The sequence below is a fragment of the Vibrio sp. 2092 genome, from assembly GCF_033339635.1.
Taxonomy (GTDB): domain Bacteria; phylum Pseudomonadota; class Gammaproteobacteria; order Enterobacterales; family Vibrionaceae; genus Vibrio; species Vibrio alginolyticus.
In genome coordinates, this window is record NZ_JAWOUY010000026.1 from 1 (window position 1) to 57,671 (window position 57,671).

Consider the following 57,671-nt stretch of genomic DNA (forward strand, 5'->3'; position numbering starts at 1 on the left):
AGTTGGTTAGAATACCGGCCTGTCACGCCGGGGGTCGCGGGTTCGAGTCCCGTCCACTCCGCCACTTATATTAAGCCCCAGTCGAAAGACTGGGGCTTTTTTCGTTTTGGTTCCCCGACTTACCTTAAACCCACTTTCGTATTGAAACCTTGCATCGAGAGGCCGGCTTCCCTCTGGCGATGCTTTCTAAGCCCTGTTATGAGTGAAGTGGAACTCAGTTTTGTGTGGTTTCTACTGAACCGGGTCCTAGTATCGAGCGCTAGTTCTCAGCCCTTGTGCTTACTTACCAAAGCTTCCTTTATTATTACCTGGAAAATTTATTCACTAGGTTATGTTATTTTCGGGGGAGATTTCTCTGCTTTAGATGTTTTGATTTAGCCATAGGCGCTTATTAATATAAACTCAGCGCATTTAAAACTTTCCAAACATGGATTTTGTTTTGTCGACCTATTTAAGCCAGTGTCTTAAAGTATATTCGCTACTTCTTCCCTCTAACCCTCTCCAACCTTCAAAGCCACCACTACGTACGTATAACGTGAGCGGTATAGGTGCTTTCATAGCTGTGTTTGCTGAGTAAGCAGTTCACCTGGCACATTGACTGAGGAAAAGTCTTCTTTCTGTGGACCTTCGTGTAAGTCACGATAGTTTTAATAATTATCTGGTACTTTTTATTCTAAAGGTGTACGCTTCACATCGAATATTTTTTCGACAGTAAATCATGTTATATCTCTTGTTTAAAAGCTTTGTAAGAAGGCTGAACTCCGTGCAAAAAACGCGATGAAGTGTTGCCCGGAGTCTTAAATTAATCTTCATCAGGTGTTTTATGCGTGAGTAACTTCGCTGAAGTTATACGCAGGCGTCTGTACACCTGATAAAAGAGAAGAGATGGCCGGTGATATTTCATCATCGGCCTTTTTGTATCTGTTAAGCAGCTACAAAGCATTATCCAGTATTGAAATAAGGGCCGGTATTGATCACCGGCCCTTTTTATTTGGTTAAAAGCATGAGTATTTTACAAGTTAAAAATTTGTCTTATCAGATCGCTGATAAGAGTTTATATAACAACGCGACATTTCGAATTAACGTGGGAGAGAAAATAGGTATCACTGGAGCGAATGGCGTTGGAAAAAGCACCTTATTAAAACTGCTTATTGGTGAATTATCTGCAGATAAGGGCTGCATTGACTGGTTACCAAACCTTGAGGTGGGGTATTTAGAGCAACATTTTAAGATGGATAATGCGCTGACGGTTTATGAATGCTTAAAGAGTGCTTTTGAGAACTTATACGCTGCCGAGCAGAAGCTTTGGACTTTGTATCAGGCGATGACCGAGTCTCACTCTACATCTCTTTTAAGCCAAGTCGCTCGGCTACAGGCATATTTAGAAGATGAAGACTTCTATGCAATTAATACCAAAATTGAACGAGTTGCTGTAGGTCTTGGTATTTATCAATTTGGCTTAGATACACCGCTTGTCTCGCTAAGTGGCGGTCAAAGACACAAAGTCCTTTTAGGCAGGTTGTTACTTCGCAACCCCGATGTGTTAATTCTTGATGAGCCGACAAACTATCTTGATGCTCCGCACATTGAATGGCTAGTCACGTTTCTCAATGATTACATTGGCACAGTTTTACTGGTTTCTCATGATGTTGATTTCCTTAATCAAGTAGCGACCAGTATTTGTGATATTGATTATCAAACGGTTCGAAAATACAGCGGTACTTATGTCAAAGCAATGCAGCAAAAGCAGCACGACGGTGCTTTATTAGAAAAGCAATATAAGGCTCAGCAAAGTGAAATTCGAAAGCTAGAGCAATTTATTGCCAAAAATGGTGCAGGAGTTAACGCGAGTCTTGCTAAAGGGCGTAAGAAAAAACTGGATAAAATCGAACGTATTCAACTGAATAATGTAGAGAAAGTATCGACGTTTGACTTTGCTTACCAGCCCATTGAGCAACCGAATGTGGTTGAGGCAAAAGCGTTGATGATCGGTTATCAGCAGCCTCTGCTTCCAGTATTTGATATCACGTTAGCGCGCGGGGAAAAGTTGGTTGTTGCTGGCTTTAACGGCGTGGGTAAGTCGACCTTACTTAAAACCCTGATGGGGGAGATCGAGCCACTCTCTGGTGAGGTGGTATTGGCAAAAGGTGCAATGATTGGTTATTTTTCTCAAGATTTGTCTTGGCGCCATCCTCAGAACACGCCTGAACAGGAGCTGTGCTCTTGTGCGCCAACAATCTCAAGCAAAGAGTCACGCAAGCTATTAGCTCGCTTTGGGATCTCGGGGGATAAGACGCAGCGCCACTTAGATACATTGAGCGGTGGTGAGCAAACTCGGGTGAAACTGTGTTGTTTATCGGTTCAGAAATGCAATGTTTTGCTGTTGGACGAACCAACAACACATTTGGATAGCAGCAGTAAAAATGCGCTTAAAGAGGCTCTCCAGCGCTTTTCCGGTAGCGTGATTGTGGTATCTCATGAGAAGGCATTTTTGCAATCTTGGCCTGATAGAGTTTTAGATATTTCGTTGCTCACTTGTGCTGAATCGGAAACAGAACAGGAGGTGGAGCTATGATGCAGTCCATGGTCCTATTTCTCGTTGCTTTTCTTGTTGGTGTTGATGAGTTGATGCTTGGATCTATTCTTGAACCCATCGGAAATGATTTAAGTGTTCAACCGAGTCAGGTTACCTTATTTATTACGGCATATAGTTTAGCCATAGCAATTTGCGCTCCTTACTTGGGCCGTTTATCAGACCGAGTTGGGCGTATTCGTATCATGGTGCCTGCTTGCTTTGTATTTGGGGTTGCGTCTATTACGACGGGCATAGTTCATGATTTTGAACTTGCTATTGCAACTCGAGTGATCACTGGTATTGCAAGTGCAGGCATGTTGCCAATTGCATTCGCGTTAGCGGGAGACGCGAAGGGTAATAGAGCGATGCGTCAAATTGTGATGGTTCAGGCGGGATTAACGCTAGGTATGATAACTAGCCCTGCGATCGGAGCATTGTTGACCCAGCTTTTATCATGGCGTGCCGCTTTTATTATTTTGGGCGTTGCGGCTCTTCTTGTCAGTGCTATGAGCGTAGTGTTCATGAATGACCAGCATGATGAGTCCAAAATGTCAGATGCTCTGCCACCTATAACAGGTGTAATTCATGTTCCTGGCGCGTTGAGGGCGATTTTAGCGATGTGTTTAGGTCTAGGGGGAGGTATTGGTGTATTTAACCTGATAGGCCTTCATATTCGAGATACCAGCGAGTTGGCGCTCGGTTGGGTGGGCGCTATTTATGCTGCTCTAGGGATCGTGAGTGTGGTTGGAAATATGTGCGTGGGGAGAGCTTGCCGTTGGCTTGGTAGCTCTCGAGCCGTTATGCGAGTGGCTTTAATGGTGTGCATACCTTGCAGTGCATGGGTGTTCTCAAATGAGATGAGTACGGTTACCGCTTATCTTCCAGCTCTAGTGCTCTGGTCTCTTGCTGGAGGGGTTGGTTCTCCGGCATTACAAGCACATATCGCAAGCTTATCTGATGAATATCGAGGTGTGTTAATGTCTTTTGGAATGAGTATGATGCACTTTGGTGTCGCGATTTGGTCTGCCTTGGCGGGCTTCGCGTATTCTGTAGGCAATGAATGGGTCGCTTTCGTGGCTTTCCTATTGTTTGGCTCAGCAGTAGTTATCTTAAAGCCAGTTGGTAATACTGAACAAAGTGAGCGTTATTCGTAGTGTTTTAGTAGATAAAGAAAAGCCGTTACCTAAAAAGGTAACGGCTTGTTCCAAATACTTTTTGAAAAACGGTCTTAGTTCATGCCGTATTTCTTAAGTTTCTTGCGAAGAGTACCGCGGTTGATACCCATCATAGTTGCTGCGCGAGTTTGGTTACCGCGAGTGTACTGCATGATAGTATCTAATAGTGGCTGTTCAACTTCAGCTAGAACTAATTCGTATAGTTCTGTTACTTCCTGGCCGTTTAGTTGAGCAAGGTAGTTTTTAAGAGACGCTTTAACAGAGTCACGTAAAGGCTTCTGAGTAATCTGGTCTTGTGACGTTACTGTAGTTACTGTTAATGCTTCTGAAGTCAGATTTTGTTCGAACATATTCGGTCTAGCTCTTCTCTTAATTATGATGCAACGTTATCAAAATAACCTTCTAACGCCTCAATTTGCAGCGGAGCTGCGTCGATAGCGTTGAAGGTACGGCGAAACTCACTTGCCTGTTCATGCTCTTTCAGGTACCACCCAACGTGCTTGCGCGCGATACGTGGACCTAAGAACTCCCCATAAAATTCATGCAGAGCATTTACATGACCAAGCATAATGGTTTTCACTTCCTCAGTTGGAAGTTCCTCCATTGTGGTGCCGTTTTCCAAATAGTGATGGATTTCCTGGAAAATCCAAGGACGACCCTGGGCAGGGCGTCCAATCATTAAAGCGTCCGCACCGGTGTACTCCAGTACAAATTTGGCTTTCTCCGGGCTATCGATATCACCGTTCGCGATAACCGGAATTGAAATCGCCTCTTTTACCGCTTTAATGCTGTCATATTCGGCCTCACCTTTGTACATACATGCTTTCGTTCTGCCATGCAGAGCAAGGGCTTGTATGCCGCAGTTTTCGGCTAATTTAGCGATCTGGACACAGTTCTTGTTGTCTGTATCCCAGCCAGTTCGAGTCTTTAACGTTACAGGAACGTCCACTGCATTCACGACCGCTTTCAAAATCTCTTCGATAATGTTTGGGTATTGAAGCAGAGCAGAGCCCGCTAGCTTCTTATTCACTTTTTTTGCCGGGCAGCCCATGTTGATGTCGATGATTTGTGCACCGTTCTCAACACTGAATTGAGCTGCGTCCGCCATAAGCTGTGGATCGGAACCCGCAATCTGTACAGAGCGAATGCCCGATTCGCCCTCGTGTACCATGCGCTGTTTCGACTTTGACGTTCCCCATAGTTTTGGGTTAGCAGACATCATTTCACTGACGGCCATTCCCGCACCATAGCGAAGACACAACTCGCGAAACGGTCTATCCGTTACACCAGCCATAGGGGCTACGATTAGATTGTTCTTAAGTTGATAGTTTCCGATTTTCAAAACGTCATCACAGTTCTGTACCAGCAAGGGCGCGCATTTTACGCATTTTTTCACTGCGTGAAAAGACTAATATTTGAGCATTTACAAATTGTTTTTTTAAATTGTATGAATTTCAAACAATTAGCTCTGAAAACCTTGTCTAGCCTTGCTTACGACCAGAGATGCGACACCATTCACTTTGCTCAACAATCGGGTCAATGTGAAGCTCGTCACGGTAATAGTTCGCAACATCTTCAGCTTGAGTGTCTAATACGCCGGACATAGCGAGGTCGCCATTTGGCTTAACTAGTCCTTTGATGATAGGTGCAAGTTCACGTAAAGGTCCCGCAAGGATGTTGGCCACAACGATGTCAGCGACGAGACCTTCAGGTTGATTTTGCGGTAAGTAAACTTCTAGTTTGTCTGCAACGCCATTACGCTCAGCATTGTCTTTTGAAGCAAGCAGGGCTTGAGGATCAATGTCGATCCCTATCACTTTTTCAGCGCCCAGTTTGATCGCTGCGATCGCAAGAATACCTGAGCCACAACCGAAGTCGATAACGGTCTTACCGCTTAAGTCCATGCTTTCTAGCCACTCAAGACAAAGTGCTGTTGTAGGGTGAGTACCCGTACCGAATGCAAGGCCTGGATCCAACATAACATTAACAGCGTCAGGATCTGGAATATCGCGCCAGCTTGGACAAATCCATAAGCGTTCACCAAATTTCATTGGGTGGAAGTTTTCCATCCATTCGCGTTCCCAGTCTTTATCTTCAAGCTGTTCTACTTTGTAAGCAAAATTGTCAGCCAGCATGTTGCTCGCTTTAACTTGGTCGATGATGAAGTTAGTGTCTGCTTCTGCATCATACAGTGCCAGAATATCAGTATCGCCCCATAAGCGAGTTTCGCCAGGTAGAGGTTCGAATACAGGTGTATCCTGCGCGTCTAAGAATGTAACAGACAGCGCGCCAGTCTCTTCCATTAGCATATCGCCGATTTGCTCAGCGTTTTCATTGGTCGCGTTGAGTTTGATTTGAATCCAAGGCATTGGTTTTTGCTCTTAAAGTGAATGAAGTGGCGCAGAGTTTACCAGAACTCTACGATTTGTTTGAGTATATACCCAAATAAGCCGATTTATATGTTGAGCCCTTCGCGTACATATAAAACAAAAATGCCCACGGGAGTGGGCATTTTTTAAGACGTTTGCTTAGGCTTATTGTAAGCCAAGCTTCTTCTCTAGGTAGTGGATGTTTGCACCACCGTGTTGGAAGTTTTCGTCATTCATAATGGAGAATTGCAGTGGCACGTTAGTTTTGATGCCTTCGATGATCATCTCACCCAGTGCGTTTTTCATACGTGCAATCGCTACATCACGGTTCTCACCGTAAGTGATCAGTTTACCAATCATTGAATCGTAATGAGGTGGAACTGTGTAGCCTGTGTAGATATGAGATTCCCAACGTACACCCATACCGCCAGGAGCGTGGAAACGCTCGATCTTACCCGGAGATGGTAGGAAGCGCTCAGGGTCTTCTGCGTTGATACGACACTCAATCGCATGGCCACGGATCTTAATATCATCTTGAGTGAATGACAGAGGCTGACCCGCTGCAACACGAAGCTGTTCTTTGATTAGGTCGATGCCAGTAACCATCTCTGTTACTGGGTGCTCTACCTGAATACGAGTGTTCATTTCGATGAAGTAGAACTCACCGTTCTCGTATAGGAATTCAAACGTACCTGCGCCGCGGTAACCGATCTCGATACATGCACGAGTACAGCGTTCACCGATGTACTTACGCATTTCTTCGGTGATACCAGGTGCTGGAGCTTCTTCCACTACTTTTTGGTGACGGCGTTGCATTGAACAGTCACGCTCACCAAGGTGGATTGCGCCGCCTTGACCGTCAGCAATAACCTGAACTTCAACGTGACGAGGGTTTTCTAGGAATTTCTCCATGTAAACCATGTCATTGTTGAACGCCGCTTTTGCTTCAGCACGTGTCATTGCAATGGCTTGGATAAGGTCTTTCTCTGCGCGAACAACACGCATACCACGACCGCCGCCGCCACCAGAGGCTTTGATGATTACTGGGTAACCAATGCGCTTAGCAAATGCTTTGTTTTTCTCTTCGTCATTGTCTAGAGGGCCGTCAGAACCCGGTACACAAGGAACGCCTGCTTTCTTCATTGCATTGATAGCAGATACTTTATCGCCCATTAGGCGGATAGTGTCTGCCTTTGGACCAACGAAGATGAAACCACTGCGCTCAACTTGCTCTGCGAAGTCTGCGTTCTCAGACAGGAAGCCGTAACCTGGGTGGATAGCCACAGCACCAGTCACTTCTGCTGCAGAAATGATGCGTGGAATGTTTAGGTAGCTGTCGATACCACGAGCAGGGCCGATACATACGGTTTCGTCTGCGAGTAGTACGTGCTTAAGATCGCGGTCCGCTGTTGAGTGAACAGCGACGGTCTTAATACCTAATTCTTTACAAGCGCGAAGAATACGAAGTGCAATTTCACCTCGGTTCGCGATGACTACTTTGTCTAGCATAAGGCAAGCCCCGCTTATTCGATTACAACAAGAGGTTGGTCGAATTCAACTGGTTGGCCGTCTTCAGCTAGGATTGCTGTAACAACGCCAGATTTGTCCGCTTCGATTTGGTTCATCATTTTCATTGCTTCAACAATACACAGAGTATCGCCAGCATTTACTTTCTGACCCACTTCTACGAATGCTTTAGAGTCTGGGCTTGGAGAGCGGTAGAAAGTACCAACCATTGGAGAAAGAACTTGGTGACCTACAGGTGTTGCTGCTGGAGCTTCTGCTGCTGGCGCTTCCGCTACTGGTGCCGCTGCTACTGGAGCAGGTGCCGCCGCTGGAGCTGCTGCGTAGTGAATTGGTGCTTGAGGGGCTGCAGTGCCATGACGGCTGATGCGCACTGACTCTTCACCTTCAGAGATCTCTAGCTCAGCAATGCCAGACTCTTCAACTAACTCAATTAGCTTCTTGATTTTACGAATATCCATCTTTTCTTTCTCTTTTATCTTGTGATTAAGACAACCCTCGTAGGGTTGCAGAGTGTTAGGGTTACTTTGCCTGTAGCTTATTGATCGCTGCAGACAGAGCAAATTCATAACCTTGTGCGCCTAAACCGCAAATCACACCCTCTGCTTTATCTGACAGATAAGAGTGATGACGGAATGGTTCACGTGCGTGCACATTTGATAAGTGCACCTCAATAAATGGGATGGCGACGCCAAGTAATGCATCTCGCAGCGCCACACTCGTATGAGTGAAAGCCGCTGGATTGATGATGATGAAGTCAATCTTGCCATAGGCAGCGTGAATGGCTTCAATCAGTTCGTACTCACGATTTGATTGTAGGTGTTCCAGTTCTACCCCAGCGTTATGGGCTTGCTCTGTAAGAGTATCCACAACTTGAGCTAAGGTACTGTGACCATAGTGTGTCGGTTCGCGCAGACCCAATAGATTAAGATTTGGTCCGTTTAGAACAAGAATCCGTGACTTTGCAGACATTGTGTTGCTATCTTCCCTTATCGTGAGTGGAACGTTTATATTCCCAAATATACGATAGTTCAGCACGATTTTTTTGTTAAAACCGAGCAAATTTTAAAAAATCGACCAAGATTATAGCTAATTCATAGCAATTAGCAGCAATTTACTGGTCTAATCTCCTAATAGCCACTCTCGTTTCTGTAACCAAGTTAACAAAAACAACATAATTGCCATATTTTTTGTGTGGCCAATTTGTGCACTAAAGCAAAAAACCGCCATGAGTGATGGCGGTTTTTAAAGTGCTTTTAAAACAGTTGGTTGAATTTATGCCAATTCTGCTTTCTCTGCGATAAGTTTATCTACAACGCTCGGATCGGCAAGCGTTGATGTGTCTCCGAGGTTGCTGGTATCACCCGTTGCAATTTTACGCAGGATTCGACGCATGATCTTACCAGAACGAGTCTTCGGTAAGGAATCCGTCCAGTGCAGTACATCTGGTGTTGCAATTGGACCAATCTCTTTACGCACCCAATCTTTTACTTCTTTGTGTAGCTCTGCTGACGGGAATTCACCATCGTTCAAGGTAATGTAAGCGTAGATAGCTTGGCCTTTGATATCATGCGGAATGCCCACAATAGCGGCCTCAGCAATTTTATGATGTGCGACAAGAGCCGATTCTATTTCAGCGGTACCCATGCGGTGACCCGACACGTTTAGTACGTCATCAACACGGCCCGTGATCCAGTAGTAACCGTCTTCGTCACGACGAGCTCCATCACTAGTAAAGTACATTCCCTTGAAGGTTGAGAAGTAGGTCTGTTCAAAGCGCTCGTGGTCGCCATAAACAGTGCGCATCTGACCTGGCCATGAATCAAGGATCACCAAGTTACCTTCTGCTGCGGTTTCTTCAATGATGTTGCCCATGTTATCAACCAGTGCAGGTTGGACTCCGAAGAATGGTCGAGTTGCTGAGCCTGGTTTTAAGTCTGTTGCGCCTGGTAGTGGTGCAATTAAGATACCGCCGGTCTCTGTTTGCCACCAAGTATCAACGATAGGCGAGCTCTCGTTACCAATCGTTTTGTAGTACCACTCCCACGCTTCAGGGTTGATAGGCTCACCTACTGAACCCATTACACGTAAGCTTGAACGAGATGTCCCTGCTACCGCTTCGTTACCTTTTGCCATTAGTGCACGAATAGCGGTTGGCGCAGTGTAGAGAATGTTCACTTGGTGCTTATCAACCACTTCACTCATACGAGCCGTGCTTGGGTAGTTTGGAACACCTTCAAACAGAATGGTTTTGGCCCCGTTCGCTAGTGGACCATAAATTAGGTAAGTATGGCCTGTAATCCAGCCCACATCCGCGGTACACCAGAAGGTTTCACCTGGTTGATAATCGAAGACATATTTAAAGGTCATTGCCGCGTAGACGAGGTAACCGCCTGTAGTATGTAGTACGCCTTTAGGTTTACCTGTCGAGCCAGATGTGTAGAGGATGAACAGCGGGTCTTCGGCTTTCATCTCTTCTGGTGGGCAAACGTCAGAAACGTTGGCTGTTGCTTCGTGCCACCAAACATCACGGTGTTCATGCCATTCAACATCACCACCTGTACGTTTAAGCACGACGACTTTATTGATGGTTTTTACGTCTGGGTTGGTTAGTGCTTCATCCACGTTCTTTTTCAGTGGAACAGCGCGTCCGCCACGTACGCCTTCGTCAGCGGTGATCACGACTTTAGCGTCAGAGTCGATGATACGGCCGGATAGTGCTTCTGGTGAGAAACCGCCAAATACTACGGTGTGAACCGCACCAATACGGGTACAAGCGAGCATCGCCACTGCGGCTTCTGGCACCATTGGCATGTATAGACACACCACGTCGCCCTTGCGTACGCCTTGCTCTTTCAATGCGTTGGAGAATTTACACACTTCTTTGTGTAGTTCGTTGAAAGTGAGTGTTTTGTCGTCGGCTGGATCATCGCCTTCCCAAATGATGGCGACGTCGTCCCCGTGTTCTGCGAGATGACGGTCAATACAGTTAGCCGAGACGTTCAGTGTGCCATCTTCAAACCAGCGAATATCAACATGGCCAGTGTCGAAAGAAGTGCTTTTTACTTTGGTGAAAGGTTTGATCCAATCAACGATTTTGCCGTGTTCGTTCCAGAAGCCCTCTGGATCGGTTACCGACTGCTGATACATGGCTAAGTAAGTATCATTATCCGCGTGTGTATGAGTTTTAATATTTTCTTTTACCGGATAAACGTGGGCTTCGCTCATGGCTTCTCTCCTTGTGCCTTATTTCTCGGCCTTACACCAATCTAGATAAGATTTTGAATATATTTTTGTAGGGCTGTTTTTTGGTTCTAAATAACGTGGTCGTGGTAATGACGACGTTGTGCTTATAACTGTCAGTCACCGCGCGTATTTCCACAATTAGACTTTAGGATGAGAGTGATGGAAGCGCCGGGAAATCGCTGAAACAAAAGTATTTCTGGGAGCTAGGTCAACTGATTTTTATGTATACGGCGCGGTTAGGTTGGGTAAATCGCCTTTCGTTAAGCGGACAAAGACCAAAGCGGCAGAAATCGCGTCTTGCAAGGCGTCGTGTTTGTCTTGGATAGGAAGTTCGAGGTGTTTACAAATGGCATCCAGACTTAAGTCGAAATAGGCATTCGGCAAATGTCGTTCCAACTTATCGTGATAAATCTGACTGACCTCGATAAGTGGGTTAGGAAGTGGGAAGCCAAGTTGCCGCAGACAAGCAAGGTCTAAGATCTTTTTATCGTAACGAATGTGATAGCCCACAAGTGGTCGGTTGCCGATAAAGTCGAGCAGCTCGAGCAGCGCCTCTTTTTCACTGATGCCATCGACTAAGTCTTGGTGGCGAATTCGATGGATCTTGACCGAGCCAGAGTCGAGCGATTGCGGCGCGCGTAAGCGGACTTCAAATGGTTGACTGGTGATGATGCGGTTGTCGATGATCTTGGTGGCAGCAATAGTCACCAGCTCGGCGCGATTTGGGTCAAGGCTGGTGGTTTCGCAGTCAAGAGAGACGTATTCTGTTTTATCTGGCGTGCAAAACAGCGTCTGATAAGGCGAACCTTTCAATTTGTAATGCCAGTATTTGCGTTGTAACCAGTTCATTGCTTACGCCTCTGTGATTTATGAAAATCAGGGTTAATCACGAATTTGATAATGGAAGCCTAAAAATTGCTTAAATTTCTTCACCACATGTAAGCTGTGGCGAAGCAAATCACGCTCAGTTCTATCCAGTTGTTTAATATCAATGTTATTCAACGCTTCTTGCTTTTTGAGTTGCTGATTGAGGCGAAGTTTAAAGAACAATTTCAGTGCTTCGTTGAGATTATCTGCCGTTTCGGATTCTAAGATGCGCTTATTTCTCAGAGCTTCAATGCGCTCAAACGTGTTCTTCTCCTCAATGGCATATTCCAAAGACAAGGTGCGAATGCCGTGTACAATTGGGAAAATACCGCCGCGTTTAATGTCCAATCCGTCTTTAGCACTTTTTACGTTGCCAAATAGAGTTAGGGGCACAGAAAACTGCAAGGCAGGGCGAGTAAAATCAGACAATATCAACATGCGATCTTTCATTGTGTCACGAAGATGCGCCGCAATTGGAGCCAGCAGCTCGCAATTCCCAGCAACAGCATGGGCGTCACTGAAAATGGCTAAGTCCATGATTTGTTCTGGTTCGGCTTTAGCTATCCAGTGGTTTAGGGTGCTTATCCATTCTTGCTGTGTTTTGACCCACTTCGGGTTGTTAACCATCACTTTGCCAAGGCAAAGTGGATAACCGAGCTGTTGTAGGGTGTGTGTGAAGGATTGCATCACTTGTTCGCAATGAGGCCATTCCAGACCATCTTGAATAATCAGGGCATTGTCTTGATCAGTTTTGAGAATTTGCTCTCCTCGGCCTTCAGAGCCGAGTACGATCAAGCAACAATGGTCGTGCAAGGCTGGTGGTATCACTAACTCGAACGCTTTCTCGATAATTTGTTCGTTTACGGCTGAGATAAGCTCCATGATGAAGCGAGTGCGGATGCCGTTTTTCAATAAGCTCTCGACCAATTGACGTTGGCGGTTTGAGGCCAAAGCGAGCTCTTCCACGCTGCTTGCTCGAGCAATACTGAGCGTTAACACGTGAGAGTGGGTTGAGAATGCGCTGAGAATTTGGGTCATATCCAGCATGCCGACAGCTCTGTTGCCTTCACATACCATGAGGCGTTTCATTCTATTTCTGGTCATTGTGATCATGGCGTTGAATAGAAAGTCTCCATCATCAACGTGATAAACAGGAAAGCTCGCGATCTCACCCACTGGTGTGTCGAGCGCGCAACCATCTATCATCACAGAATGCAGCATATTAGTACGAGTCACTATTGCGTACGGGTGGGCTGATGGCCATTTTTCCAATCGTGGATCATCGCCATGGAGTTGAACCAATGCAGCGTCAATCCCATTTTCTTTTAAGGAACGTGTTACCTCGTTAATTGGTGTATTTGGTTCAAGGATCATCGGTGGGTGATAAATGCTGCGGTCAACTTTAGTGAGAATAAACTCCGCTAAGTTTTGCTGTTGATGGGCCGCTTCGATGAGCTCTTGCCGTTTCGATAAATTGTTATCGAAATAGGCTGCAAACTGGCCATTTTCGTTGTAAAGGGCAAGGAAAATTTCTTTCGGCAGTAGGTAAGAGAGCGTGTCCTCAAGCGCGATGTAGTGATGACGTACCTTGTCTTCAAGTAACGAGCGTACATCGAACATATCGTCGTTGGCATAATGTGCGAACACTTCCTGTTGATCGTTGGAGCGCTCTTCTACCGCGCCTTTGATCAGAATATGTAAGTGGGGGTTCTTCTGTCCGCAGGATAAAATAACATCTCGAGCTCGATAGTAGGCGACGTCCAGAGAGGATCGCAGTCGCGTTTGTTGTGCTTCAGTTAAGCGATCGAACGGTGGAGATTGCATGTTAAATTTGTCAGGCATGAGAACACCCAATAATGATGGAAGGAACACTCTCTAAGTCTGACAAATTTCTTACCGGAAGCCAGACGACTTTGGTCTAAATTACGATGTTTTCGCTTGAAGATGCCAAATGTCGCAAAGTTAGTATTCCATCGAGGAAACGATAAGTTTCTTATTCTTCCCTTTTTATAATACGCATGGCGATCCATAATTCCCGGCTCGAACGTTGGTGTTCCCGTTTTAGGATATTAGTAATGTTGAAACCTTCTCCGTATGGCTGGATTTCCCAGTACTTTCTCGGATTCTTCTTTGCGTATGGCGTGTATCTGCCATTTTGGTCACTTTGGTTTAAGGATCAGGGCGTATCTTCGACAGATATCGGTTTGCTGGTCGGGTTAGGCCTTGCGACACGTTGTGTTGCCAATATCGTGATCACCCCACGAGTACACAAAGTCGAACATCTTATGCCTGCTTTACGTTGGTTGAGTTTCGCTGCCCTCCTTTTTGTTGGATTTCACTTTTTTACGGGTGGTAGCTTTTGGTTAATGGCACTAGCGACAGTGTTGTTCAATCTTTGTTGTGGACCGATTATTCCGTTGTCGGACGCGATGGCAAATTACTACGCTCGCCTGAAAATGCTCGATTATGGCCGCACGCGGCTATGGGGTTCGATCGCCTTTATCGCAGGCTCGACGGCAGTGGGCTACCTGGTGGCTGAATTTGGCTCCGATATGATCTTGTATACTGCGATGTTCGGCGTGTTTATCTCGTTGCTGTTTGCTATGCGACCGACTAACCCAATGCCTGTAACGCACGGTGGGCAAAGCGCAGAACGTCCAAAGCTGACCGCTCTTTTGACCGACAAGCCGATACTAAAATTCTTAGTGTTGGTGTCACTAATTCAGGGCAGTCATGCGGCTTACTACGGCTTTAGTGCGATTCACTGGAAGGCCGCTGGTCACTCGGAAGATGTCATTGGCTACTTGTGGAGCTTAGGAGTAGCCGCAGAAGTGGCAGTGTTTGCACTGAGTAAGCGTTTATTCGTAGGTTGGTCAATACGCGCGCTGTTTATTGCTGCTGCCGTTGGTGTAATGATGCGTTGGGGTATTACGGCGTCGACAACATCAATTATTGCTTTGGTGATTGTTCAACTACTACATGGTGTGACTTTCGCTACCGCACACATTGCCGCGATCCAATATATCCAAAACTCCGAAGAAAATAAGATCGTAGCGTTGCAAGCGTTGTATAACGCGATTCCGTTGGGCGCATTTATCGCGTTAATGACCGTATTGAGTGGTTGGGGTTATGAGCACTGGGGACCGCTTGTGTTCTGGGGCATGGCCGCGATGGGGTTATTGGCTCTGTTCATCAAGCTTGATTCACAAGACCCACATCAGGTGGTTGATGTATCAGACAAGCCACTTGAAACACAGAATTAGACTTATGTAACAAAGGTTAAAAACTAAGCTTTGTCTCCGTTATCAAAGCGGTGTTAAATGAAACCTCTCCCTCATGGAGAGGTTTTTTTATTCTCTTGCTTTAAAAGTAGCAAGAAAGGCAAGAAAGGATATCGGATGCAAGGATGGCTGGTGGTTCCCGTTTCTTTAGCGTATTTGGGAGCTTTATTTATCATCGCGTGGTACGGCGACATTCAGAAAAGGTGGCTAGCGCGCTGGCGGCCTTGGATTTATAGTCTTTCCATTGCGGTGTACTGTACATCATGGACCTTCTACGGCACGGTCGGGCAGGCCAGCAGTAATCCTTGGTCTTTCTTGCCCATCTATATTGCCCCCATTTTAGTGTTTACCATCGGATGGCGCGTTTTAGCTCGGCTTATTTTGATTGCTAAACGGGAACACATCACGTCGATTGCTGACTTTATCGGAGCACGCTACGGTAAATCCCAAGGTTTGGCCGTGGTTGTTACGCTCATAGCGGTTGCGGGAATTTTGCCGTACATCGCTTTACAGCTGCGTGGTATCACTATGGGGCTTGAAATTATTGCTCCGGAGCTGGCTACTGATTTTGGTTATCAAAACGATAGCGTGTCGTGGTTTGTTGTGGTCGCATTGGCGATTTTTACGATGCTATTCGGTACCCGCCACATTGATAACACGGAACACCATCGTGGGATGATGATGGCAATTGCCTTCGAATCCATTATCAAACTGCTGGCTTTTTTAGTGGTTGGTGTCTTCATTGTTTGGTTGGCGATGAACTCCGAGAATTTGAGCTTAATTGATGTTGCCGCACAGACGTATCAGTCACCAAATATCCCGACTATATTGATTCATACTGTACTGACCATGCTGGCGATAGTTTGCCTTCCGCGACAATTCCATACGATGGTGGTGGAAAATGAACGTGCTCAAGATTTGCATGTGGCTCGTTGGTTGTTCCCCATTTATCTGATCTTAATGGGGATTTTTGTCTTACCTATTGCGTGGGTAGGGCAAGGTCTCTTGAGTGGCGCTTCGCCTGATACTTATGTCATCAGTGTGCCGATGTCGGTAGGGGCGAGTGAAATCGCCTTGCTTGCGTTTTTAGGCGGTACTTCAGCGGCAAGTGGCATGGTTATCGTATCGACGATTGCCTTAGCGATCATGGTCTCGAATGACTTGGTTATGCCATTGCTATTGCGTCGCATGCGACTGACGCAGCGTAACCATCACCATTTTTCTGAATTATTACTGCGGATCCGCCGTGGTTTGATATTAGTTTTGTTGATTGGCGCGTGGTGTTTCTATCAAGCGTTGGACACTATTCATTCACTTTCTGCTATCGGCTTTCTCTCGTTCGCGGCTATCACGCAATTCGCTCCTGCGCTGGTTGGCGGTATGTATTGGCGTCAAGGGAATAAGAAAGGTGTGTATGTTGGCCTCGCGGTGGGTTTTGCTACCTGGTTGATTACGTTAATGAGCCAAACAGACATGCTTGCCGGAGACGCCAGTAATAACTTCCTGATCTGGTTGATTACGCCACCAGAGGTATTGGCTAGCTTTGATATCGCGATTTCAGATTGGGGGATGATCCTCAGCGTGGTCGCTAATGCAGTGTGTTTTGTTGTGGTTTCTATGGCTACCCGACCAAGCCTAAGTGAGCGCTTACAATCGGCATCATTCGTTGGTACACCGTTGCCTGAAAGCGAAAATATGAGTCTGTACCAGAGCCGCGTTACGGTTGCAGAACTGGAAATGCTAGCATCCAGATTTGTAGGACGAACGCGAGTTAAAGCGGCGTTTCAAGCCTACTGGAGCCAGCAACGAGAAGAGTTGATGCCGAATCAACAAGCGCCATCTTCTCTGATTCGGCATACGGAGCGTGTGCTAGCAGGGGTATTTGGAGCATCTTCTGCTAAGTTAGTACTTACTTCCGCTCTGCAAGGAAGAAACATGCAGCTTGAAGAGGTGGCGACTATCGTCGATGAAGCCTCTGAACTGTACGATTTTAGTCGGGGTTTACTCCAAGGCGCGATTGAGCATATTGGACAAGGTATTGCGGTCGTCGATAAGCAACTACGCTTGGTAGCGTGGAACCAACGCTATTTAGAACTCTTTGAATTTCCGCCAGGCCTGATTCAAGTAGGTCGACCGATTGCGGATGTGATTCGGCACAATGCAGAGCAGGGGTTGTGTGGCCCTGGTGACCCTGATGACCACGTTCGTCGCCGTGTTTATCACCTTGAGCAAGGGACTCGGCACACCTCTTCTCGGGTTCGTCCCGATGGTCGCGTGATAGAGGTGCAAGGTAACCCAATGCCAGGTGGTGGCTTTGTGATGAGCTTTACCGACATCACCGTATTCCGTGATGCAGAGCAAGCACTGAAAGACGCCAACGAGACATTGGAAGAAAGGGTACGTCTGCGGACTCGAGAATTAGAACAACTCAACAAGCAGCTGGTGGAAGCGACGCAGCGCTCTGATTTGGAATCGAAGTCCAAATCACGGTTCTTGGCGGCAGTAAGCCATGACTTGATGCAACCGCTCAACGCGGCGCGTCTATTCGCATCTTCACTATCGGAAGTCGCCAAAGACAGCGAAGCCAAAAAGCTGTCAGCACACATTGAAAGTGCTTTAGAGGCTGCCGAAGACTTAATTGGAGATTTGCTGGATATCTCGCGTTTGGAATCGGGCAAGTTGGAAGTCAACGTGCATGGCTTTGCGTTAAATGATGTGTTATCGAATTTGAATGCTGAGTTTAGTGCGTTAGCCAAACAGCAAGGTATAGAGTTCACCATGATTCCGTCCTCACTCATGGTTAAGTCGGATCCCAAACTGCTGCGCCGTGTGGTGCAAAACTTCCTGACCAATGCGTTTCGTTATAACCCGAATGGCAAAGTCGCACTCGGTGTTCGCCGCGTGAAAGGGCGAGTGCGTATTGATGTATGGGATAATGGAGTGGGGATTGAAGAAGAGAAGCAGCAAGAGATTTTTGAAGAGTTTAATCGCGGAACTCAAGTTCGTTCCGACCAAGGTCTCGGACTTGGTTTGGCGATTTCGAAAGGAATTGCTCAGGTACTTGGGCATGAAATTTCGATGCGCTCTTGGGTTGGAAAAGGCAGTGTTTTTTCCATCACCCTAGATAAAGCTGATCATGTTCAGCCTCATCCAGTTCACGTGGCGATGAATAAGCAATCTGAACTTGGTCATCTGAGAATCCTATGTGTCGATAATGAGCCTGACATTCTAGTCGGCATGGAAAACTTACTTTCCCGATGGGGTTGCGATACACGAGTTGCGATTGATTTAGTTGAAAGTCTACAAGCGCTTGAGGATGGTTGGATTCCGGATGTAATTTTCTCCGATTACCGACTTGATGATGGTCGTACTGGTTTAGAAGTGCTACAGCAATGCCGCCTGAGATTAGGCCACAGCTTTGAAGGCGTCATCATCAGTGCAGATCGTACCGATGATATGCTTGATGGCATCAAAGCAAATGGGTTCAGCTTTATTGCTAAGCCAGTTAAGCCGCTTAAGTTGCGTTCGGTGCTCAATCGAGTCGCTTAGGATTGGAGTGTTTGAAAAATCGCTATAAAAGAGACCTCCGAATGGAGGTCTCGATGTTTGTAATCTTAGTTGATAGGCTGAGTTTGCCGTTTATTCTGCGACGCCGCCTTGGGTCAGTTTGGCTGGATTAAGCAATCGCTCTAGTGTGGCTCTATCCAAATCAGTTTCTTCTTCCGCGACATCAATAATCGCGCGCCCCTGTTTGTAGGCTTTTTTCGCGACTTCTGCCGCTTTTAGGTAACCAATGACCGGGTTGAGAGCCGTGACCAAAATTGGGTTTTTGGCGAGTGCTACATCCAAGTTATCTTGGCGAACTTCAAACGTCGCAATGGCTTTGTCAGCTAAAGCGGTTGCGCTGTTAGAGAGTAACTCGATGCTCTCCAATACGTTATGAGCAATAACTGGCAACATGACGTTAAGCTGGAAGTTGCCCGCTTGGCCTGCGACGGTAATGGTGGTGTCATTACCAATGACTTGCGCTGATGCCATCGCTGCGGCTTCTGGGATCACAGGATTTACTTTGCCAGGCATGATGGAAGAACCCGGTTGCAAGCCTTGTAATTCTATCTCACCTAAACCAGCCAATGGGCCTGAATTCATCCAACGAAGATCGTTTGCGATCTTCATGATCGCAACTGCTGCTGTTTTGAGCTGTCCCGACAGAGCGACGATCGCATCTTGACTGCTTAAATTGAAAAAGAAGTTATCACTGGCCGTGAACTGAATACGAGTTGACTGGGTTAGGTTGCTAGCGAATAAGTCTGCAAAGCGTGGATCGGCATTGATCCCCGTTCCAACCGCCGTACCACCTTGGGCTAAGGCTTTTACAGCAGGAAGTGTTTGTTCAATCGCTTGTTTTGCATGCTCGATTTGGAACTGCCAACCGCCAAGTTCTTGAGCAAAGGTAATTGGCATCGCATCCATTAAGTGGGTGCGACCGGTTTTTACAACATCTTTCAATGCTTGTTGCTTAGACTCTAGTGTTTGGCTTAGGTGTGACAGGGCCGGGAAGAGCTGTTTTTCGATGGCTAATGCTGCGCTAACTTGAATGGCCGTTGGTACCACATCGTTGCTGCTTTGCCCCATGTTGACGTGATCATTAGGGCTGACAGTGCCGCCTAGATGCTGGGAGGCCAGTGTTGCAATTACTTCATTCGCATTCATATTTGAGCTAGTGCCTGATCCCGTTTGGAACACGTCAATTGGGAATTGCTCAATATGATTGCCTTCGATAATTGCTTGAGCTGCGTCAGCAATCGCGTTGGCAATATCTCCCTCAAGCAGCCCTAGCTGTGCGTTGGTGAGTGCCGCAGTCTGCTTGATGTGTGCTAACGCTTTGATAAAACCAGATGGCATTTTATGTTGACTGAATGAGAAGTTATCGACGGCGCGTTGAGTCTGGGCTTGGTAGAGAGCATCTGCAGGGACAGTAACTTCGCCCATACTGTCAGTTTCTATGCGGAATTCGGTGCTCATGGTAGGGATCCTTTTGGTTAATCGAGTGAGATTTGAATCAGGCGTAATTGTTGTTGTAGTGCGAGAAATTTCACGTCGCCTTGTTCAAACTGGTAGTAATAGCGTTTGAGGCAAAATAATGGCGTATGGATAGAATCGAGACAGACACGACGGAAGATACGACTGCGAGTTGAGTCTTGAATTGCGTCTAGTAAATGGAAATAAACCTGACGTAAAAACAGCTCACACAACAATAGATTTTCTTCATCGGCATCGTGTTCATAACAGGAAGACAACACCATTCCCCAATGAATATAGTCATGAATCACGTCTGGCTCAAAGCCATGTGGTGCGGCGAGAAGGAATCTATCTTGGGCTTTAAAAAATGCGTTAAAGATGTCCCGTTTGTTGTCCATAACCACCTCTCATTAAATGTAATGATAATTATTATCAATTAACTTGTGAGTTGGCAACCCTTTTTAGAGTAAGAGGTTGTTGAAGAAAGACTTACGGAAACAAAAGCCGACGCAAAGGCGTCGGCTGAGTAGGAATTCATTTATGCTGAGTGAAACTAAGTCACTGTCGTTTGAATACCGGTGAATTAGCTTGTCGCCGTTATTCAGTAAATAAGGTTTCGTACTTCACAAATGCGGTTTGCGTTTCACCATAATACAGTGTGCCGCCTGATTGAATGACGACTCTTAACCAGCTTTCTGCAGATGCAGGCTTTGGTAAGGTGATGTACCAGCTTTGGCCTGCTTGATCGGCGGGCTTCATATCAATCGGTTGAGCGTTTTTCTCTTTGTCACTCACAATAGAAACTTTAACCCCTTCAAGTGGGTAAGCGGCGTTGAGTGACAATTCTAAGTTATTTTTAGTGAGTTTTTCAGAGCGAAATTTCACTTTAAAATCGCCATTTTCCATATCACACAGACCACTGGTGTAACGACAATTAGACTTACTCGCGAGTTTGTAAGTTTCCCCTTCTTGCGCCGCGTGGGGTTTCTCGCTGAGGGCCATATCGGTACCGAAGTAAGCGATCAAAGAGAGAACTGGCGCAATCAGTAGAGCGAGAATAAAGTGCTTGTTTTTGAACATCTTGGCTTCCTTGCAACGACATACTGCGAATATGGTAACTGAAAAGTGAGAATAAAAAAGCCCCGGACGGCTGGTTCCAAACGGGGCTTTTGTGGTTTTGATTAGTTTTTAGTGATCCACTGCACTACCAGCACCTACTGGCACGCGAACGTGTTCGACTAGGTCTTTTACTTCTTGTGGCGTTTCTGCTGTTACTTTGGAGACAGCGAATGCGACGATGAAGTTAAATAGTGCGCCAATAGCACCAAACGCGTTTGGCTCAATACCCAGGAACCAGTTTGTTCCCCAGCTTTCTAGATATTTCCAATCAGCAACGAAAAGGATGCCTTTGTGTTGGAATACGTAGAACAGCGTAATACTGATACCTGCAATCATACCGGCGATTGCGCCTTCTTTGTTGATGCTCTTGCTGAAGATGCCCATCATCAATGCAGGGAAGATGGATGAAGCGGCAAGACCAAAGGCGAGTGCTACCGTACCTGCGGCAAATCCAGGCGGATTTAAACCGAGATAGCCTGCGGCTGCTATCGCTACTGCCATTGATATTCGACTAGCAAGTAGCTCTTTTTTCTCGGATATGTTCGGATTGATAACCCCTTTGATTAAGTCATGGGAAATAGCTGAAGAAATGGCGAGTAGTAAACCTGCTGCGGTAGATAGTGCAGCTGCAAGACCACCTGCTGCCACAAGTGCGATCACCCAGTTTGGTAGTTTAGCGATCTCTGGGTTAGCCAATACCATGATGTCGTTATCAACGCGCAGTTCGTTGGTGGACGCATCTGAAGTGTATTGGATATTGCCATCGCCATTTTTATCGTCAAAACCGAGTAGTCCAGTTGTTTCCCAGTTTTTGAACCACGCAGGACGCTCGTCATACGCTAGGTGCTGACCCGGAGCTGGATTTACCGTATTCATTAGGTTGAGACGAGCCATCGCTGATACCGCTGGTGCTGTAGTGTAAAGGATTGCGATGAAGATCAGAGCCCAGCCTGCTGATGTACGTGCGTCGCGAACCTTCGGCACGGTAAAGAAACGGATAATTACGTGTGGTAGACCGGCAGTACCAATCATCAGTGACATGGTGTAGACAAACATATTAAGTGTGTCGCCACGTACTTGGGTCGTGTATTCACTGAATCCGAGTTCGGTCACAACTTGGTCAAGCCGATCGAGTAGATAGACATCGGTACCAGCCATGGTACTCCCCAGACCAATTTGTGGGATTGGGTTACCAGTGAGTTGCAGAGAGATAAAGATTGCAGGGATAGTGTAAGCAAGAATGAGTACGCAATATTGAGCAATCTGCGTGTAAGTGATGCCTTTCATGCCGCCAAGAACCGCGTACATGAAAACGATACACATACCAATTAATAGGCCAGTGGAGTAGTCCACTTCTAAGAAGCGACCAAACGCAACGCCCACGCCTTTCATCTGACCGATAACATAAGTCACTGATGCGATGATAAGACAAACAACCGCTACGATACGTGCGGTATTGGAGTAAAAGCGTTCACCAACAAACTCTGGCACCGTAAACTTACCAAATTTGCGTAGGTAAGGCGCTAGCAACAGCGCAAGCAGAACGTAGCCACCAGTCCAACCCATTAGAAATACTGAGCCGCCATAGCCCATGAAGGCAATTAAGCCTGCCATTGAGATAAACGACGCTGCGGACATCCAATCGGCTGCGGTTGCCATACCGTTTGCAATCGGGTTTACACCGCCACCAGCAACATAAAACTCTTTGGTTGAGCCGGCGCGAGCCCAAATAGCAATCCCGATGTACAGGATGAACGTGGCGCCAACGACCAGGTAGGTAATAGTTTTCAAATCCATCTGAGTGACTCCTTATTCGTCCACGCCGAATTCACGGTCAATTTGGCGCATCTTCCATGCGTAATAGAAAATAATTCCTAGGAAGGCATAGATGGAGCCTTGTTGAGCAAACCAGAAACCGAGTTTGTAACCGCCTAGTTGAAATTGATTTAGTACGTCGACAAATAAAATGCCGCAGCCGAAAGACACGACGAACCAGATGACCATTAGGCCGATCATGAGCTTCACGTTTTTGTCCCAATAGGCTTTGGCTCTTTCTTCGCTTTCAAATGCCATTGCCGTCTCCTTACGATTGGTATTGTTGTTAATGAAATGTTTCAATATGTACATTAGCAAGGTGTTGGCAATAACTCTTTTCAACTTTAGTCGGGGTGTTAAAAATGAAGAACCTCCATGCTAAGGGCTTTTGCAGCGAGCAAAGGGGTAAAATGTTATGTTAATGAAGTGTTAAGTTAGCCAAAGGTCTAAAGGTTGATTGGATAAACAAGCATGATTAAGACTGGCCATTAATCTTTTCTTCATTGAACTTGGAGATGCTGTGTAAGTATTGGTGGTGATCTTGTGGCTCTTAAAGAGAGAAGGCGTAGATAAGAAAGCTCACAAGTAATTTATTTACATAAAGTTTTCGCATCAAATCACCGTTTTAACTCACAATAAAGTAATATAACTGAGTCATTCTCGTACAACCTCGCATTTTGAGACGGTGTAAAGGGGAGGCAGATTAGGGCATTACCTCATTAACGAAGTAGCCTTGCTCATCACAATTATTATCGTTTTTCATTAAGGGAGGGTGAGAATGGACGCAGACACCATTAACAGTTTTTTTCTAATAGGTGCGTTGTTAATCGCACTTAGCGTTCTTTTAAGCCCAGTGTCTTCTAAGTTGGGAATCCCAATTCTTTTGGTATTTTTAGCCGTTGGAATGCTGGCGGGGGAAGACGGCTTAGGCGGCATCTTATTCGATAACTTTTCGATCGCTTATTTGGTTAGTAACCTCGCATTAGCCATCATTTTGCTTGATGGTGGGATGAGAACGCGGGTCGCCAGCTTTAGGGTTGCGTTATGGCCCTCGGTCTCTTTGGCGACATTTGGCGTTGCGATCACCACCATTTTGACCGGGCTGATGGCAACGTGGTTATTCGACTTAGATTTATTGCAAGGCATATTGGTTGGTGCGATTGTTGGTTCCACCGATGCTGCCGCGGTCTTCTCTCTACTCAAAGGTCGTAGCCTGAACGAACGTGTTGGTTCAACGCTGGAAATTGAATCCGGCACCAATGACCCTATGGCGGTGTTTCTGACCGTAACTCTGATTGCTATTTTAGCGAACCCTGGCGCAGATTTAAGTGCGGGCTTTTTGGCGTTCAGTTTTCTTAAGCAGTTTGGTATTGGCGCGTTACTTGGCTTCGCTGGTGGCTGGATCTTATGGAAAGTTATCAATCGCAATCAATTACCAGATGGGCTGTATTCTATTTTAACGGTCAGTGGTGGCTTGCTTATTTTTGCTTTATCTAACACTTTGGGTGGCAGTGGTATTTTGTCGATTTACCTTGTTGGTCTTTTATTAGGTAACCGTCCAACACGCAGCCGCCACTCTATTCTTCATGTTTTAGATGGTATGACGTGGCTAGCTCAAATTGGTATGTTCTTGGTGCTTGGTTTGTTGGTTACACCATCCAATTTACTCTCTATTGCGTTGCCAGGTCTTGCGCTTGCTTTCGGGATGATTTTGTTTGCCCGACCAATCTCAGTTTGGATTGGTTTACTGCCATTCAAGAGTTTCACGCCACGTGAAAAGTGGTTTGTCTCTTGGGTAGGACTGCGTGGTGCTGTACCTATCATCCTCGCGGTATTTCCGATGATGGCAGGGTTGCCAGATGCTCAACTGTACTTCAATTTGGCATTCTTTGTAGTAATGGTGTCTTTGATAGTACAAGGGGGCACGTTGACTAAGGCGATGTCTCTTGCAAAGGTCGAGCTACCTTCTAAGCCTGAGCCAATTTCGCGTACGGGTGTAGAGATTTACCCGACCAGTGAGTGGGAGCTGTTTATCTATAGACTTAAAGCAGATAAATGGTGCATTGGTGAGCCATTACGTAGTCTTTCGATGCCGGAAGGAACGCGTATCGCCGCTGTATTTCGCAGTAAAGAGCTATTGCACCCATCCGGCAGTACGCGTCTTGAGGAAGATGATACCTTGTGTGTATTAGCACAAGAAAAGGATTTAGATGCACTGAGCTTACTGTTTAGTGAAGCCCCAGAGAAAGCGTCGCTAGCGCGATTCTTCGGTGACTTCTTCCTCGATATTGAAGTGAAGCTTGCCGATATTGCCGTGATGTATGGTTTGAATCTGGGGGATGAACCGCTGGATAAAAGTTTGAGAAACCTTGTCGAAGAGCAATTAGGTAGCACGCCAGTATTGGGAGACCATTTCGAGTGGCAAGGTTTGCATTGGATCGTCGCTGATGTTGTTGATCAGCAGGTCACTAAAGTCGGTATCCGATTGCCAAACGAAAAAAGTAAGTCTGACGATAAGACGTCAATCTAGTCGCTCATTTCCGTCAGCATAATCACGGCTTGCGTGCGGTTCTTTACGCCGAGCTTACGGAAAATAGCTGTCATGTGCGCTTTTATGGTGGCTTCTGAAACATTCAATTCGTAAGCGATTTGCTTGTTCAGCAAGCCATCGGACAACATTCCCAACACTTTATATTGCTGCGGTGTTAGCGCAGCAATCTTTTCCGCTAAGTCATTACATGCCGCGTTATTGGTGATCAACCCTTCAGGGAAGTATGGGTCGCCATTCAGCACTTGATTGAGCGCGTTCACTAATTCGCGCATGTCGCTGGACTTGGGAATAAAACCAAATGCACCATGGCTTTTCACCTGCGTCACGATCGCCGGCTCTTCACTCGCTGAAACGACGACGATAGGTAAATCTGGATGCTCTGCTCGCAAATGAATCAAGCCAGACATACCATTTGCTCCTGGCATTTTGAGATCCAATAGCACTAAATCTGGCTCTTCCTCTCGCTCCAACAAAGCCAGAAGTGCGTCGAGTGAGTCCGCTTCCAGCAAATTTGCACCACTAATAGCCATGTGGATAGATTGAAACAAGGCATTCCGGAAGAGTGGGTGATCATCTGCAATAATGATGGTGTAGGTCGAATCCATGACGTTAAACACTTTTGACTATTTCGTTAAATTTATTATTGTCCAGCTTTGAGAGAGTGGACAATATTTATTCGCTAAAAGTCTGAACCAAATCGACTTTTATTAGGAAAATTGCATATAAACGCAATGTTCTTATTCAAATCTGAGCAATAAAAAACGCCAGTGGACATCACTGGCGTTTGAATATCTGGTTATCAGAACTGCTTGATATGCTCTAAGAAAGGCTCAGCTTGCATGAATCCCGTCAAACGAGCGTTTGAAACGTGTTCGCCACTGGCATCCCAAAACTCAATTGTTGGTAAACCAAGTACATTCATGTGCTTCAGTAGTTCGATGTCTTGCACTTGGTTTTTGGTCACGTCCGCTTGCAGAAGAACGAAGTCTTGCAGTTTTGCTTCGACGCTTGGGTCATGGAAGGTGTACTTTTCAAACTCTTTACATGCTACACACCAATCGGCGTAGAAATCGAGCATGACGGGTTTACCTGCCGCTTTCGCAAGTGCCAGTTGTTCTTCAAGCTCCGCCACGTTAGCAATGTGAGTAAAGCTAACAGTGGCCAGCTGAGTTTGTGTTGTGCTGTTGCCAAACCAGTAATTTAAGATAGGTTGTGCTGAGGCTAGCAAACCTAAGACGGCGATTATGCCCACGGCACTTTGTTTCCAGCCACCAAACTCTAGACTGTTTTTGATGTGGTATAGCCAACCAAAAGCAGCAATACCCAGTGCTGACCACAGAATCGTTGACCACATTTCTGGCATGATACGCTCTAGTAAGAAGATAGGTGCGGCAAGCAGAATAAAGCCGAACAGCGTTTTCACGCGGTCCATCCAACCGCCGGCTTTTGGTAGCAACTTGTTGCCAAATACCGCTACAAGGATCAACGGAATACCCATGCCCATCGCTAGCGCGTAAAGGGCGACCCCACCGGTGAGTAAGTCGCCACTTTGTGCGACGTAAAGCAGCGCACCAGAGAGTGGGGCGGTAGTACACGGAGAACAAACCAAGCCAGATATTGCCCCCATTGCAAACACGCCAGCACTGCTACCACCTTGCTGCTTGTTACTTAAGTTATTCAGCCACGTTTGCACGCTGCTTGGTAGCTGTAATGAGTACAGACCAAACATAGAAAAAGCGAGTGCGATGAACAGTACGCTCAAACCAATCAGCACATAAGGGTGTTGCATTGCCGCTTGGAACTGCATGCCAGCAGACGCGACCACAAGGCCGAGTAGGGTGTAAGTCAGCGCCATGCCTTGCACGTAGACGAATGACAAGCCTAGCGCGCGGCGTTGGCTTAGTTTGCCACTGCCAAGCACTATGCTGGTCAGAATTGGGTACATCGGTAGCACACAAGGTGTAAATGCCAAGCCCACACCAAGCGCCAAGAACAGAAGTGGTGTCCACCAGTTATCAGCAAGGTTGGCTGCAAGGCTATCTTGCTGTGTTACTGGCGCCGATGATGTGTCACCAGACGTAGATGATTGCGCCGCTGGTGGCGTTGCTGTTGGTGCCTGTTCTGCTTTTGATGCAGTTGTCGCCGTTGTTGAATCTGAGTTCGACGAAGTAAACGCGCTGATAGGAATCACGCGAGTTTCTGGCGGGTAACAGAAGCCTGCTTTCGCACAACCTTGGTATTGCACGACTACGCGAGCACCGTCTTGCCAATCATGCATTGGTACATTAACGAAGAGAGGTTGAGTATAGATATGCACGTCACCAAAGAATTCATCTTTATGCGGTGTGCCGTCTTCCATTTGCAGTTCGCCTAGCGATACTTTCTCACCAGCTACAGACAAGCGCTCTTGATATAGGTAGTACCCGTCACGTACCTGCCAATCGAGCATCAATTTGTCATCTTGCTGGTAGAAGTTAAATGGAAACGCCTGATCAACCGGAACAAAGCTGTCGCTGCTGCTACCAAAACTGTTGTTCTGGCTACTGTTAAACTGGTCTTTGCCAAATAAAGCTAAAGACGGAGTGGAAAAGGTAATGAGCCCTAAGAGTAAAACGGAAAGTAATGCGCGCATAAAAGAGTCAATTCATCTTAGATAATTGCCGTTAGTGTAACTCAATCAGACCCGGAGGCGAGTCAATAAGTTTCATGAAAATGAAGATTTATTGAGCATAAATCAAGACAACGGGCAATAAAAAAGGGAGCCGAAGCTCCCCGAGTAAGACTCTGTTTCTACTAGATCAGTAGACCACCAAATGCGAAGCCAAGTGCTACCGCAGAAGCGATGGTTACCACACCAGGTACAAAGAATGGGTGGTTGAATACGTACTTACCGATACGAGTTGAACCCGTGTCGTCCATCTCAACCGCTGCTAGAAGCGTTGGGTAAGTTGGCAGCACGAATAGCGCACTTACTGCTGCGAAAGATGCAACTGCGGTAAGTGGTGCCACACCGATAGCAAGTGCTGCTGGCATCAGCGCAACAGTGGTTGCACCTTGTGAGTAAAGCAGCATTGAAGCGAAGAATAGAACGAGTGCTAGCATCCATGGGTAGTCTGCTAGTAGCGCACCCGCAACTTCTTTGATGCCGTCAACGTGCGCGTTAACGAACGTAGAACCTAGCCATGCCACACCAAGAACACACACACATGCTGTCATACCAGAGCGGAATGTTGCTGCTGCTGGGATTTTGCCAGCATCGATTTTACAGCTCATTACGATAGCTGCCGCAGCTGCTAGCATTACCGTCATGATAGCTTCGTTACGACCTAGAGCAGGGTTCTCGATAAGGCCAACAGAGCCAGAAATTGCTGCTGCGTAACACACGACAAATGCGATTGCGCCTAGGAAGATGAATGTTGCTTTCTTCGCTGTTGGTAGGATTTCGCGTTTTGCTTCTGTATTTAGCTTGATTAAGCCTTTTTCTAGACGCTCTTGGTATTCAGCATCGTCTTTTAGCTCACAGCCCATGAAGTTCGCCACGAACGCACCGATCATGCACGCGATGAACGTCGTTGGGATACAGATTGCTAGTAGTGTTAGGTAGTCAACGCCAAATGGGTGCAGCATTGCCGCGAACGCTACAACAGCCGCTGAGATTGGTGATGCGGTGATAGCGATTTGCGATGCTACGACCGCGATAGACAGTGGACGAGAAGGGCGCACGCCTTGGCCTTTCGCTACTTCTGCAATCACTGGCAAAGTAGAGAATGCCGTGTGGCCAGTACCCGCCATTAATGTCATTAGGTAAGTTACGATAGGCGCATAAAAGGTGATGCGCTCAGGATGCTTGCGCAAAAAGTTTTCAGCAACTTGCACCATCCAGTCTAAACCACCCGCTACCTGCATTGCTGCGATAGCGGTGATTACAGACATGATGATCAAAATTACGTCAACGGGAATGTAAGCTTGGCTTGTTGGTACGCCCAAGATCAAAGACAACGCAATGACCCCAGCACCACCGGCAAAACCAATGCCGATACCACCGATTCTTGCCCCCAAATAGATGAAGAGCAGAACCACGAAGAGTTCGACCATGACCATATTGATACCTCTTTAGTTTTTTATTTGATTCTGATTTTTTGAACACTCAGGAACAGGAGTAAATGCTCAGAGAATGAGAACCTAGTGGTTTAGCGGCAATAAAAGCATATAAAAAATGTGGTTAACCGTATGAGAGCCTAAAAAAGGGGCCTGAGTGGCCCCCTTCGGATTCGTTATTACTCGTAACGTTTTGCTTTGTAAGTAGGATGCATGAAGTTTTCTACTGACAAGATTTCATCAAGCTCCTCTGCTGTAAGCAGACCGCGCTCTAGCACGACTTCACGAACACTCTTACCAGTTTCTGCACAAATCTTACCTACGATGTCACCTTCGTGGTGGCCGATGTATGGGTTTAGGTAAGTGACGATACCGATAGAGTTGTAAACGTAGTTTTCGCAAACTTCTTTGTTCACAGTGATGCCGTCGATACATTTATCACGTAGGTTCACACACGCGTTGTGTAGTAGAGAGATAGACTCAAACACACTTTGTGCGATCACAGGTTCCATAACGTTTAGCTGTAGCTGACCGCCTTCTGCTGCGAAAGAAACCGTGTTGTCGTTACCGAGAACTTTGAAGCAAACTTGGTTTACTACTTCTGGGATAACTGGGTTTACTTTAGCTGGCATGATTGAAGAGCCTGCTTGCATTTCAGGTAGGTTCAATTCATTTAGACCCGCACGAGGACCAGAAGAAAGTAGACGAAGGTCGTTACAGATCTTCGATAGTTTCACTGCTAGGCGTTTTAGCGCGCCGTGAGTCATTACGTATGCACCACAGTCAGACGTTGCTTCGATAAGGTCTTCTGCTGCAACAACGTCAAGGCCTGTTACTTCCGCTAGGTGTTTTACTGCAAGCGCTTGGTAGCCAGTTGGTGTATTTAGACCAGTACCGATTGCGGTTGCGCCTAGGTTGATTTCTAGGAGGAGTTTAGATGTGTAATCTAGAGCACGAATCTCTTCGTTTAGTGTTACCGCCCATGCATGGAACTCTTGACCGACTGTCATTGGTACTGCGTCTTGAAGCTGAGTACGGCCCATTTTCAGTACATCTTTAAACTCAACGGCTTTAAGTTCGAATGCGCCTTTTAGGTACTCAATTGCTTCCATTAGCTTGTGTACGCTGTTGTATACCGCAATACGGAAACCTGTTGGGTACGCACAGTTGGTTGATTGGCTCTTGTTTACATGGTCATTTGGGTTAACAAATTCGTATTGGCCTTTCTCTTTACCCATCAACTCAAGCGCAACGTTTGCGATCACTTCGTTCGTGTTCATGTTAACTGAAGTGCCTGCACCGCCTTGGAATACGTCTGATGGGAACTGATCCATACACTTGCCAGTTTCTAGGATCAAATCACACGCTTCGATGATGTAGTTTGCAACGTCTTTTGGAATAGCGCCAAGTTCTTTGTTTGCTAACGCGGCTGCTTTTTTGGTCATTACCATGCCGCGTACAAATTCTGGTACGTCAGAGATGGTCATATTAGAGATGTTGAAGTTCTCGATCGCACGTAGCGTATGAATACCGTAGTACGCATCTGCAGGGACATGACGTTGACCTAATAGATCTTCTTCAATACGAGTGGCTGGGTTTGCTGTTTTTGGAGCATCAGATAGGGTAGCCATAGCAGGATCCTTAGATGATAATTCTGATAATAAAGTTATTTATTAGCCATTTCTGCAATCTAGAATCCATTCATCAGAATTTTTGGCTGGAAAATCCGTCCTGACTTATGTGGCACATGATACTGCACCTAGCGCATAAAAATAGTAACTAGATCACCTTTTTCGTTTTTCATGAGTCAATAATTTGCAAAGTATGAACGGGTTATTAATAACCCTTTATAGGTACTCGATTTTCCTCGACAAACATGAGTTTTTAGAGTTCGAAATTAGCACTTTAAAAGCACGAAAAAATCGGTATGCAATTGAATGAAACGCGTTCCCGCTACTTTGTCTAAAAGAGAAGGAGACCAGTATGAACACGCTTTTTTACAACGATTCGTTTGAGCTTAGTCTGCTTTTACCATTACACTGAATTAAACAAAGGAGGGCGTGTGTTTCCTATCTTATTATTAGCGTTTATTTTTGTTCCGATCATTGAAATCGGCTTATTTATTCAGGTGGGCGGCTTTTTAGGTTTATGGCCGACCATTGCACTAGTCTTAATCACGGCATTTGTCGGTGCATCGTTGGTTCGTAGCCAAGGTATCCAAACACTGATGTCAGTACAGGGGCGTCTTGAACAAGGTGAAATTCCAGCCCAGCAAATTTTTGAAGGCGTAATGCTCGCGGTGGCTGGCGTGCTACTGTTAACCCCAGGCTTTATGACCGATGCCCTTGGTATGTTGGTGTTGCTTCCTGCGCCACGCGCCGCGATAGCTAGATACTTGATGAGCAAAATGGTGGTGAAAACCATGCATGGCGGTGGCTTCCAAGGTGGTTTCTCTAACCAGGGGCCATTTGAGCAAGACCCGTTCCGTCGTGACCCATTTGATTCCCAGTCAGATAATGGCAAGACCTTCGAAGGGGAATACGAGCGTAAAGACGATGATGATCGCAACAAGCTCAACTGATTGAGTTAGACAGTAAAGAAAACAAAAGGGCGCACCAAGCGCCCTTTTCTGTATTTGGAATTCGTGCCGCTTACAATGCGCCTTCAAAGCCCATTTGACGCCATGCTTCAAAAGCAATGATCGCAACGGCATTCGAAAGGTTTAGGCTGCGCGCATCTGGCATCATTGGAATACGAATACGCTGCTCCATTGGCAAGCTATCGATGATTTCAGCAGGCAAACCACGAGTTTCTGGACCAAACATCAAAACATCACCCGTTTGGTATTGTGCGTCAACGTGGTGACCTGTGGTTTTGGTGGTGCAGGCAAACAATCGGTAGTTACCTTGCTTCTCTTTCTCTAAATATTCTAAGAACGCTTGATAGTTTTTATGACGCGTTACGCGAGCTAAATCATGGTAATCCAAACCAGCGCGGCGGACTTTTTTCTCTTCAAGATCGAAACCCAGAGGTTCAATTAAGTGAAGGTTTGCACCGCAGTTGGCGCATAGTCGAATGATGTTGCCGGTGTTCGGCGCGATTTCTGGTTCGTATAAAGCGATATCAAACATGGTATTGAAATAGAGTTGGTCAAAGAGAGGGGCAGTATATACCCAAGTCACCGAGAGATGCGAGATTCAGCAAAATTGACCTGGGTATGAAAGCAGGCATTAGCGCGGATGTTAATACCGTAAGTATCGATGCTCTTTATAAGAGAGCGTGAGCATAATTTTCTTCAACTGCTCGCCAGTTGACGACGTTCCACCACGCATCAATATATTCTGGGCGACGGTTTTGGTAACTGATGTAATACGCGTGCTCCCATACGTCTAATGCGAGGATTGGTTCACCGCGCACATCCACTACGTCCATCAGAGGGTTGTCTTGATTACTGGTGGACGTAATGTGAATCTCACCATCTTTTACGATCAGCCATGCAAAGCCAGACCCAAAGGTATTGATGGCTGCTTGGGCAAACGCCTCTTTAAATTGCGCAAAGCTACCAAATTTATCGTTAATTGCTTGAGCAAGCGCGCCTTGAGGCTCTCCGCCACCGTTTGGTGACATGCAATTCCAATAAATGATGTGGTTGTAATAGCCGCCACCATTATTACGTACTGCTGGACTGAGCTTAGAGATATTGTCAAAGATCTCGTCTAATGACTGAGTTTCGAGCTCGCTCCCTTCAACGGCATTTACAAACTTATCAAAGTACGTCTTGTGGTGTTTGCTGTAATGCACTTCCATGGTTTTCGCATCGATGTACGGCTCTAGTGAATCGTACGGGTAAGGCAGAGCGGGAAATGTATGTGACATAGTAAATCCTCCTTAATTGGAAAATTTACTTTAATGCTAACGATAATTATTATCAACTTTGATCTTTGTAAGGGTATTCTAAGAAGCCTCACCAATTTCTAAAGTGAGGGTGGGGCTGTGAATCACTCACTCTAGAAATATGGTGCGAATTATTGTTAGTTCATCAAATTGAGACTAACAATTGATCGGTAAGGTGATACTCATGCGCAATCCGCCTAAAGGACTTCGGCTGGCTGCGATCGTGCCACTGTGCTGGCGAATGGCACTTTCGGTAATGGTTAGGCCGAGACCTGTGCCGCCAGAGTGGCGATCGCGTGCCGTGGAAACGCGATAGAACGGGCGAAAAATCGCGGCCAGTTCCTCTTCTGGTACACCTTCTCCATTATCGTCAACCGTGATACGAAGCGTATCGTCATCGGCTTTGATGTCGATTTGTACCTCATCTTTTCCGTAGTAAATGGCGTTACGAACGATATTTTCCACCGCACTCATCAGCAGTTTAGGGTTACCGGAAATATTGCGCTTAGGTAATTCTGAATAGTGTAGCTGTTTGCCCATTTGCTCTGCTTCAAACTGCGCATCTTTAATGATCTCTTCCCATAAACTTTCTAATGGCTGTGTTTCGCGAGTCATATGACTGTTCGCCTGCATGCGAGAAAGCTCTAATAGTTCGCTGATCATCTGTTCCAAGCGCTGCGCTTCGGTATCGATACGAGTCAATTCTGGGCTTTCTCCTTGTTTACGCGTCGCTAATGCGCTTGCCATGCGTAGACGAGTTAAAGGTGAGCGCAGCTCGTGAGAGATATCGGATAGCAAACGTTGTTGTCCTGAAATCATTTGATTAACCGCTTCGACCATCTGGTTGAAGCTGCTACCTGCTTGACGAAATTCCGCCGTACCTTTTTCTAAATTTGGGTCTGTGACAAATTCACCTTTCGCCACACGTTGAGCAGCGGCTTCAAGACGACGTGCAGGCTGACTCAAAGCCCAAGCAAGCCATAACAGCAATGGTGTACTAACCAACATGACCGCAAGCAAGAGCTGGAATGGGTGATCAAACAGACGCAGGAGTAGAGGTGGTGGCTCATTCCATTTGAAGCCCACGTACATCAAGATATCGGAACCTGCCAAAGTGATAGGAATTGGGCCCGCAATCATGTATCGACCATACAGCTTCTGCTTTGGATTATTGTAATCTTCGATACTGGTGACAAAGTTTTGCATTGCACGCAATTGAAAATTGCTGCGTTTTTCTGTCGTAAGAACATTACCGCTGTAGTCAGAAAAAAACACTCGTGGGCGAGGGTCGTGCTTGCCGTGGCGGTTGCCCTCGATACGAAAAAGTATGCGGCCTAAATCAGTTTGCTGGCTGTATTTTTGTTGGATTGAGTCACGCGTTTCTACCATACGTTTGTAGTGTTCTTCTGGAATATCGCGAGCTTTGCGTGGGTCCAAATGTGGCAGTGATAGCACGGCTATCAATACTAATAACATGGTGAACCAAAAAATGGCAAAGATGCGTCCATACAGGCTATTGATGTTTGGCAGTTTGATGCGTGATAGGCGCATTAATCCTCCTCAAGCAGCATGTAGCCACGACCACGCAGGGTTTTAATTCGCGGCTTGCCATTGCTTTGATCTGGTAATTTTTTACGTAAGTTCGAGACATGCATATCGATAGCGCGATCAAAAGCAGCGAGTCGTTTACCAAGCACATCTAAGCTCAGTGTCTCTTTGGTCAGCACTTGTCCTGGGTTTTGTACGAAGTGGGTGAGTAGCGCAAACTCGGTTGCCGTGAGATCGAGTAGCTGTTGCTCACAGTACGCTTCTTGCTTACCGGGATAGAGGCGGATTTCTTGATACTCAATGCAATCGCTGTTTTTGGTATTTTTTTGTGTGCTGCTAGTGCGGCGTAAAATCGCGCGGATTCGCGCTAACAGCTCTCGGTCACTAAAAGGTTTTGGTAAATAATCATCCGCGCCCAGTTCCAAGCCGATCACGCGATCAATTTCTTCCCCTTTAGCGGTCAGCATCAAGACGGGAGTTTCCCAATTTTCACGTAAGCGTTTCAGCGTTTCCATGCCATTGAGTTTTGGCATCATGACATCCAACAAAATCAAATCAATCTTATCATTGATCGCGGCTAAGCCGGCTTCACCGTCATTTGCTTCGCTGACGTCAAACCCTTCGAAACTGAGTACTTCTTTTAATAAGCTGGTTAGCTCGATATCGTCATCGATTAAAAGAATGTTTGCCATGGGGGCACCTATAGTAAGTTACCGATAGCCTAATATTACATTGGAATGATGCGCAACGAAGAGGAGAAAAATCACTCTTTACGATTCTTTACGCTCCCTATACGTCGCTTTACCTAGCGGGTCGTATTCTATACTCAAGCGCTGTGAGAACAGCTCAGAAGAACCACTCACCTGTGTAAGGAATCGTATTATGAAGTCTGCAAAAAAACTTGTGTTAGCTGCTGTTGTTCTACCTCTTACTCTTGGCGCCGCAAGCGCATTCGCTTACGGTGGTAAAAACCATCATAAAGGTCCTCGTGACGAATGCGGCATGGGTATGGACCGAGGTGTCATGCGTCAACTAGACCTGACTGATGCACAAAAAGATCAGCTAAAAGAAATGCGTGAAGCAAACAAAGCAGAAATGAAAGCAAAATTCGCTGATGGCAAAGAAGCACGTATGGCTGAGCGTCAAGCGCATCACGTAAAAGTACAATCGCTTTTGCTGGCGGATAACTTTGATGAAGCTCAAGCTAGCGAATTAGCAAAAGAGATGGTTGAGCGCCAAACGGAACGTCGCGTGCAAATGCTAGAAAGAAAGCACCAAATGCTTAGCGTATTAACACCTGAGCAGAAAGCGAAATTTGTTGAGCTACAAAATGAACGTATGCAAGAGTGTGGCGACAGAATGCACAAGCGCATGGAAAAGTCGCGCAATAATTAAGTCATGAATTGATGTTATATAAAGAGGCAGCCATTGGTTGCCTCTTTTTGATCTGGTTATTTCATGGTCATTCAATATACTCAACGTATGGTTTTAGTTAACTCTTTGATTATGAAACAGCAATACGCACGTTTAGTTACGACCGCCGCTTGGACTGCAACCATTGTGGCGACGCTTCTTCTGATAGTAAAAGTCATCACGTGGTGGGTAACCGGCTCAGTGAGTTTATTGGCGTCATTGATTGACTCCATGTTAGATATCGCGGCTTCGGTTGTGAATCTTGTGGTGGTTCGTTACGCCTTACAACCGGCAGACCGCGAACATGCGTTTGGACATGGTAAAGCTGAGTCCTTAGCGGCCCTAGCCCAAGCAATGTTTATTTCGGGCTCGGCAGTATTTTTGATTCTTAACGGGATTGACCGATTTTTCCGCCCGCATGCTTTACACGCACCGGAGTTAGGTGTGTATGTATCGCTGTTTGCGATTGTGGTCACACTTGGCTTGGTGATGTTCCAAAAACATGTGGTTCGCGTGACGGGGAGCCAAGCAATAGCGGCGGATTCTCTGCATTATCAGACTGACTTGTATATGAATGCTGCGATCATGGTTGCTCTGGGGCTCAGTTATTTTGGAGTGACTCAAGCGGATGCTGTGTTTGCGATTGGTATTGGTGTCTTCATTCTTTATAGCGCTTTCAAAATGGTCAGCGAAGCGATTCAAACCTTACTTGATAGAAAGTTGCCCGATGAAGAACTTGAGCAAATTAACCAAGCTTGTTTGAGCGTAAAAGGGGTATTGGGCGTGCATCAGTTACGCACGCGAATGTCCGGACCGACGCGCTTTATACAGTTGCATTTAGAGCTAGACGATAACTTACGATTAATTGAGGCGCATTACATCGCTGATAAAGTGGAAGATAATTTATTGGCTCTGTTTCCTGATGCGGACGTATTGATCCATCAAGATCCATTGTCTGTCGTTTTCGGACCTGAGAAAGAGCAGAAAGCGCAAGATTGGTAGGCTTGAAAAATCCATCAGTGCCCGACGACAAACAGGTACTTATTGACTATCTTTCCATCAATACTTATTAAGATTCGTGATCCTGATATGAATCAACAAAGTTTCATAGAGAAACTGTAATACTCTTACATAAGTAGAAAAGTTACATAAAAAAGTGCGTTTTCATTGGTAATCCTGTAGAGGAAATGTAACATAACGCACAGTTCTGGATTATGCAGGTTGCTTGGTAACAAGGGGCCTAAAAGAAAATTAAATAATTGATTGCCAAAGATCGAGGGTGAGCATGATTAAGAAGATCGGTGTTTTAACAAGTGGCGGTGACGCACCTGGTATGAACGCTGCGATACGCGGCGTAGTACGTACAGCACTATCCGAAGGATTGGAAGTATTCGGTGTGTACGACGGCTACCTAGGCCTATACGAAGGCCGCATCGAGAAGCTAGATCGTTCTAGCGTTTCAGATGTGATCAACAAAGGTGGTACGTTCCTAGGTTCTGCACGTTTCCCTGAATTTAAACAAGTGGAAGTTCGTGAAAAAGCGATTGAGAACCTGAAAAAACATGGTATCGATGCACTAGTGGTAATCGGTGGTGATGGTTCGTACATGGGTGCGAAGAAACTGACTGAAATGGGTTACCCATGTATCGGTCTTCCGGGCACAATCGACAACGATATCGCAGGTACGGATTACACTGTGGGCTACCTAAGTGCACTAAACACCGTTATCGATGCAATCGACCGTCTACGTGATACTTCTTCATCTCACCAACGCATTTCAATTGTAGAAATCATGGGCCGTCACTGTGGTGATTTGACTCTGATGTCTGCAATTGCGGGCGGTTGTGAATACATCATCACTCCGGAAACTGGTCTAGACAAAGACAAGCTGATCAGCAACATCCAAGATGGTATCGCTAAAGGTAAGAAACACGCGATCATCGCGCTTACTGAGCTAATGATGGATGCTAATGAACTAGCACGTGACATCGAAGCCGCGACAGGTCGTGAAACTCGTGCAACAGTACTTGGTCACATCCAACGTGGTGGTCGTCCAACTGCATTTGACCGCGTACTAGCATCTCGTATGGGTAACTACGCTGTTCACCTATTGATCGAAGGTCATGGTGGTCGTTGTGTAGGTATCGTGAAAGAGCAACTTGTTCACCACGATATCATCGACGCAATCGAAAACATGAAGCGTCCAATACGCAACGATCTATACAAAGTTGCTGAAGAGTTGTTCTAAGCAAGCTTGAAATAGATAAACAAAACCGCGGCTTTCCGCGGTTTTTTTGTATTTGAGAATCAACAAAAAAGAAACTAGCGATAGACGAGTGCTAAGACACGCTGCTCTGCTCTATGAGCGTTAACTTGCGCTCGCGCAGCGCAAACAAGTAGCCCAGTAGCCCACCCAACGTATTTCCAACCGCGATACCGATAAACAAGCCTTCAATGCTGTAGATTTGGCTCCCGATCCACGCCGATGGCAAGGTAAAAATGAACAGCCGCATAAAGCTCCACTGGAATGCACGCAATGGCTTGTGCATCGCATTCAAACCACTGACTAACATCATCACGATGCCTTGGAAGCCATAACTAAATGGCACCACCAGTAAATAATGCCAAAGCAGGTTTTTCACCGCATCTTCCTGAGAAAATAGCGCAGCCAGAGGAATGCTCAGTGGCACCATCATCAAGAAGATAAACCCTTGGAATACCACTGCAAAACGCATGCTAATAAATAAACCGGAAAAGGCTCGTTGCGGTTGTTTGGCTCCTAAATTTTGTGCCATAAACGGTGTGAGGGCAGAGGTCAGCGACATCAATACTAGAATCAATATGGACTCAATACGCTGCGCTGCGCCGTAAGCAGCAACCGCCGCTGTACCGTGGTTGGATAACAGCATCATCAGAATGGCACCGGACAACGGATTCATCGCGTTTGATAGCGCAGCAGGGGTACCAATTTTTAGTGTCTGTTGCCAGTCTTGTTTCAGCAAAGCCCATTGGGGTTGAGCAAGCAATTTTTCCCGTTTAATTAGCACATAGAATGAGCCACACAAAGCACCTAACCAGCTAAAGGCACTTGCTATGGCTGCGCCTTGAATGCCAAGTTCCGGAAAAGGGCCATAACCGAAAATCAACAATGGATCGAGCATGCCATTAATCAAACCAGCCAACATCATGACTTTTGCTGGTGTTTTTGTGTCGCCAGTAGCTCGGATAGCACTGTTGCCCGCCATTGGGATCACTAGCAGAGGAATGGTGAGATACCAGACCTGCATATATTGCTCAATAAGAGGGATGAGATCATCAGACGCACCAAGAAAACGAAACAATGGCGCAATGGTGGTAAAGCCAATAGAAGACGCGATAGCCACAAGTAACACGGCTAACAACAAACCATGGGTGGTGAACCGAGCAGCTTGTGGTGCATGACCTTGCCCAAGCAAGCGACCAATATTGGTCGATAGTCCCATCCCAATCCCCATCGTAATGCAATTAACCGCAAAGGTGACAGGAAAGGTATAGCTGATAGCCGCTAGCGCTTGAGTGCCAAGCAACGAGATAAAAAACGTGTCCACCAAGTTAAACATCAAAATTGCGATCATGCCCATGGTCATGGGTACGGTCATTTTCCGCAGCGTTTCAGGAATGGGTGCGGTCAACAAACCATGCTTATCGGTCGCTTGGGGTTCCAGCTTGTTATTTTCCTGCATGTGTGACAACTATCTGGTGAGCAAACTGCAAGGATACAAGAAAGCGAGATGCCGAGCGAGTGAGCATTTCTAACGCAAACCGTTGCCTAGTTGTTCGTTATTTTAACTAAGTCACAAAAATTTTGTGCCACCCCCTTGGGATCGCTGCTTCGACCCCTTATATAGGGATCACGTGTCTGGGGCTACAGTCCCTAAGGACAATTATCAAATAAACATGGAAATTTTCAGGAGAGACGACCGATGAACATTCGTCCATTACATGACCGAGTTATCGTTGAACGTAAAGAAGTTGAATCTAAGTCTGCTGGTGGCATCGTTCTGACTGGTTCTGCTGCAGAAAAATCGACTCGCGGTGTTGTTCTAGCTGTGGGTAAAGGCCGCATCCTAGAAAACGGCACCGTACTGCCACTAGACGTTAAAGTCGGTGATACCGTTATCTTTGCTGAAGGTTACGGTACAAAAACTGAAAAAATCGACGGTAAAGAAGTGCTTGTCATGTCTGAAAACGACATCATGGCGATCGTTGAATAATAGCAATCATTGAGTAATTTTTTGCTCAGATTCAATTACGAAATTACACACAAAGAATTTTAGAAAGGAAATCAAAGATGGCTGCTAAAGACGTTAAATTTGGTAATGACGCACGAGTTAAAATGCTGGAAGGTGTAAACGTTCTGGCTGACGCAGTAAAAGTAACACTGGGTCCTAAAGGACGTAATGTCGTTCTAGACAAATCTTTTGGTGCACCGACTATCACTAAAGATGGTGTATCAGTAGCGCGTGAAATCGAGCTGGAAGATAAATTCCAGAACATGGGCGCACAAATGGTTAAAGAAGTTGCGTCTAAAGCAAACGACGCAGCGGGTGACGGTACAACAACAGCAACGGTACTAGCACAATCTATCGTTAACGAAGGTCTAAAAGCAGTCGCAGCGGGCATGAACCCAATGGATCTTAAGCGTGGTATCGACAAAGCTGTTGCTGCGGCAGTTGAGCAACTAAAAGAGCTTTCTGTTGAATGTAACGACACAAAAGCGATCGCGCAGGTTGGTACTATCTCTGCAAACTCAGACGCAAGCGTAGGTAATATCATTGCAGAAGCAATGGAGCGTGTGGGTCGTGATGGCGTTATCACGGTTGAAGAAGGTCAGGCGCTACAAGACGAGTTAGACGTAGTAGAAGGTATGCAGTTCGACCGCGGTTACCTGTCTCCTTACTTCATCAACAACCAAGAATCAGGCAGTGTTGATCTAGAAAACCCATTCATTCTTCTAGTAGACAAGAAGATCTCAAACATTCGTGAGCTTCTTCCAACGCTAGAAGCTGTCGCGAAAGCATCTCGTCCACTGCTTATCATTGCAGAAGATGTAGAAGGCGAAGCGCTAGCAACATTGGTTGTGAACAACATGCGTGGCATCGTAAAAGTTGCAGCTGTGAAAGCACCTGGCTTCGGTGACCGCCGTAAAGCAATGCTACAAGACATCGCTATCCTAACTGGCGGTACTGTGATTTCTGAAGAGATCGGTCTAGAGCTAGAAAAAGTTGCACTAGAAGATCTAGGTCAAGCGAAGCGTGTTTCTATCACGAAGGAAAACACGACTATCATCGATGGTATCGGTGAAGAAGAGATGATCTCAGGCCGTGTTGCTCAGATTCGTCAACAAATCGAAGACGCAACTTCAGACTACGACAAAGAGAAACTACAAGAGCGCGTAGCTAAACTGGCTGGCGGTGTTGCAGTAATCAAAGTCGGTGCAGCGACTGAAGTTGAAATGAAAGAGAAGAAAGACCGTGTAGAAGATGCGCTAGCAGCAACTCGCGCAGCGGTTGAAGAAGGTGTTGTTGCTGGTGGTGGTGTTGCACTTATCCGCGCGGCATCTAAGATTGCTCACCTAACGGGTGACAACGAAGAACAAAACGTTGGTATCCGCGTTGCACTACGTGCAATGGAAGCGCCAATCCGTCAAATCACGAAGAACGCAGGTGAGGAAGACTCAGTTGTTGCGAACAACGTGAAAGCGGGTGAAGGTAGCTACGGCTACAACGCGGCAACAGGCGAATACGGCGACATGCTAGAAATGGGTATCCTAGATCCAACTAAAGTTACTCGTTCTGCACTACAATTCGCAGCATCGGTTGCAGGTCTGATGATCACAACTGAAGCGATGGTTACTGACCTACCGCAAAAAGACGCGCCAGCGATGCCTGACATGGGCGGCATGGGTGGCATGGGCGGTATGGGCGGCATGATGTAAGCCAGCTTATCTCATCGCTCTAGGGAAACCTTATAGCGGAAAGATAACCGACCAAACCCTTAAAAGTCGAGGCAGATGCCTCGACTTTTTTATGCGTGTCACCTGAGAAACATGACGTTCTGGTGTGGCTTATCATGAAATTTTTGAGCGTAAAAAGCGCCATTTCAGAAGCAAAAAATCGAAGAGAAATATTTTTTCTTTTGAGTCAGATGGTTAAATCTGACCTATTGCTAACACTTTTTGAACGGGGACAGAGCAAAATCTGAACATTACACTATGTTGTAAATTGTTGCTTCCCATCATGGAGATGAAAATGAAAAAGCTTATGACGTCATTGGCGGTTGCAGCCGCTATCGCATCACCTGTTGCTTTTGCCGACAGTACACCTGTGATGTTCTCTACTATCGATAACACAAACGCACCCTCTAATTCTTCAGTAGGTGGCGTTCGTTTAGCTGTGTTGCATGGGCAGGTAAATGAGGTTAAAGGTGTCGACTTTTCACTGCTTGGTATGTCAGAAACGGATCGTACGACAGGTGTGAACTTCGGTCTGTTTTTTGGCGCAGCAAAAGTAAATCAAGAAATGAAAGGCGCGTCTTTAGGCTTAGTTAACTGGAACCAAGGTCAGACGACGGGTGTTAACTTGGGTGCTGTTAACATTACGAACAACGTAAAAGGCTTGAACTGGAGCGCGGTGAACTATTCTGAAGGCTACACCATGGCGGATGTGGGCTTAGCGAGTATCTCTAAGAAGTCTAATTTCCAGTTTGGTTTCTTCAACATGACCGATCAAATCGATGGTGTGCAAATTGGTCTTTTGAACTGTGCGGATAACGGTTTCTTCAAGTGTTTCCCACTCATCAACTTTGCTAAGTAATCCCTGAGAAAGTCAGAATCTTTATACACAGAAAGCCCTCGATGTTCGTCGAGGGCTCTTTAATTGCTGATGAGATGAAGCGAGTTTCTCGGAGCGTTAACTATTTAATTAATCGTGATGAAGTTTTGCGTTGTTGAATTCTTTGATGAACACCGCGGCGTAATGCTTTGATGTGGTTTTCTGCTTTATCCACACCTAACAACACGGTTAATGTCAGGAGAGTAATAACCACCGACTGCGTTAAATAACCCAAACCTATCATCAAACCTAAACCTGCTAGCACCCATATTACAGCCGCGGATGTTACGCCATGGATTTTTCCATCAAGTGTCATCATAACGCCAGCGCCTAAGAAGCCGACGCCAGTAATGATCTGACCAAGCACTCGTGCTTGATCAAGTGTATTTGGCGATAACGACACTGCCATCGACATAAACAGGTAGGTGCCTGAAATAATTAATATTGCTGTGCGAATGCCAACCGGTTTACCACGAGTTTGGCGCTCTATACCGATCATGAGCCCATTAATGGCGCAGCATAGTAGGGCAGGCCAACTGAATGGGCCAAGATCGAAAATTTGTTCGAATGCTGTATGCATCTTGACCTCCAAAAGTGCGGAGTATGCATAGACTTACCGTGCAAAGCGAACAAAAATAATCAATCTAGACGACAAATTTAATTGAGCGTCAGAGCTTATTCTAAATGCAAATCCAACGGCGTTTTACTTGGCCTGCCACCAATTTCTCGTGTGAGTTTTGGTACCAGATAACCCGATACACGCGTGATGAGTCCGCGCATAATAGCTTTCGCTTCTTCGTCCGAAATAAAGTAGTGCGCTGCGCCTTGCACCTTATCAAGAACGTGGAGGTAATAAGGCAAGATGCCCGCGTCAAATAAGGCCTCACTTAACGCCACTTGAGCTTCTACCGAATCATTCACGCCTTTCAGCAGAACGCCTTGGTTTAGAAGCGTAACGCCCGCTCTTTTGAGCTTGAACATCTGTTCAGCAAATTCGTCATTGATTTCGTTGGCATGGTTGATGTGAGTGACGAGGATGATTTGTAACCTTGATGCTTGCAGCAGTTGGCATAGTTCATCAGTGACTCGAGCAGGAATCACCACAGGTAAACGGCTATGAATACGCAGACGTTTGATGTGAGGAATATGAGCAATGTGCTCTAAAAGCCAATGAATCTCATCGTCTTTTGCCATTAATGGATCACCACCTGAGAAGATGACTTCGTTCAACTCTGGTTGTTGTGCCATGTACTCTAAGCACTTGGTCCAGGCTTGTTTCCCGCTTTTGTTCTCTTGATAAGGGAAGTGACGACGAAAACAGTAACGGCAATTTACCGCGCAGCCACCTTTGACAATCATCAGGGCGCGGTTGCGATACTTGTGTAGCAGGCCAGGGACTTCATTGTCCTGCTCTTCCAATGGATCATTGGAGTAACCCGGATGCACCTCAAATTCGTCGCTCAGTGGTAAAACCTGACGTAAAAGAGGGTCTTTAGGGTTGCCTTTCTCCATCCTATCGACAAAACTTTGCGGTACACGCTGTGCAAATAGCTTGCGCGCGGCAAACCCGTCTTGCCACGGTGAAGGATCAATTTCCAGTATTTCGAGCAATTTTGCAGGATCAGAGATCCCATTCGCCAACTGTTTGAGCCAGTTTTGCTCAACAGATTCGACTTTTCGGGTTATTATGTGCGGCATTGAATTTAGCTCTAAGAATGTAAGAGGAAAAAATGGCTACAGTTAGCACCAATGAATTTAAAGGCGGTCTTAAGTTAATGCTTGATAATGAGCCTTGTGTAATTCTGGAAAACGAATACGTTAAACCAGGTAAAGGCCAAGCGTTCAACCGTGTTAAAATTCGTAAACTTCTTTCTGGTAAAGTGCTAGAGAAAACATTCAAGTCTGGTGACACTTGTGAAGTGGCAGACGTAATGGATATCGACCTAGATTATCTATATTCAGACGGCGAATTCTACCACTTTATGAACAGTGAAACGTTTGAACAGATCGCAGCGGATGCAAAAGCGGTAGGTGAAAACGCTAAGTGGTTGGTAGAAAACAACACTTGTATGATCACTCTTTGGAACGGTAACCCAATTACTGTTACTCCACCAAACTTCGTTGAGCTAGAAGTTGTAGACACAGATCCAGGCCTGAAAGGTGATACTCAAGGTACTGGCGGTAAACCAGCGACGCTATCAACTGGCGCTGTTGTTCGTGTTCCTCTGTTCATCTCAATTGGTGAAGTGATTCGTGTAGATACTCGTACTGCTGAATACGTAGGTCGTGTGAAGTAAGCACTTTATATGATTGTTAGAAAGGTCGCTTCGGCGGCCTTTTTTATTGCCTGTGATTCTTCTCTTTTAATCCCTCTGCGTAAAACATCGATATCCTCCGCAAATTTTTGATGATTTTGTATTATTCGTAAAAATCTTATTTATTCCATGAATCTGTCGATTATTCCTTAATGTAACATTTTGATACATTAGTACTTGTCGCTGAGTTGCATAGCAATCTGATTTTTATCGATTTAACTCAGTAACAATCCAAAAAGGAGAACAAAATGGAAAGCAGAGGTTTAGGAAGGGGTTTAAAGGTGGAAGAAAGACGTCAGTTACTACATAAAGGATTAAAAGCAGCCGTATTTGGCGTACCGCTGTTGGCAATAGGCTTAACGATTAATAGCTCGGTGCTGATGACCGATGCGGGTTACAGCTACGTGCATCAGAATAATATTACTGGTGAGTTGGATGTGTTTACTGAACCTGGCATTCATTTTCGCATGCCATTTCTGTCCAAAATCACCAAGTATGACCAAGTGATCACCGTGTCATTCGGTAACAGCAAGGGCGAAGATTTTTATCAACGCCTTGATGCGATTCAGGTTCGATTTGCCGACACCTATATTGGTCAGATCCCCGTAACATTCCGCTTTAAGCTCAGTAATGACCCTGAAGCGGTGAAGAAGATGCATAAAGAGTTCCGCAACAACAGTAACTTGATCGATGCGCTGCTTGTAAAGAACGCACGTAACGTAACGGTGATTACCGCAACCCAATACACGGGTGAAGAGTTTTTCCAAGGTGGTTTGAACCAGTTCAAATCGAAACTTGGCGATCAGTTACGAGAGGGGATTTATCTAACAGAGCGACGTCAGGTTGAAGTGGAAGAGTTGGATCTTGCGCCTGTTGGGGCGAATCAAGCTAATCCGAACCAATTACAGCGCACCAATCAACTGGTTTGGAAAACCGTACCTGTCGTAGACAAAACCGGGCAACCGATTCGTCAAGACAATCCGTTACAACAATACGGTATTCAAGTGACGCAGGTGACCATTGGTGACCCACAGCCCGAAAAGCAATTAGATCAGCTATTGGCAGATAAAAAGCGTTTAGTGGCGGATCGTATTCGCGCGATTCAGGAACAAGAAACGTCGAAAGCACAGGCAGAGACCGAGCAGTTACGCAAAGAGATTCAACGAACACGTGAGGTGCAAGACGCTCAGCGTGGTAAAGAACTCGCAATTATTGCTCAGCAAAAAGAAGTGGAAGTTGCACGTCAGATTGCAGAGCGTGAAATCGTTGAAGTGGAAAAAACCAAACGACTTGCTGAAGTTGAGAAGGAGAAAGAGCTAGCTATCGCAGAGGCTAACTTAGCGATTCAAAAAGCGAACGCACTTTCTGCTGAGTTTGAAGCGAAAGCGATATTAGCGAAAGGTCGCGCAGAATCTGAAGTCCTAAAAGGTAAGTATGCGGCGTTAGGAGCAAACCGTGAAGTTTACTTGGCAGAATTGAATCGAGACGTAGCGAACTCGCTGTACAACAATTTGCAAAACTTCCAAGTTCAGATGCCACAAAATTACATTGGTGGAAGTGACGAAACGGGCTTGAAAACAAACCTAGATGTGATTACTGGCTTTGGTGCTCTGGGTCTTATGGACCAGACAAAGAAGGTCGCACAGCAATAAGATTATGGGTGGTCAAGAGCTTAAAAAGCAAAAAGATCATAGGTAACCCAAAGCAATAAAAAGCTGGCATTTAGCCAGCTTTTTCTTTTTTGGTCAGTCGCTTAAATCATGAAGATAAAGATAACTGCTAGTGCAGTGATGAGGCCTGCAAATGCATAGCATGCAATTTTACCAATCACACCAGTGTGGAATTTAAGGTCGTGCATGCCGTGATGTACACGGTGCATTGCATGCCACATTGGCAATGCTAGCGTGCCAATGATGAATAGCGCACCGATGATGCTGGTTGCGAATGCAGAGACACGCTCGTAGCTCATCGCTTCTGCGTCAATCACGCCTAGTGGTACCAAGATGCCCAGCACCAATACCGTGATTGGCGTGATCATCGCGAACCAAGTACCACCTGCGCCAAACAGACCCCACCAGATTGGCTCATCAGAACGTTTTGGTGATGTGTTTACACTATAATTCGGTTTCATTGCTCAGCTCCTTACACCACGATGAGAACGATCAGTGAGATGAACGCAACCGCGGCCCACTGAGTCAATACGATGATCTTCTTGTCTACGGGTTTGCCTTTCAAACGAATTGGCATTACTTGTGGCATCATGCTGAAGAAAGTTTGAGCGTGAAATAAGCTACCGAGTAGTGCAACGATGTTGATTGCGACTACGATTGGGTTCGCCATGAACGCTAACCAACCTTGCCATGCTTCAGGACCTTTCACCAAGCAACCTAAACCGAAAGTTAGGAACAGAGTGAATAGGATTAACGGAAGCACCGTAGCTTCACGTAGCATGTAGAAGCGGTAGAAAGGATGGTTCTTCCACCAAGTGCGTTTTACTTCACGAACGTAAGGTTTACGATTGCTCATCCTTATGCCTCCACTTTCTTTGGTGAACCATCAGGTTTCAACATAGCAATCACGAAGTCCATAGAAGACTCCACTTTGCCTTGGTTTACTGCCGCTGCTGGGTCAACGTTCTTCGGACAAACTTCAGAACAGTAACCAACAAACGTACAACCCCAAGCACCGTTTTCACCGTTGATAAGCTTCATGCGCTCATCTTTACCGTTGTCACGGCTGTCTAGGTTGTAGCGGTGGGCTAGCGTTAGTGCAGCAGGACCGATGAACTCTGGGTTAAGACCAAACTGAGGACATGCGGCATAGCACAGACCACAGTTGATACAGCCAGCGAACTGCTTGTATTTCGCCATCTGTTCTGGCGTTTGCAAGTTCGTACCGTCTTCTGGTTTACGGTCGTTACCAATGATGTATGGTTTGATTGCTTCAAGACGTTCGATAAACGGTGTCATATCAACAATCAAGTCTTTCTCGATTGGGAAGTTTGCTAGAGGCTCGATAGTCACGCCGTCAGGGTAGTCACGTAGGAAGCTCTTACAAGCAAGTTTCGGTACGTTGTTCACCATGATGCCGCAAGAACCACAGATCGCCATACGGCAAGACCAACGGTAAGACAGATCTTTGTCTAGGTGATCTTTGATGTAGCCAAGTGCGTCAAGCACAGACATGGTTTCATCGAATGGTACTTCGAATGTTTGCTTGTATGGTTCTGCATCTTTTTCTGGGTCGTAACGCAGGATGTCTACTTTTTGAATGCGATTTGCTGACATTATGCTTGCTCCTCTGCGTTCTTCTCTTCAGCCGCTGCTTTTTCTGCTGCTTCACCGTATAGACGAGCTTTTGGTTGTGACTTAGTGATGGTCACATTGCTGTAATCGATACTTGGTGCTGACTCTGGCTTGTAGAAAGCAAGTGAGTGTTTTAGGAAGTTCACGTCATCACGCTCTGTACAACCATCGTCTAGACGTTGGTGCGCGCCGCGCGACTCTTTACGTAGAATCGCAGAGTGAACCATCGCTTCTGCGACTTCTAGGCCGTAACCCACTTCGATTGCGTATAGAAGGTCTGTGTTGAACACTTTACCTTTGTCTTTGATGCTGATGCGTTTGTAGCGTTCTTTCAACTCAGTGATTTTGTCGATAGTCGCTTGCATCAAATCTTCTTGGCGGTATATACCACAGCCCGCTTCCATGGTGTGGCCCATTTCTGTGCGTATTTCTGCCCAGTTTTCGTCGCCTTCTTGGTTCATCAGTTTCGCGATGCGCTCTTCAACGGCTTTGACTTGCGCGTCAATTGCCGCGTCGTTCCAGCCTTTGAATTCTGCTGCGCGTTTCACTGCATTTTCACCCGCTACGCGGCCAAATACCACGAACTCAGCCAGTGAGTTAGAACCTAGACGGTTTGCACCGTGAAGACCAACAGACGCACATTCACCCACCGCGAATAGGCCTTTAATGCGAGTTTCACAACCGCCGTCCGTTTCAATACCACCCATGGTGTAGTGAACGGTTGGACGAATTGGAATTGGCTCTTTTGCAGGGTCCACGTTTACGTAAGCTTTTGCTAGCTCACAGATGAACGGTAGACGCTCTTGTAGGTACTCTTCACCAAGATGGCGAAGGTCTAGGTGCACCACGTCACCCAGTGGGTGTTTGATGGTGTTGCCTTTCTGTTGTTCGTGCCAGAAAGCTTGAGAAACTTTGTCACGAGGACCCAGTTCCATGTATTTGTTCTTCGGTTGGCCAACTGGAGTTTCAGGACCCATGCCGTAATCTTGTAGGTAACGGTAGCCATTCTTGTTAACGATGATACCGCCTTCACCACGACAACCTTCCGTCATCAGGATACCTGTACCAGGAAGACCGGTTGGGTGGTATTGAACGAATTCCATATCACGTAGAGGAACGCCGTGACGGTAAGCCATTGCCATACCATCGCCCGTTACGATACCGCCGTTGGTGTTACAGTGGTAAACACGGCCCGCGCCACCTGTTGCTAGAACAACCGATTTTGCTTTGATAGTAACAAGCTCGCCTTCAGACATGTGAATAGCAATCAGACCTTGAACTTCGCCTTCATCAACAAGCAGATCCACCACAAAGTACTCATCAAAACGTTTGATGTTGCTGTACTTCATTGATGTCTGGAATAGCGTATGAAGCATGTGGAAGCCAGTTTTGTCTGCAGCGAACCAAGTACGTTCAACCTTCATACCACCAAAGCGGCGTACGTTGACTTCACCGTTCTCTTTACGACTCCATGGGCAACCCCATTGCTCCATTTGGATCATTTCGCGAGTCGCGTTCTCTACAAAGTATTCAACAACATCCTGTTCACATAGCCAGTCACCACCGCCAACAGTGTCGTTGAAGTGGTTGTCTAAGCTATCTTCATCCTTGATAACTGCTGCTGAGCCACCCTCTGCAGCGACCGTGTGGGAGCGCATTGGATAAACTTTAGAAATCAGAGCGACTTCTAAGTCTGGGTTTGCTTCAGCCGCTGCAATAGCAGTACGAAGACCAGCGCCGCCTGCGCCGATGACTGCGATATCTGTGGTGATAATTTGCACAGTTATCCTCCAGTGTGTGATTGCGGAAATCCGCTTGTTATTGTCATTACGAGGCGCTCTTTAAAAAGAACTCCCCAAAAGTAGTAGGGTTAGTGTAGATGAGCCACATGGCAGAAAAATTGATGTAATTGGGTTTTTGCTTCGGTAATGCACTTAAGGGCATAGAATTTATAGGTTATGTGACTGCTATCACGGCATCGAGGTTTTGGCCCTCAAGCATTAACATTAGGGATGTTAAGCCTGTGTTGCGTGACATTAACCGCATGGATAATAGGATTTTAACTGAGTGTTTTTTGTTCTGCGGCACGAGTAATGCTTGCCTCAGATTGGCGAGCTCATTAGTAAAAAGAAGAAGGGATATTCCTCTCTTCTTGAAGAGTAAAAAGCATGTAGAATGAGACTTTCCTCGCTGAATTAAAGTTTGAGAGATTTGTTATGCAAACCAACTGGCAACCTACTGCTTCCATTGACCAACTTCGTCAACGTGCGACGTTAATCGCGTCGATTCGACAATTCTTCGCTGACCGACAGGTGATGGAAGTCGATACGCCAGCCATGAGTCACGCAACCGTGACTGACATCCATTTGCATACTTTCCAAACCGAGTTTGTTGGCCCAGGCTATGCCGATGGCAGTAAGCTGTTTTTTATGACCAGCCCAGAATTCCATATGAAGCGCCTTTTGGCTGCGGGCAGCGGTTGTATTTATCAAATCAACAAAGCATTTCGTAATGAAGAGAATGGTCGCTACCACAACCCTGAATTCACGATGTTGGAGTGGTATCGCGTTGGCTTTGACCATCATAAATTGATGGATGAAATGGATGACCTGTTGCAGCTGGTATTGAAGTGTGGTGCAGCGCAGCGCATGACGTATCAGCAAGCCGTCATTGATGTGTTGGGTGTGTGTCCACTGGAAGGCTCGATGACTGAGCTGAAAGCGGCGGCAAGCAAGCTGGGTTTGAGTGACATTGCTGAGCCAGAAGAAGATCGCGATACGCTGCTGCAACTACTATTTAGCGTGGGAGTAGAAAACAAAATTGGTCAGGACGTGCCGGCTTTTGTGTACGACTTCCCTGCATCACAGGCGGCGCTTGCGAAAATCAATCCTCAAGATCATCGCGTCGCGGATCGTTTTGAAGTGTACTTTAAGGGGATAGAGCTGGCGAACGGATTTCATGAACTGGATAACCCGAAAGAGCAATTAGCGCGCTTTGAACAAGATAACGCAAAGCGTATCGAAATGGGTTTAAAACCACAGCCGATCGATTATCATCTGATCTCTGCACTGGAAGCAGGGTTGCCAGATTGTGCAGGGGTCGCGTTGGGTATCGATCGTTTGATCATGCTGGCGCTAGGCTGTGACCACATTGATCAAGTGACGGCCTTTCCATTTCCAATTGCATAAGGACGTCCAATGAACCTGACGGCTGCACGTTTTGTCATCTTTAGCTACGCCATATTGATCGCTTTTTTATCTCTGAGTTCAGGTGAACTGCAAGACTGGGGCAATATCGCGTATCTCGACAAAATGCAGCACGCTATGGCGTATAGCGGCTTTGCGTTTTTAGGTTGCTTTTGCGTGTGGCGTTGGCGTCAACGTTGGGCGGTGGCGATTGGTATTTTGCTATTCAGCGCCGTTATTGAGTGGTTGCAAGGGTATGTAGGGCGACAAACTTCTTGGTTAGACCTTGTCGCCAACTCAACTGGCATCTTAACTGGTCTGTTATGTTACCGTATTTGGAGCCTCTATCGACCTAGGTTGGTGAAGTCGCTATACTCGATTCGTTAATGAAGAGGGAACACGATAACAATGAAAACGCGCGACAAAATCGTCTACGCGGCACTGGAGTTGTTCAACCAACATGGTGAGCGAAACATCACCACCAATCACATTGCCGATCACATCGAAATTAGCCCTGGTAATCTGTATTACCACTTCCGCAATAAGCAAGAAATCGTTCGTGAGATCTTTGCGCTTTATTCAGCAGAACTTTTAGAAAGATTTACCCCTATTCAAGGTTCGCAAGAGAGCCTGACTATGCTGAAGAGCTACCTAGACTCTATTTTTACCTTGATGTGGAAATACCGCTTTTTCTACGCAAACTTACCAGAAATCTTGTCACGAGATGAACAGCTACACGAACAGTACATCGATGTGCAAGAGAAGCTGCAAGCGAACCTCATTGCTATTATGCAAGAGTTCGTAACGATGAAGCTGTTGAATGTCGATCAACAACAGTTGAAGTCATTGGTATGTACATTGCACTTGATTGCGTGTAGTTGGTTGGCGTATCAATCCGCGATGGCTTCAAAAACCAACATTACCGAGCAAATGGTGAAGCAAGGGATGTTGCAGATGCTTAATGTCGTTAAGCCATTAGCAACTGAGCAGGGCTTAGAGCAGCTACTGTTATTAGAAGATGCGGTTAGCAATCTACACAGTTAAACGTCAAACTGCTTAATATTTCGAGAGTCACTCTCATTTTCGAGTCGTGGCTCGAGTTGACTTGTCAAATATGCCACGCACAATAGTCCCATACGCTAAAAACCCTTGCTGGGATAAGATTCTCGATAAAGGAACTATCGCCCCATGAATTACGACATTTTTAATGGTGATGCCGATGGCATCATTGCTCTTCTACAATTGCGTTTGGCTGATCCTGTCGATGCCCAGTTAATAACCGGTGTAAAGCGCGACATCAAGCTGGTGGAAAAAGTAGACGTGCAAGCGGGTGATGAGCTGACTGTGTTAGACATTTCGATGGAAAAGAACATGGCAGGTCTAGAGCAAGCTTTGGCTCAAGGCGCGCACGTCTTTTACGCCGATCATCACAAAGCGGGCGACATTCCTCAGCATGGTAATTTGGATGCGCACATCGATCTCGATGCCAACATGTGCACGGCGTTGATTGTCGATAAGTTGCTTGATGGGCGTTTTCATGACTGGGCGATTACGGCGGCTTATGGCGATAACATGATTGCTAAAGCCGATGAGTTAGCGAATAACGCGGGCTTGTTGCAGCAACAGAAAGAGCAGCTAAAAGAGCTGGGTACTTTAATTAACTACAACGGCTACGGATCGAAGGTCGAAGATTTACACTTTCACCCTGCGGAGCTGTACCGAGCTTTGCTGAAGTACCCGTCACCATTTGAAGCTATTGAAGATACGGCCTCGCCATACTACCAATTGCAATCGGCTTACCAACAAGACATGGAGGCGGCTCTCGCAGTGCCTGCCATGCATGAGAGCGGTAAGCTGAAGTTGTTTGAGTTACCAAACACGGCGGCATCACGCCGAATCAGTGGTGTTTATGGCAACTGGCTAGCAAACCAAACCCCTGACTCTGCGCATGCGGTACTTACTGAAAATTCAGATGGGACTTATACGGTTTCACTCCGTGCCCCATTAAACAATAAACAAGGTGCCGTTGCCGTGTGTGGTCAGTTCCCGACAGGTGGGGGGCGAGAGGCGGCGGCAGGAATCAACGCGTTAAGCAAAGATGATGTGAATGCTTTTATTGATGCGGTAGAAACCTACTACGCATAGCGTTTTCCAAAACATGAATACAACAAAGGAGCCGAGTGGCTCCTTTTTTATGACAAGTCAATAAGTCAGATAATCAGCGCTTTAACCAAGATTTCGGATTCTGCGCTTCACTATTACGACGAATTTCGAAGTACAGCGATGGCCTGTCTTGACCGCCCGTATCACCCGCGAGAGCAATCACTTCGCCTGCGGTGACTCGGTCGCCTTCTTTTTTAGTTAAGGCTTGGTTGTAACCATAGAGGGTCATGTCACCTTTGCCGTGGTCGAGCAGTACCACTAAACCGTATCCGCGCAGATACTCCGCAAATACGACAGTTCCGGGATAAACGGCTTTCACTTGTTGACCATAGTTGGCAGACAGCACCATGCCCTTCCAGTTTACCTGCCCGGTTTGTCGCGTACCAAAGTTGTGTAACACACTGCCTTTGAGTGGCCAAGGCAACTTACCGCGCTGTTTGCCGAGTCCGTCCATTGGCACCGCATTACGCTTCGCTGCTTTGGCGATCTCTGCTTTTAAACGGGTTTCGTTGCGTTGCAGCTCGGCTAAGTAGCGTTTGTCATTCTTGATACTGCTCTGAATTTTATTCAGGGTTTGCTTACGCTTGGATTGTGTACTCGCTAGCGCTGTACGTTTTTCGGATTGCTGCTTGAGCAGAGTCTCGATTTGCTCTTTTTCTAGCTCGAGTTGGTTTTTGTTGTGCGCTAATTCTTGGGTTATTTTGGTGATCGCATCAATCACTTCAGCACGTGCTTTAGCTAAATGCTGGAAGTATTGGCTCATGCGGTCTTCTTCCACACCTTGATTTAACAAGTGACCATTGGCTTTCGCTCGCTCGGTTACGTAATACGTTTGCAGTAGCTGTTTGAGTTCTTCTTCTTGCTCTTGACGCTGTGCTTCTTGCAAGGCAATTTTCTCTTCCAGGTTTTCTATGTTTTTGTCTGCTTGCGCGAGATTAGACTTGGTTTGTCGTATTTCACGCTCAAGCTTAGAAATTCCAAGCTCTTGATCTTTTAGTGACTTCTGTAACTCATTGAGCTGCTTTTCTTGGGAAGAGAGCGATTTGCGCTGGCGGCTTATCTCACTGGATACGCCTTTGAGCTCTTGCTGACTCACAGCAGAGGAGGTAATGGGATAAGTGGCAGATAAAGCACAAGTTAATAAAATAGCCGAGCGTAGAACAGGGTGATTTTGTTTTCGCACTTGAGAGTTACCTACCACGTTGTTGTCAAAAAGGTTTGTTGACGATTAAATACCATCTCCATGGATAAAGCTTTGCGACTTGCCGTTAAAGCCTTGATCCATATCGAGAGAGGGTTTGTCCGTTTTTGGACGTCCGACGATTTTTGCAGGCACGCCAGCCACCGTTGTGTGAGGAGGCACGGCTTGCAATACCACAGAGCAAGATCCGATTTTCGCGCCTTCACCGACTTCGATATTGCCAAGAATCTTTGCACCAGCTCCGATCATCACACCCTCGCGAATTTTCGGGTGACGATCACCGCATTCTTTACCAGTACCACCAAGGGTGACATCTTGCAGTATAGACACGTCGTTTTCGACCACGGCAGTTTCACCAATCACGATGCCTGTTGCATGGTCGAGCATGATACCACTACCAATGCGCGCTGCAGGGTGAATATCGACCTGACATGCTACCGAAATCTGATTTTGTAGGTAAGTCGCAAGAGCGTGACGACCTTGCTTCCACAGCCAGTTTGCTACTCGGTAGCCTTGCAGTGCGTGATAGCCTTTTAGGTACAGCAATGGCATTGAGTACATTGAAACAGCAGGGTCGCGATTGACCGTGGCACAAATATCACAAGCCGCGCCGTCAGTGATGGTTGGATCAGCTGCAAAGGCTTCTTCAACCACTTCACGCACAGCCATCGCTGGCATGGAAGCGGTGTTCAATTTGTTAGCCAGAATATAACTCAGAGCGGCACACAAACTTTCATGCTTGATAATGGTGGCATGATAGAAGCTCGCCAGCATAGGCTCTTGTTCTGACATTTCACGGGCTTCTGAGACAATTTTGTTCCAGACTTTTTGTTTTTCGCAGTGTTTCATTCTCAATATCCAGAGTGGTTCTTCCGTGACCCGACAACTTCAATTTTTCTCAGATGAGCTGCAAAGGGCGGTAGATTGCTACTTTCCTTCGGCTTTTTTGTCACGAGCAAGTAAATCTTGCGCTGCTAAGCGCGCATCTTTTCCTTGATACAATACTTGATAAATTTGATCAACTATCGGCATCTCAACACCCATACGTTGAGAGAGTAGCCATACTTCTTTTGTATTGCGGTAACCCTCAACCACTTGGCCAATTTCTTCTTGAGCCGTATCAACGTCTTTACCTTGGCCTAATGCCAAGCCAAAGCGTCGGTTACGTGATTGGTTATCGGTACATGTCAGGACAAGATCGCCTAAACCCGCCATGCCCATAAAGGTTTCTGGCTGTGCACCCAGCGCAGCACCAAGGCGACTCATTTCAGCCAAGCCACGAGTAATTAATGCAGTACGGGCATTGGCGCCAAAACCGATACCATCAGACATACCCGCACCAATCGCAATAACGTTTTTCACAGCGCCACCCAATTGCATACCAATAAAGTCACTATTGGCATATACGCGGAAGGTTTTGCTACAGTGGATTTTTTCTTGTAGATCCGCAACAAATTCAGAATCTGGAGACGCAACAGAGATTGCAGTCGGCATACCCATTGCGAGCTCTTTCGCAAACGTTGGGCCAGACAATACTGCTAGTGAGTAGTTTTCACCGATAATGTCATAAGCGACGTCTTTCAGTAGGCGCCCCGTTTCAGGTTCAAGCCCTTTGGTTGCCCAACAGATGCGAGAGTCTTCGCGCAAGAATGGTTTACAGCTGTTTAGCACGATGCCAAAGACATGGCTTGGAACCACAACCAACAAATCTCGGCTTGCTTGAACGGCTTTTTCTAAATCCGATTCAATGATCAAGCTTTCAGGGAAATCAACACCTGGTAAGAAGGCATGGTTAGCTCGGTCTGCTTCTAGGCGAGCCATGTGCTCTGGCTCGTGTCCCCAAAGGACAACGTTCGCGCCGTTACGAGCGAGTGAGATTGCCAAAGAGGTGCCGTATGAGCCTGCGCCAATCACAGTCATTGCGATGTCTTTACCGTAAGCATTGTTTGTATTTGCTTGTGTCATGCTACCGCCTAATTGTCTTGCTACTAGTAGAATCTAGTTCCTAATCGTCAAATTTTACGCCTTCTGGCGATTAGGAACTAGGAACTTTTGTCAGAAATAAAAAATGCACATTGCATCGGATGGTAGACGCTCTGTGCATTTTATTTGAGTCGGTGACGTCAGCACGGT

Annotated in this window: 50 protein-coding genes; 18 read left to right on the forward strand and 32 right to left on the reverse strand. The window is 46.2% G+C overall.

From position 1 onward, the window contains the following. Positions 1–1,003: 1,003 nt before the first annotated feature. Together R7P80_RS26965 and R7P80_RS26970 are read left to right on the forward strand one after the other, a co-directional pair. Positions 1,004–2,575: an ABC-F family ATP-binding cassette domain-containing protein gene (locus R7P80_RS26965; RefSeq protein ID WP_064354390.1), complete on the forward strand. Its 1,572-nt coding sequence runs from the start codon at positions 1,004–1,006 to the stop codon at positions 2,573–2,575. Further along, positions 2,572–3,729 carry an MFS transporter gene (locus tag R7P80_RS26970; RefSeq protein ID WP_225492140.1) on the forward strand — a complete coding sequence of 386 codons (1,158 nt, stop codon included), beginning with the start codon at positions 2,572–2,574 and terminating at the stop codon, positions 3,727–3,729. Before R7P80_RS26965 ends, R7P80_RS26970 begins: the two co-directional genes overlap by 4 nt. Positions 3,730–3,803: 74 nt before the next feature. Here the strand turns inward: R7P80_RS26970 and fis are convergent, their stop codons facing one another. The 9 genes from fis to R7P80_RS27015 all read right to left on the reverse strand — a co-directional run bounded on the left by fis (position 3,804) and on the right by R7P80_RS27015 (position 13,598). Then, on the reverse strand, positions 3,804–4,100 hold the full coding sequence (fis, locus tag R7P80_RS26975) for a DNA-binding transcriptional regulator Fis (protein WP_000462885.1): 297 nt from the start codon (positions 4,098–4,100) through the stop codon (positions 3,804–3,806). Positions 4,101–4,123: 23 nt separating this feature from the next. Then, a complete protein-coding gene (gene dusB, locus R7P80_RS26980) occupies positions 4,124–5,092 on the reverse strand; it encodes a tRNA dihydrouridine synthase DusB (protein ID WP_005382505.1) in 969 nt (322 codons plus the stop codon). 139 nt (positions 5,093–5,231) lie between these two features. Next, positions 5,232–6,119 carry a 50S ribosomal protein L11 methyltransferase gene (gene prmA, locus R7P80_RS26985; protein WP_065274944.1) on the reverse strand — a complete coding sequence of 296 codons (888 nt, stop codon included), beginning with the start codon at positions 6,117–6,119 and terminating at the stop codon, positions 5,232–5,234. A 165-nt stretch (positions 6,120–6,284) separates the two neighbouring features. Further along, entirely contained in the window at positions 6,285–7,628 is a 1,344-nt protein-coding gene (gene accC, locus R7P80_RS26990) for an acetyl-CoA carboxylase biotin carboxylase subunit (RefSeq protein ID WP_005382509.1), read from the reverse strand. Between the two features lie 14 nt (positions 7,629–7,642). Further along, entirely contained in the window at positions 7,643–8,104 is a 462-nt protein-coding gene (gene accB / locus R7P80_RS26995; RefSeq protein ID WP_025768820.1) for an acetyl-CoA carboxylase biotin carboxyl carrier protein, read from the reverse strand. Between the two features lie 61 nt (positions 8,105–8,165). Beyond that, positions 8,166–8,615, reverse strand: a complete 450-nt coding sequence (aroQ, locus tag R7P80_RS27000) for a type II 3-dehydroquinate dehydratase (RefSeq protein ID WP_005382360.1) — start codon at positions 8,613–8,615, stop codon at positions 8,166–8,168. 303 nt (positions 8,616–8,918) lie between these two features. Beyond that, positions 8,919–10,871, reverse strand: coding sequence for an acetate--CoA ligase (acs, locus tag R7P80_RS27005; RefSeq protein ID WP_005386359.1), 1,953 nt, complete (start codon positions 10,869–10,871; stop codon positions 8,919–8,921). Between the two features lie 237 nt (positions 10,872–11,108). After that, on the reverse strand, positions 11,109–11,738 hold the full coding sequence (locus tag R7P80_RS27010) for a 3'-5' exonuclease (protein ID WP_225492142.1): 630 nt from the start codon (positions 11,736–11,738) through the stop codon (positions 11,109–11,111). 33 nt (positions 11,739–11,771) lie between these two features. Further along, complete coding sequence (locus tag R7P80_RS27015) at positions 11,772–13,598, reverse strand: DUF294 nucleotidyltransferase-like domain-containing protein (RefSeq protein ID WP_017821769.1); 1,827 nt, start codon at positions 13,596–13,598, stop codon at positions 11,772–11,774. Between the two features lie 233 nt (positions 13,599–13,831). Between R7P80_RS27015 and R7P80_RS27020 the strand changes: the two genes are divergently transcribed. Together R7P80_RS27020 and R7P80_RS27025 are read left to right on the forward strand one after the other, a co-directional pair. Continuing rightward, the gene (locus R7P80_RS27020) at positions 13,832–15,019 is read left to right on the forward strand and encodes a 3-phenylpropionate MFS transporter (RefSeq protein ID WP_005382367.1); all 1,188 of its coding nucleotides are present in this window, start codon (positions 13,832–13,834) and stop codon (positions 15,017–15,019) included. A gap of 135 nt (positions 15,020–15,154) precedes the next feature. Beyond that, positions 15,155–18,586, forward strand: a complete 3,432-nt coding sequence (locus R7P80_RS27025) for a PAS-domain containing protein (RefSeq protein WP_025768816.1) — start codon at positions 15,155–15,157, stop codon at positions 18,584–18,586. A 90-nt stretch (positions 18,587–18,676) separates the two neighbouring features. Here the strand turns inward: R7P80_RS27025 and R7P80_RS27030 are convergent, their stop codons facing one another. The 5 genes from R7P80_RS27030 to R7P80_RS27050 all read right to left on the reverse strand — a co-directional run bounded on the left by R7P80_RS27030 (position 18,677) and on the right by R7P80_RS27050 (position 23,251). Continuing rightward, positions 18,677–20,062 carry a class II fumarate hydratase gene (locus R7P80_RS27030; protein WP_005386369.1) on the reverse strand — a complete coding sequence of 462 codons (1,386 nt, stop codon included), beginning with the start codon at positions 20,060–20,062 and terminating at the stop codon, positions 18,677–18,679. A gap of 17 nt (positions 20,063–20,079) precedes the next feature. Next, complete coding sequence (locus R7P80_RS27035) at positions 20,080–20,457, reverse strand: hypothetical protein (protein WP_005382370.1); 378 nt, start codon at positions 20,455–20,457, stop codon at positions 20,080–20,082. Positions 20,458–20,656: 199 nt separating this feature from the next. Further along, positions 20,657–21,139 (reverse strand): hypothetical protein, encoded by a 483-nt coding sequence (locus tag R7P80_RS27040; protein ID WP_005382371.1) that lies wholly within the window; start codon positions 21,137–21,139, stop codon positions 20,657–20,659. Between the two features lie 108 nt (positions 21,140–21,247). Then, positions 21,248–22,975 (reverse strand): sodium:solute symporter family protein, encoded by a 1,728-nt coding sequence (locus R7P80_RS27045; RefSeq protein ID WP_005382372.1) that lies wholly within the window; start codon positions 22,973–22,975, stop codon positions 21,248–21,250. A gap of 12 nt (positions 22,976–22,987) precedes the next feature. Next, positions 22,988–23,251, reverse strand: a complete 264-nt coding sequence (locus tag R7P80_RS27050; RefSeq protein ID WP_005382373.1) for a DUF4212 domain-containing protein — start codon at positions 23,249–23,251, stop codon at positions 22,988–22,990. Between the two features lie 520 nt (positions 23,252–23,771). Between R7P80_RS27050 and R7P80_RS27055 the strand changes: the two genes are divergently transcribed. After that, positions 23,772–25,523, forward strand: a complete 1,752-nt coding sequence (locus R7P80_RS27055; protein ID WP_005382374.1) for a potassium/proton antiporter — start codon at positions 23,772–23,774, stop codon at positions 25,521–25,523. Here R7P80_RS27055 and R7P80_RS27060 read toward each other — a convergent pair. The 4 genes from R7P80_RS27060 to aspA form a co-directional block, all read right to left on the reverse strand. After that, positions 25,520–26,149, reverse strand: a complete 630-nt coding sequence (locus tag R7P80_RS27060; RefSeq protein WP_005382375.1) for a response regulator — start codon at positions 26,147–26,149, stop codon at positions 25,520–25,522. The two genes, R7P80_RS27055 and R7P80_RS27060, sit on opposite strands and share 4 nt — an antisense overlap. A 194-nt stretch (positions 26,150–26,343) precedes the next feature. Beyond that, a complete protein-coding gene (locus R7P80_RS27065) occupies positions 26,344–28,176 on the reverse strand; it encodes a protein-disulfide reductase DsbD (protein ID WP_104979801.1) in 1,833 nt (610 codons plus the stop codon). Between the two features lie 161 nt (positions 28,177–28,337). Then, positions 28,338–29,645 (reverse strand): anaerobic C4-dicarboxylate transporter, encoded by a 1,308-nt coding sequence (locus tag R7P80_RS27070; RefSeq protein WP_005382378.1) that lies wholly within the window; start codon positions 29,643–29,645, stop codon positions 28,338–28,340. A 176-nt stretch (positions 29,646–29,821) separates the two neighbouring features. Further along, on the reverse strand, positions 29,822–31,273 hold the full coding sequence (aspA, locus tag R7P80_RS27075) for an aspartate ammonia-lyase (protein ID WP_005382379.1): 1,452 nt from the start codon (positions 31,271–31,273) through the stop codon (positions 29,822–29,824). Positions 31,274–31,704: 431 nt separating this feature from the next. On the opposite strand from aspA, the gene R7P80_RS27080 reads away from it, so the two are divergent. Next, positions 31,705–32,223 (forward strand): FxsA family protein, encoded by a 519-nt coding sequence (locus R7P80_RS27080; RefSeq protein ID WP_054730155.1) that lies wholly within the window; start codon positions 31,705–31,707, stop codon positions 32,221–32,223. A gap of 70 nt (positions 32,224–32,293) precedes the next feature. On the opposite strand, the gene trmL is transcribed toward R7P80_RS27080, so the two are convergent. From trmL to R7P80_RS27100, 4 genes are all read right to left on the reverse strand, one after another. After that, entirely contained in the window at positions 32,294–32,773 is a 480-nt protein-coding gene (trmL, locus tag R7P80_RS27085) for a tRNA (uridine(34)/cytosine(34)/5-carboxymethylaminomethyluridine(34)-2'-O)-methyltransferase TrmL (RefSeq protein ID WP_025768811.1), read from the reverse strand. A 136-nt stretch (positions 32,774–32,909) separates the two neighbouring features. Next, the gene (locus R7P80_RS27090) at positions 32,910–33,518 is read right to left on the reverse strand and encodes a superoxide dismutase (protein WP_005382382.1); all 609 of its coding nucleotides are present in this window, start codon (positions 33,516–33,518) and stop codon (positions 32,910–32,912) included. A 174-nt stretch (positions 33,519–33,692) separates the two neighbouring features. Then, positions 33,693–35,087 carry an envelope stress sensor histidine kinase CpxA gene (cpxA, locus tag R7P80_RS27095; RefSeq protein WP_005382383.1) on the reverse strand — a complete coding sequence of 465 codons (1,395 nt, stop codon included), beginning with the start codon at positions 35,085–35,087 and terminating at the stop codon, positions 33,693–33,695. Beyond that, complete coding sequence (locus tag R7P80_RS27100; protein ID WP_005382384.1) at positions 35,087–35,776, reverse strand: response regulator; 690 nt, start codon at positions 35,774–35,776, stop codon at positions 35,087–35,089. The genes cpxA and R7P80_RS27100 overlap by 1 nt, the downstream gene beginning before the upstream one ends. Positions 35,777–35,966: 190 nt before the next feature. On the opposite strand from R7P80_RS27100, the gene R7P80_RS27105 reads away from it, so the two are divergent. From R7P80_RS27105 to pfkA, 3 genes are all read left to right on the forward strand, one after another. Beyond that, positions 35,967–36,479 carry a CpxP family protein gene (locus R7P80_RS27105; protein ID WP_182016937.1) on the forward strand — a complete coding sequence of 171 codons (513 nt, stop codon included), beginning with the start codon at positions 35,967–35,969 and terminating at the stop codon, positions 36,477–36,479. Positions 36,480–36,590: 111 nt separating this feature from the next. After that, positions 36,591–37,499 (forward strand): CDF family cation-efflux transporter FieF, encoded by a 909-nt coding sequence (gene fieF / locus R7P80_RS27110; protein ID WP_053350704.1) that lies wholly within the window; start codon positions 36,591–36,593, stop codon positions 37,497–37,499. A gap of 283 nt (positions 37,500–37,782) precedes the next feature. Next, positions 37,783–38,745 carry a 6-phosphofructokinase gene (pfkA, locus tag R7P80_RS27115; RefSeq protein WP_182016935.1) on the forward strand — a complete coding sequence of 321 codons (963 nt, stop codon included), beginning with the start codon at positions 37,783–37,785 and terminating at the stop codon, positions 38,743–38,745. 91 nt (positions 38,746–38,836) lie between these two features. On the opposite strand, the gene R7P80_RS27120 is transcribed toward pfkA, so the two are convergent. Further along, entirely contained in the window at positions 38,837–40,219 is a 1,383-nt protein-coding gene (locus tag R7P80_RS27120; protein ID WP_017821828.1) for an MATE family efflux transporter, read from the reverse strand. 240 nt (positions 40,220–40,459) lie between these two features. On the opposite strand from R7P80_RS27120, the gene R7P80_RS27125 reads away from it, so the two are divergent. The 3 genes from R7P80_RS27125 (at position 40,460) to R7P80_RS27135 (ending at position 43,351) form a co-directional block, all read left to right on the forward strand. Beyond that, the gene (locus R7P80_RS27125; protein ID WP_005381516.1) at positions 40,460–40,750 is read left to right on the forward strand and encodes a co-chaperone GroES; all 291 of its coding nucleotides are present in this window, start codon (positions 40,460–40,462) and stop codon (positions 40,748–40,750) included. Positions 40,751–40,827: 77 nt separating this feature from the next. Next, entirely contained in the window at positions 40,828–42,474 is a 1,647-nt protein-coding gene (gene groL, locus R7P80_RS27130; RefSeq protein ID WP_005381509.1) for a chaperonin GroEL, read from the forward strand. Between the two features lie 313 nt (positions 42,475–42,787). Next, on the forward strand, positions 42,788–43,351 hold the full coding sequence (locus R7P80_RS27135) for a VC2662 family protein (RefSeq protein ID WP_005381507.1): 564 nt from the start codon (positions 42,788–42,790) through the stop codon (positions 43,349–43,351). A gap of 100 nt (positions 43,352–43,451) precedes the next feature. Here R7P80_RS27135 and R7P80_RS27140 read toward each other — a convergent pair whose 3' ends face one another. Both R7P80_RS27140 and epmB read right to left on the reverse strand, forming a co-directional pair. Next, entirely contained in the window at positions 43,452–43,949 is a 498-nt protein-coding gene (locus tag R7P80_RS27140) for an MgtC/SapB family protein (protein WP_005381504.1), read from the reverse strand. A 95-nt stretch (positions 43,950–44,044) separates the two neighbouring features. Continuing rightward, positions 44,045–45,067, reverse strand: coding sequence for an EF-P beta-lysylation protein EpmB (gene epmB, locus R7P80_RS27145; protein ID WP_005381502.1), 1,023 nt, complete (start codon positions 45,065–45,067; stop codon positions 44,045–44,047). Between the two features lie 32 nt (positions 45,068–45,099). Here epmB and efp point away from each other — a divergent pair, with 32 nt between their 5' ends. Together efp and R7P80_RS27155 are read left to right on the forward strand one after the other, a co-directional pair. Further along, positions 45,100–45,666 (forward strand): elongation factor P, encoded by a 567-nt coding sequence (efp, locus tag R7P80_RS27150; protein ID WP_005381500.1) that lies wholly within the window; start codon positions 45,100–45,102, stop codon positions 45,664–45,666. Positions 45,667–45,932: 266 nt separating this feature from the next. Beyond that, positions 45,933–47,336 (forward strand): SPFH domain-containing protein, encoded by a 1,404-nt coding sequence (locus R7P80_RS27155; RefSeq protein ID WP_005386397.1) that lies wholly within the window; start codon positions 45,933–45,935, stop codon positions 47,334–47,336. A gap of 101 nt (positions 47,337–47,437) precedes the next feature. On the opposite strand, the gene frdD is transcribed toward R7P80_RS27155, so the two are convergent. The 4 genes from frdD to frdA are packed head-to-tail and all read right to left on the reverse strand — an operon-like array spanning position 47,438 to position 50,770. Further along, the gene (frdD, locus tag R7P80_RS27160; protein WP_005381493.1) at positions 47,438–47,815 is read right to left on the reverse strand and encodes a fumarate reductase subunit FrdD; all 378 of its coding nucleotides are present in this window, start codon (positions 47,813–47,815) and stop codon (positions 47,438–47,440) included. An 11-nt stretch (positions 47,816–47,826) separates the two neighbouring features. Then, positions 47,827–48,210, reverse strand: a complete 384-nt coding sequence (frdC, locus tag R7P80_RS27165; RefSeq protein WP_005381491.1) for a fumarate reductase subunit FrdC — start codon at positions 48,208–48,210, stop codon at positions 47,827–47,829. Positions 48,211–48,212: 2 nt separating this feature from the next. Then, the gene (locus R7P80_RS27170; protein ID WP_005381489.1) at positions 48,213–48,971 is read right to left on the reverse strand and encodes a succinate dehydrogenase/fumarate reductase iron-sulfur subunit; all 759 of its coding nucleotides are present in this window, start codon (positions 48,969–48,971) and stop codon (positions 48,213–48,215) included. Continuing rightward, positions 48,971–50,770: a fumarate reductase (quinol) flavoprotein subunit gene (gene frdA / locus R7P80_RS27175; protein ID WP_005381487.1), complete on the reverse strand. Its 1,800-nt coding sequence runs from the start codon at positions 50,768–50,770 to the stop codon at positions 48,971–48,973. The genes R7P80_RS27170 and frdA overlap by 1 nt, the downstream gene beginning before the upstream one ends. 435 nt (positions 50,771–51,205) lie before the next feature. On the opposite strand from frdA, the gene epmA reads away from it, so the two are divergent. The 4 genes from epmA (at position 51,206) to R7P80_RS27195 (ending at position 54,319) form a co-directional block, all read left to right on the forward strand. Further along, positions 51,206–52,177: an elongation factor P--(R)-beta-lysine ligase gene (epmA, locus tag R7P80_RS27180; protein ID WP_130545479.1), complete on the forward strand. Its 972-nt coding sequence runs from the start codon at positions 51,206–51,208 to the stop codon at positions 52,175–52,177. A gap of 9 nt (positions 52,178–52,186) precedes the next feature. Continuing rightward, a complete protein-coding gene (locus tag R7P80_RS27185; protein ID WP_005381482.1) occupies positions 52,187–52,561 on the forward strand; it encodes a VanZ family protein in 375 nt (124 codons plus the stop codon). A gap of 21 nt (positions 52,562–52,582) precedes the next feature. Beyond that, on the forward strand, positions 52,583–53,218 hold the full coding sequence (locus R7P80_RS27190) for a TetR/AcrR family transcriptional regulator (protein ID WP_005381480.1): 636 nt from the start codon (positions 52,583–52,585) through the stop codon (positions 53,216–53,218). 144 nt (positions 53,219–53,362) lie between these two features. Continuing rightward, complete coding sequence (locus R7P80_RS27195; RefSeq protein WP_225492144.1) at positions 53,363–54,319, forward strand: DHH family phosphoesterase; 957 nt, start codon at positions 53,363–53,365, stop codon at positions 54,317–54,319. A gap of 73 nt (positions 54,320–54,392) precedes the next feature. Here the strand turns inward: R7P80_RS27195 and R7P80_RS27200 are convergent, their stop codons facing one another. The 3 genes from R7P80_RS27200 to gpsA all read right to left on the reverse strand — a co-directional run bounded on the left by R7P80_RS27200 (position 54,393) and on the right by gpsA (position 57,503). Then, a complete protein-coding gene (locus tag R7P80_RS27200; RefSeq protein WP_005381476.1) occupies positions 54,393–55,538 on the reverse strand; it encodes a murein hydrolase activator EnvC family protein in 1,146 nt (381 codons plus the stop codon). A gap of 27 nt (positions 55,539–55,565) precedes the next feature. Then, positions 55,566–56,387, reverse strand: a complete 822-nt coding sequence (gene cysE / locus R7P80_RS27205) for a serine O-acetyltransferase (RefSeq protein ID WP_005381475.1) — start codon at positions 56,385–56,387, stop codon at positions 55,566–55,568. A gap of 78 nt (positions 56,388–56,465) precedes the next feature. After that, positions 56,466–57,503 (reverse strand): NAD(P)H-dependent glycerol-3-phosphate dehydrogenase, encoded by a 1,038-nt coding sequence (gene gpsA / locus R7P80_RS27210; protein WP_005381474.1) that lies wholly within the window; start codon positions 57,501–57,503, stop codon positions 56,466–56,468. Positions 57,504–57,671 lie beyond the last annotated feature (168 nt).

Bases quoted from the DNA above. Each gene is read 5' to 3' on its own strand.
- aroQ (WP_005382360.1), bottom strand. From the start codon at position 8,615: ATGTCTGCAAAGTCACGGATTCTTGTTCTAAACGGACCAAATCTTAAT.
- R7P80_RS27015 (WP_017821769.1), bottom strand. From the start codon at position 13,598: ATGCCTGACAAATTTAACATGCAATCTCCACCGTTCGATCGCTTAACT.
- R7P80_RS27045 (WP_005382372.1), bottom strand. From the start codon at position 22,975: ATGGATTTGAAAACTATTACCTACCTGGTCGTTGGCGCCACGTTCATC.
- trmL (WP_025768811.1), bottom strand. From the start codon at position 32,773: ATGTTTGATATCGCTTTATACGAACCAGAAATCGCGCCGAACACCGGC.
- R7P80_RS27190 (WP_005381480.1), top strand. From the start codon at position 52,583: ATGAAAACGCGCGACAAAATCGTCTACGCGGCACTGGAGTTGTTCAAC.
- R7P80_RS27120 (WP_017821828.1), bottom strand. From the start codon at position 40,219: ATGCAGGAAAATAACAAGCTGGAACCCCAAGCGACCGATAAGCATGGT.
- R7P80_RS27030 (WP_005386369.1), bottom strand. From the start codon at position 20,062: ATGAGCACCGAATTCCGCATAGAAACTGACAGTATGGGCGAAGTTACT.
- R7P80_RS27050 (WP_005382373.1), bottom strand. From the start codon at position 23,251: ATGGCATTTGAAAGCGAAGAAAGAGCCAAAGCCTATTGGGACAAAAAC.
- acs (WP_005386359.1), bottom strand. From the start codon at position 10,871: ATGAGCGAAGCCCACGTTTATCCGGTAAAAGAAAATATTAAAACTCAT.
- R7P80_RS27170 (WP_005381489.1), bottom strand. From the start codon at position 48,971: ATGTCAGCAAATCGCATTCAAAAAGTAGACATCCTGCGTTACGACCCA.
- epmA (WP_130545479.1), top strand. From the start codon at position 51,206: ATGCAAACCAACTGGCAACCTACTGCTTCCATTGACCAACTTCGTCAA.
- R7P80_RS27185 (WP_005381482.1), top strand. From the start codon at position 52,187: ATGAACCTGACGGCTGCACGTTTTGTCATCTTTAGCTACGCCATATTG.
- R7P80_RS27070 (WP_005382378.1), bottom strand. From the start codon at position 29,645: ATGGTCATGGTCGAACTCTTCGTGGTTCTGCTCTTCATCTATTTGGGG.
- prmA (WP_065274944.1), bottom strand. From the start codon at position 6,119: ATGCCTTGGATTCAAATCAAACTCAACGCGACCAATGAAAACGCTGAG.
- R7P80_RS27035 (WP_005382370.1), bottom strand. From the start codon at position 20,457: ATGGACAACAAACGGGACATCTTTAACGCATTTTTTAAAGCCCAAGAT.
- R7P80_RS27060 (WP_005382375.1), bottom strand. From the start codon at position 26,149: ATGGATTCGACCTACACCATCATTATTGCAGATGATCACCCACTCTTC.
- groL (WP_005381509.1), top strand. From the start codon at position 40,828: ATGGCTGCTAAAGACGTTAAATTTGGTAATGACGCACGAGTTAAAATG.
- R7P80_RS27090 (WP_005382382.1), bottom strand. From the start codon at position 33,518: ATGTCACATACATTTCCCGCTCTGCCTTACCCGTACGATTCACTAGAG.
- R7P80_RS27100 (WP_005382384.1), bottom strand. From the start codon at position 35,776: ATGGCAAACATTCTTTTAATCGATGACGATATCGAGCTAACCAGCTTA.
- cpxA (WP_005382383.1), bottom strand. From the start codon at position 35,087: ATGCGCCTATCACGCATCAAACTGCCAAACATCAATAGCCTGTATGGA.
- R7P80_RS27140 (WP_005381504.1), bottom strand. From the start codon at position 43,949: ATGCATACAGCATTCGAACAAATTTTCGATCTTGGCCCATTCAGTTGG.
- efp (WP_005381500.1), top strand. From the start codon at position 45,100: ATGGCTACAGTTAGCACCAATGAATTTAAAGGCGGTCTTAAGTTAATG.
- fis (WP_000462885.1), bottom strand. From the start codon at position 4,100: ATGTTCGAACAAAATCTGACTTCAGAAGCATTAACAGTAACTACAGTA.
- fieF (WP_053350704.1), top strand. From the start codon at position 36,591: ATGAAACAGCAATACGCACGTTTAGTTACGACCGCCGCTTGGACTGCA.
- R7P80_RS27195 (WP_225492144.1), top strand. From the start codon at position 53,363: ATGAATTACGACATTTTTAATGGTGATGCCGATGGCATCATTGCTCTT.
- R7P80_RS27040 (WP_005382371.1), bottom strand. From the start codon at position 21,139: ATGTTCAAAAACAAGCACTTTATTCTCGCTCTACTGATTGCGCCAGTT.
- aspA (WP_005382379.1), bottom strand. From the start codon at position 31,273: ATGGCTACCCTATCTGATGCTCCAAAAACAGCAAACCCAGCCACTCGT.
- frdD (WP_005381493.1), bottom strand. From the start codon at position 47,815: ATGAAACCGAATTATAGTGTAAACACATCACCAAAACGTTCTGATGAG.
- cysE (WP_005381475.1), bottom strand. From the start codon at position 56,387: ATGAAACACTGCGAAAAACAAAAAGTCTGGAACAAAATTGTCTCAGAA.
- R7P80_RS27055 (WP_005382374.1), top strand. From the start codon at position 23,772: ATGGACGCAGACACCATTAACAGTTTTTTTCTAATAGGTGCGTTGTTA.
- frdC (WP_005381491.1), bottom strand. From the start codon at position 48,210: ATGAGCAATCGTAAACCTTACGTTCGTGAAGTAAAACGCACTTGGTGG.
- R7P80_RS27155 (WP_005386397.1), top strand. From the start codon at position 45,933: ATGGAAAGCAGAGGTTTAGGAAGGGGTTTAAAGGTGGAAGAAAGACGT.
- R7P80_RS26970 (WP_225492140.1), top strand. From the start codon at position 2,572: ATGATGCAGTCCATGGTCCTATTTCTCGTTGCTTTTCTTGTTGGTGTT.
- gpsA (WP_005381474.1), bottom strand. From the start codon at position 57,503: ATGACACAAGCAAATACAAACAATGCTTACGGTAAAGACATCGCAATG.
- R7P80_RS26965 (WP_064354390.1), top strand. From the start codon at position 1,004: ATGAGTATTTTACAAGTTAAAAATTTGTCTTATCAGATCGCTGATAAG.
- pfkA (WP_182016935.1), top strand. From the start codon at position 37,783: ATGATTAAGAAGATCGGTGTTTTAACAAGTGGCGGTGACGCACCTGGT.
- R7P80_RS27025 (WP_025768816.1), top strand. From the start codon at position 15,155: ATGCAAGGATGGCTGGTGGTTCCCGTTTCTTTAGCGTATTTGGGAGCT.
- epmB (WP_005381502.1), bottom strand. From the start codon at position 45,067: ATGCCGCACATAATAACCCGAAAAGTCGAATCTGTTGAGCAAAACTGG.
- R7P80_RS27105 (WP_182016937.1), top strand. From the start codon at position 35,967: ATGAAGTCTGCAAAAAAACTTGTGTTAGCTGCTGTTGTTCTACCTCTT.
- accB (WP_025768820.1), bottom strand. From the start codon at position 8,104: ATGGATATTCGTAAAATCAAGAAGCTAATTGAGTTAGTTGAAGAGTCT.
- R7P80_RS27135 (WP_005381507.1), top strand. From the start codon at position 42,788: ATGAAAAAGCTTATGACGTCATTGGCGGTTGCAGCCGCTATCGCATCA.
- R7P80_RS27020 (WP_005382367.1), top strand. From the start codon at position 13,832: ATGTTGAAACCTTCTCCGTATGGCTGGATTTCCCAGTACTTTCTCGGA.
- accC (WP_005382509.1), bottom strand. From the start codon at position 7,628: ATGCTAGACAAAGTAGTCATCGCGAACCGAGGTGAAATTGCACTTCGT.
- R7P80_RS27125 (WP_005381516.1), top strand. From the start codon at position 40,460: ATGAACATTCGTCCATTACATGACCGAGTTATCGTTGAACGTAAAGAA.
- R7P80_RS27010 (WP_225492142.1), bottom strand. From the start codon at position 11,738: ATGAACTGGTTACAACGCAAATACTGGCATTACAAATTGAAAGGTTCG.
- R7P80_RS27065 (WP_104979801.1), bottom strand. From the start codon at position 28,176: ATGCGCGCATTACTTTCCGTTTTACTCTTAGGGCTCATTACCTTTTCC.